The 57671-nt window shown below is 67.1% G+C and carries 51 protein-coding genes, 1 tRNA gene and 8 pseudogenes (2 of these 60 running past the window's edge); 29 read left to right on the top strand and 31 right to left on the bottom strand.

All coding sequences use genetic code 11. From position 1 onward, the window contains the following. Positions 1–187: the end of an ornithine--oxo-acid transaminase gene (gene rocD / locus IHQ52_RS10940; RefSeq protein WP_024497557.1), read on the top strand. It extends 1028 nt beyond the left edge of the window; the window shows 187 of its 1215 coding nt (coding positions 1029–1215); its start codon lies beyond the left edge, outside the window; it ends in the stop codon at positions 185–187. Between the two features lie 35 nt (positions 188–222). Here the strand turns inward: rocD and IHQ52_RS10935 are convergent, their stop codons facing one another. From IHQ52_RS10935 to mca, 4 genes are read right to left on the bottom strand one after another with little or no spacing between them, the layout of a single operon-like run. Then, positions 223–747 carry a TspO/MBR family protein gene (locus tag IHQ52_RS10935; RefSeq protein ID WP_024497556.1) on the bottom strand — a complete coding sequence of 175 codons (525 nt, stop codon included), beginning with the start codon at positions 745–747 and terminating at the stop codon, positions 223–225. Between the two features lie 38 nt (positions 748–785). Continuing rightward, positions 786–2810: a thioredoxin domain-containing protein gene (locus tag IHQ52_RS10930; RefSeq protein WP_374978494.1), complete on the bottom strand. Its 2025-nt coding sequence runs from the start codon at positions 2808–2810 to the stop codon at positions 786–788. Next, entirely contained in the window at positions 2785–3177 is a 393-nt protein-coding gene (locus IHQ52_RS10925) for a hypothetical protein (RefSeq protein WP_035760218.1), read from the bottom strand. Before IHQ52_RS10925 ends, IHQ52_RS10930 begins: the two co-directional genes overlap by 26 nt. Beyond that, on the bottom strand, positions 3177–4073 hold the full coding sequence (gene mca / locus IHQ52_RS10920; protein ID WP_006434390.1) for a mycothiol conjugate amidase Mca: 897 nt from the start codon (positions 4071–4073) through the stop codon (positions 3177–3179). Before mca ends, IHQ52_RS10925 begins: the two co-directional genes overlap by 1 nt. A 48-nt stretch (positions 4074–4121) precedes the next feature. Between mca and IHQ52_RS10915 the strand changes: the two genes are divergently transcribed. The 3 genes from IHQ52_RS10915 (at position 4122) to greA (ending at position 5977) form a co-directional block, all read left to right on the top strand. Continuing rightward, a complete protein-coding gene (locus tag IHQ52_RS10915) occupies positions 4122–4580 on the top strand; it encodes a DUF4307 domain-containing protein (protein WP_006434389.1) in 459 nt (152 codons plus the stop codon). Further along, on the top strand, positions 4577–5353 hold the full coding sequence (locus IHQ52_RS10910) for a queuosine precursor transporter (RefSeq protein ID WP_006434388.1): 777 nt from the start codon (positions 4577–4579) through the stop codon (positions 5351–5353). Before IHQ52_RS10915 ends, IHQ52_RS10910 begins: the two co-directional genes overlap by 4 nt. Positions 5354–5482: 129 nt before the next feature. Continuing rightward, complete coding sequence (greA, locus tag IHQ52_RS10905) at positions 5483–5977, top strand: transcription elongation factor GreA (protein ID WP_006434387.1); 495 nt, start codon at positions 5483–5485, stop codon at positions 5975–5977. Between the two features lie 97 nt (positions 5978–6074). Here the strand turns inward: greA and IHQ52_RS10900 are convergent. The 3 genes and pseudogenes from IHQ52_RS10900 to IHQ52_RS10890 form a co-directional block, all read right to left on the bottom strand. Continuing rightward, positions 6075–6371 (bottom strand): annotated as a pseudogene (locus tag IHQ52_RS10900) (DUF4352 domain-containing protein); the annotation flags it as partial. A gap of 30 nt (positions 6372–6401) precedes the next feature. Then, positions 6402–6836 carry an Ltp family lipoprotein gene (locus tag IHQ52_RS10895; RefSeq protein WP_006434385.1) on the bottom strand — a complete coding sequence of 145 codons (435 nt, stop codon included), beginning with the start codon at positions 6834–6836 and terminating at the stop codon, positions 6402–6404. Positions 6837–6961: 125 nt separating this feature from the next. Next, positions 6962–8363, bottom strand: a pseudogene (locus tag IHQ52_RS10890) (HNH endonuclease). A gap of 199 nt (positions 8364–8562) precedes the next feature. On the opposite strand from IHQ52_RS10890, the gene IHQ52_RS10885 reads away from it, so the two are divergent. Next, positions 8563–9081, top strand: coding sequence for an SRPBCC family protein (locus tag IHQ52_RS10885; RefSeq protein WP_006434382.1), 519 nt, complete (start codon positions 8563–8565; stop codon positions 9079–9081). 15 nt (positions 9082–9096) lie between these two features. Here IHQ52_RS10885 and IHQ52_RS10880 read toward each other — a convergent pair whose 3' ends face one another. Then, on the bottom strand, positions 9097–9594 hold the full coding sequence (locus tag IHQ52_RS10880; protein ID WP_152528535.1) for a hypothetical protein: 498 nt from the start codon (positions 9592–9594) through the stop codon (positions 9097–9099). Positions 9595–9756: 162 nt separating this feature from the next. On the opposite strand from IHQ52_RS10880, the gene IHQ52_RS10875 reads away from it, so the two are divergent. Beyond that, positions 9757–11076, top strand: coding sequence for an IS256 family transposase (locus IHQ52_RS10875; RefSeq protein ID WP_238064246.1), 1320 nt, complete (start codon positions 9757–9759; stop codon positions 11074–11076). A gap of 34 nt (positions 11077–11110) precedes the next feature. Here the strand turns inward: IHQ52_RS10875 and IHQ52_RS10870 are convergent. The 4 genes and pseudogenes from IHQ52_RS10870 to IHQ52_RS10855 form a co-directional block, all read right to left on the bottom strand. Then, positions 11111–12566: pseudogene (locus IHQ52_RS10870) on the bottom strand (IS30 family transposase). A 371-nt stretch (positions 12567–12937) separates the two neighbouring features. Beyond that, a complete protein-coding gene (gene ilvA / locus IHQ52_RS10865; RefSeq protein ID WP_006434380.1) occupies positions 12938–14137 on the bottom strand; it encodes a threonine ammonia-lyase in 1200 nt (399 codons plus the stop codon). Between the two features lie 24 nt (positions 14138–14161). Then, positions 14162–15334 (bottom strand): cystathionine gamma-synthase, encoded by a 1173-nt coding sequence (locus IHQ52_RS10860; RefSeq protein ID WP_006434379.1) that lies wholly within the window; start codon positions 15332–15334, stop codon positions 14162–14164. A 12-nt stretch (positions 15335–15346) separates the two neighbouring features. Beyond that, positions 15347–16741, bottom strand: a complete 1395-nt coding sequence (locus IHQ52_RS10855; RefSeq protein WP_006434378.1) for a cystathionine beta-synthase — start codon at positions 16739–16741, stop codon at positions 15347–15349. A gap of 79 nt (positions 16742–16820) precedes the next feature. Between IHQ52_RS10855 and IHQ52_RS10850 the strand changes: the two genes are divergently transcribed. Then, positions 16821–17768: an SGNH/GDSL hydrolase family protein gene (locus tag IHQ52_RS10850; RefSeq protein ID WP_174324696.1), complete on the top strand. Its 948-nt coding sequence runs from the start codon at positions 16821–16823 to the stop codon at positions 17766–17768. Positions 17769–17832: 64 nt separating this feature from the next. Continuing rightward, complete coding sequence (locus IHQ52_RS10845) at positions 17833–19056, top strand: acetyl-CoA C-acetyltransferase (RefSeq protein WP_006434376.1); 1224 nt, start codon at positions 17833–17835, stop codon at positions 19054–19056. A 15-nt stretch (positions 19057–19071) separates the two neighbouring features. Here IHQ52_RS10845 and IHQ52_RS10840 read toward each other — a convergent pair whose 3' ends face one another. From IHQ52_RS10840 to IHQ52_RS10820, 5 genes and pseudogenes are all read right to left on the bottom strand, one after another. Further along, a complete protein-coding gene (locus IHQ52_RS10840) occupies positions 19072–19632 on the bottom strand; it encodes a DUF6790 family protein (RefSeq protein WP_024497782.1) in 561 nt (186 codons plus the stop codon). A 135-nt stretch (positions 19633–19767) separates the two neighbouring features. After that, a complete protein-coding gene (locus tag IHQ52_RS10835) occupies positions 19768–20631 on the bottom strand; it encodes a Bax inhibitor-1/YccA family protein (RefSeq protein WP_006434374.1) in 864 nt (287 codons plus the stop codon). 130 nt (positions 20632–20761) lie between these two features. Then, positions 20762–21460 (bottom strand): TetR/AcrR family transcriptional regulator, encoded by a 699-nt coding sequence (locus tag IHQ52_RS10830; protein ID WP_182156258.1) that lies wholly within the window; start codon positions 21458–21460, stop codon positions 20762–20764. Beyond that, a complete protein-coding gene (locus IHQ52_RS10825) occupies positions 21417–23702 on the bottom strand; it encodes an MMPL family transporter (RefSeq protein ID WP_220455797.1) in 2286 nt (761 codons plus the stop codon). Before IHQ52_RS10825 ends, IHQ52_RS10830 begins: the two co-directional genes overlap by 44 nt. A gap of 99 nt (positions 23703–23801) precedes the next feature. Further along, positions 23802–25051, bottom strand: a pseudogene (locus tag IHQ52_RS10820) (oxygenase MpaB family protein). Between the two features lie 77 nt (positions 25052–25128). Between IHQ52_RS10820 and IHQ52_RS10815 the strand changes: the two are divergent. Then, positions 25129–25202, top strand: a tRNA-Leu gene (locus tag IHQ52_RS10815). A 35-nt stretch (positions 25203–25237) separates the two neighbouring features. Here IHQ52_RS10815 and IHQ52_RS10810 read toward each other — a convergent pair. After that, positions 25238–26095, bottom strand: coding sequence for an SGNH/GDSL hydrolase family protein (locus IHQ52_RS10810; RefSeq protein WP_238064245.1), 858 nt, complete (start codon positions 26093–26095; stop codon positions 25238–25240). A 91-nt stretch (positions 26096–26186) separates the two neighbouring features. Beyond that, positions 26187–27014, bottom strand: coding sequence for an SDR family NAD(P)-dependent oxidoreductase (locus tag IHQ52_RS10805; RefSeq protein WP_006434368.1), 828 nt, complete (start codon positions 27012–27014; stop codon positions 26187–26189). A 117-nt stretch (positions 27015–27131) separates the two neighbouring features. Between IHQ52_RS10805 and IHQ52_RS10800 the strand changes: the two genes are divergently transcribed. The 3 genes from IHQ52_RS10800 to IHQ52_RS10790 all read left to right on the top strand — a co-directional run bounded on the left by IHQ52_RS10800 (position 27132) and on the right by IHQ52_RS10790 (position 30476). After that, the gene (locus tag IHQ52_RS10800; protein ID WP_182156260.1) at positions 27132–27347 is read left to right on the top strand and encodes a hypothetical protein; all 216 of its coding nucleotides are present in this window, start codon (positions 27132–27134) and stop codon (positions 27345–27347) included. A gap of 101 nt (positions 27348–27448) precedes the next feature. Next, positions 27449–28123, top strand: a complete 675-nt coding sequence (locus tag IHQ52_RS10795) for a TetR/AcrR family transcriptional regulator (RefSeq protein ID WP_024497786.1) — start codon at positions 27449–27451, stop codon at positions 28121–28123. Between the two features lies 1 nt (position 28124). Next, complete coding sequence (locus IHQ52_RS10790) at positions 28125–30476, top strand: MMPL family transporter (protein WP_006434365.1); 2352 nt, start codon at positions 28125–28127, stop codon at positions 30474–30476. A 15-nt stretch (positions 30477–30491) separates the two neighbouring features. Here IHQ52_RS10790 and IHQ52_RS10785 read toward each other — a convergent pair whose 3' ends face one another. Further along, positions 30492–30812, bottom strand: coding sequence for a putative quinol monooxygenase (locus IHQ52_RS10785; RefSeq protein WP_006434364.1), 321 nt, complete (start codon positions 30810–30812; stop codon positions 30492–30494). A gap of 184 nt (positions 30813–30996) precedes the next feature. Between IHQ52_RS10785 and IHQ52_RS10780 the strand changes: the two genes are divergently transcribed. From IHQ52_RS10780 to IHQ52_RS10760, 5 genes are all read left to right on the top strand, one after another. Continuing rightward, a complete protein-coding gene (locus IHQ52_RS10780) occupies positions 30997–32421 on the top strand; it encodes an aldehyde dehydrogenase family protein (RefSeq protein WP_006434363.1) in 1425 nt (474 codons plus the stop codon). Between the two features lie 248 nt (positions 32422–32669). After that, on the top strand, positions 32670–33608 hold the full coding sequence (locus IHQ52_RS10775; protein WP_081598166.1) for an alpha/beta hydrolase: 939 nt from the start codon (positions 32670–32672) through the stop codon (positions 33606–33608). A gap of 29 nt (positions 33609–33637) precedes the next feature. Next, a complete protein-coding gene (locus tag IHQ52_RS10770) occupies positions 33638–34444 on the top strand; it encodes an alpha/beta fold hydrolase (RefSeq protein WP_006434361.1) in 807 nt (268 codons plus the stop codon). A gap of 80 nt (positions 34445–34524) precedes the next feature. Beyond that, positions 34525–36003: an alpha/beta hydrolase gene (locus IHQ52_RS10765; protein ID WP_182156262.1), complete on the top strand. Its 1479-nt coding sequence runs from the start codon at positions 34525–34527 to the stop codon at positions 36001–36003. A gap of 33 nt (positions 36004–36036) precedes the next feature. After that, positions 36037–36477, top strand: a complete 441-nt coding sequence (locus IHQ52_RS10760) for a hypothetical protein (protein WP_006434359.1) — start codon at positions 36037–36039, stop codon at positions 36475–36477. 15 nt (positions 36478–36492) lie between these two features. Here IHQ52_RS10760 and IHQ52_RS10755 read toward each other — a convergent pair whose 3' ends face one another. Both IHQ52_RS10755 and IHQ52_RS10750 read right to left on the bottom strand, forming a co-directional pair. Beyond that, a complete protein-coding gene (locus tag IHQ52_RS10755; RefSeq protein ID WP_006434358.1) occupies positions 36493–37332 on the bottom strand; it encodes an alpha/beta hydrolase in 840 nt (279 codons plus the stop codon). A 43-nt stretch (positions 37333–37375) separates the two neighbouring features. Continuing rightward, positions 37376–37756 carry a hypothetical protein gene (locus IHQ52_RS10750; protein ID WP_182156264.1) on the bottom strand — a complete coding sequence of 127 codons (381 nt, stop codon included), beginning with the start codon at positions 37754–37756 and terminating at the stop codon, positions 37376–37378. Between the two features lie 129 nt (positions 37757–37885). Between IHQ52_RS10750 and IHQ52_RS10745 the strand changes: the two genes are divergently transcribed. The 3 genes and pseudogenes from IHQ52_RS10745 to IHQ52_RS10735 all read left to right on the top strand — a co-directional run bounded on the left by IHQ52_RS10745 (position 37886) and on the right by IHQ52_RS10735 (position 40061). Then, positions 37886–38857 (top strand): pirin family protein, encoded by a 972-nt coding sequence (locus tag IHQ52_RS10745; protein ID WP_024497788.1) that lies wholly within the window; start codon positions 37886–37888, stop codon positions 38855–38857. A 3-nt stretch (positions 38858–38860) separates the two neighbouring features. Beyond that, positions 38861–39331 carry a MarR family winged helix-turn-helix transcriptional regulator gene (locus tag IHQ52_RS10740; RefSeq protein ID WP_006434355.1) on the top strand — a complete coding sequence of 157 codons (471 nt, stop codon included), beginning with the start codon at positions 38861–38863 and terminating at the stop codon, positions 39329–39331. Further along, positions 39331–40061 (top strand): annotated as a pseudogene (locus IHQ52_RS10735) (pirin family protein). Before IHQ52_RS10740 ends, IHQ52_RS10735 begins: the two are co-directional and overlap by 1 nt. Positions 40062–40064: 3 nt before the next feature. Here IHQ52_RS10735 and IHQ52_RS10730 read toward each other — a convergent pair. Beyond that, the gene (locus IHQ52_RS10730; protein ID WP_006434353.1) at positions 40065–40994 is read right to left on the bottom strand and encodes an LLM class F420-dependent oxidoreductase; all 930 of its coding nucleotides are present in this window, start codon (positions 40992–40994) and stop codon (positions 40065–40067) included. Positions 40995–41135: 141 nt separating this feature from the next. On the opposite strand from IHQ52_RS10730, the gene IHQ52_RS10725 reads away from it, so the two are divergent. Further along, a complete protein-coding gene (locus tag IHQ52_RS10725) occupies positions 41136–41552 on the top strand; it encodes a DUF6764 family protein (protein ID WP_006434352.1) in 417 nt (138 codons plus the stop codon). 110 nt (positions 41553–41662) lie between these two features. Here the strand turns inward: IHQ52_RS10725 and IHQ52_RS10720 are convergent, their stop codons facing one another. Beyond that, positions 41663–42166, bottom strand: coding sequence for a mycothiol transferase (locus IHQ52_RS10720; RefSeq protein WP_006434351.1), 504 nt, complete (start codon positions 42164–42166; stop codon positions 41663–41665). 149 nt (positions 42167–42315) lie between these two features. On the opposite strand from IHQ52_RS10720, the pseudogene IHQ52_RS10715 reads away from it, so the two are divergent. The 5 genes and pseudogenes from IHQ52_RS10715 (at position 42316) to IHQ52_RS10695 (ending at position 46464) form a co-directional block, all read left to right on the top strand. Beyond that, positions 42316–43038: pseudogene (locus IHQ52_RS10715) on the top strand (LLM class flavin-dependent oxidoreductase). A 59-nt stretch (positions 43039–43097) separates the two neighbouring features. Then, positions 43098–43559 (top strand): annotated as a pseudogene (locus tag IHQ52_RS10710) (ATP-binding cassette domain-containing protein); the annotation flags it as partial. Further along, a complete protein-coding gene (locus tag IHQ52_RS10705) occupies positions 43554–44261 on the top strand; it encodes a methionine ABC transporter permease (RefSeq protein WP_096274933.1) in 708 nt (235 codons plus the stop codon). The pseudogene IHQ52_RS10710 and the gene IHQ52_RS10705, both read left to right, overlap by 6 nt. 61 nt (positions 44262–44322) lie before the next feature. Beyond that, a pseudogene (locus IHQ52_RS10700) lies at positions 44323–45062 on the top strand (MetQ/NlpA family ABC transporter substrate-binding protein). A gap of 82 nt (positions 45063–45144) precedes the next feature. After that, positions 45145–46464 (top strand): YibE/F family protein, encoded by a 1320-nt coding sequence (locus IHQ52_RS10695; protein ID WP_006434346.1) that lies wholly within the window; start codon positions 45145–45147, stop codon positions 46462–46464. A 7-nt stretch (positions 46465–46471) separates the two neighbouring features. Here IHQ52_RS10695 and IHQ52_RS10690 read toward each other — a convergent pair whose 3' ends face one another. From IHQ52_RS10690 to IHQ52_RS10680, 3 genes are all read right to left on the bottom strand, one after another. Beyond that, the gene (locus IHQ52_RS10690) at positions 46472–47317 is read right to left on the bottom strand and encodes a serine hydrolase (RefSeq protein WP_096274932.1); all 846 of its coding nucleotides are present in this window, start codon (positions 47315–47317) and stop codon (positions 46472–46474) included. Between the two features lie 172 nt (positions 47318–47489). Further along, on the bottom strand, positions 47490–48413 hold the full coding sequence (locus IHQ52_RS10685) for a serine hydrolase (RefSeq protein WP_096273655.1): 924 nt from the start codon (positions 48411–48413) through the stop codon (positions 47490–47492). Beyond that, positions 48413–50053 (bottom strand): serine/threonine-protein kinase, encoded by a 1641-nt coding sequence (locus tag IHQ52_RS10680; protein WP_096274931.1) that lies wholly within the window; start codon positions 50051–50053, stop codon positions 48413–48415. Before IHQ52_RS10680 ends, IHQ52_RS10685 begins: the two co-directional genes overlap by 1 nt. Positions 50054–50146: 93 nt before the next feature. Here IHQ52_RS10680 and IHQ52_RS10675 point away from each other — a divergent pair, with 93 nt between their 5' ends. Continuing rightward, on the top strand, positions 50147–51346 hold the full coding sequence (locus tag IHQ52_RS10675; RefSeq protein ID WP_096273653.1) for a TerD family protein: 1200 nt from the start codon (positions 50147–50149) through the stop codon (positions 51344–51346). A gap of 72 nt (positions 51347–51418) precedes the next feature. Here the strand turns inward: IHQ52_RS10675 and IHQ52_RS10670 are convergent, their stop codons facing one another. The 4 genes from IHQ52_RS10670 to IHQ52_RS10655 all read right to left on the bottom strand — a co-directional run bounded on the left by IHQ52_RS10670 (position 51419) and on the right by IHQ52_RS10655 (position 55921). Further along, positions 51419–52663 (bottom strand): SfnB family sulfur acquisition oxidoreductase, encoded by a 1245-nt coding sequence (locus tag IHQ52_RS10670; RefSeq protein WP_096273650.1) that lies wholly within the window; start codon positions 52661–52663, stop codon positions 51419–51421. Then, positions 52660–53772: a dimethylsulfone monooxygenase SfnG gene (gene sfnG, locus IHQ52_RS10665; protein ID WP_096273648.1), complete on the bottom strand. Its 1113-nt coding sequence runs from the start codon at positions 53770–53772 to the stop codon at positions 52660–52662. The genes IHQ52_RS10670 and sfnG overlap by 4 nt, the downstream gene beginning before the upstream one ends. A 44-nt stretch (positions 53773–53816) precedes the next feature. Then, positions 53817–54995, bottom strand: a complete 1179-nt coding sequence (locus tag IHQ52_RS10660; RefSeq protein ID WP_096273646.1) for an LLM class flavin-dependent oxidoreductase — start codon at positions 54993–54995, stop codon at positions 53817–53819. A 266-nt stretch (positions 54996–55261) separates the two neighbouring features. Further along, on the bottom strand, positions 55262–55921 hold the full coding sequence (locus IHQ52_RS10655) for a TetR family transcriptional regulator (RefSeq protein WP_096273644.1): 660 nt from the start codon (positions 55919–55921) through the stop codon (positions 55262–55264). A gap of 158 nt (positions 55922–56079) precedes the next feature. Here IHQ52_RS10655 and IHQ52_RS10650 point away from each other — a divergent pair, with 158 nt between their 5' ends. Together IHQ52_RS10650 and IHQ52_RS10645 are read left to right on the top strand one after the other, a co-directional pair. Then, complete coding sequence (locus tag IHQ52_RS10650; RefSeq protein ID WP_006434339.1) at positions 56080–57204, top strand: ferredoxin reductase; 1125 nt, start codon at positions 56080–56082, stop codon at positions 57202–57204. A 67-nt stretch (positions 57205–57271) separates the two neighbouring features. Continuing rightward, positions 57272–57671, top strand: the beginning of a protein-coding gene (locus IHQ52_RS10645; protein WP_006434338.1) for a fatty acid desaturase family protein. Its footprint extends 821 nt past the window's final position; only the first 400 of its 1221 coding nucleotides appear in the window; its start codon is at positions 57272–57274; its stop codon lies off the right edge, out of view.

Raw genomic sequence — 57671 nt, 5'->3', positions numbered from 1 at the left:
CTGGGCGGGGATCGACCTCGATCCAGCACTCGGCACCGGCAAGGACTTCTGCCTACGCCTCGCCGAGCATGGCGTCCTGGCCAAGGACACCCACGGTTCGACGCTGCGCCTCGCCCCTCCGCTCGTCATCACGGTGCCGGAGATCGATTGGGCGGTCGATCGATTCGCGGAAGTGCTGCACGGCTGAAGTGCTGAAGTGCTGAACGGATGAGGGCGGCCGGGTCAGCGTGACACGAGCTCGCGGTCGCGGTTGAGCCACCACGTCGACGTGGACAGCACCGTGGCGAACGCACACCAGGCCGGGTAGGCAGCGAGCGCGGCCCCGGCCGGCGCATTCACTGCACCGGTGCGTCTGGCGAGGTCCGCGCTGCTGACCGTGAGGACTGCCGCGGCCACCGACGCAGTGCCCAGCGCCCCCTTACCGAAGTAGATCCAGCTCCACGCCCCGTTGAGCGCGAGGTTGGCGCCGAGCGCGGCGAGGTACGCCTGTTTCGTGTCGTTCTTCGCGTCGCCCGTCGTCGCACCTGCCGCGGATTCGTCCAAGCCGTCGATCGCGACCGCCGAGGTGACCGCGATGTCGGTGTAGAGGGCGGTCCAGGCCACCGGGAACACCCAGGCGGGCGGGACGAAGGAAGGTTTCTTCAGCCGCGGATACCAGGTCTCGACCGCCGGCCTGGTCACGATGCTGCCGATGGCACCGGCCGCGGCGGTGGCGAGTGAGGTCCCGGTCAGGGTGGAGATGCGCATGGCCACGAGTACCCGTCACGCGGTATCCGACACCTGCATCACCTCAGCTGCGCGGCGAGTGATTCCTCATCCGTGACCGGAAGCCCGCACACCGTTCCCCGGCACACGTAGGCCGCGTCGCGTCCGCCGACCGGTCCGCGGGCGACCAGCAGCGGATGCGAATCCGGTTCACCGGCGACGACGACCGCGCCGCCGGGGACATGCGCCCAGGACGCTCGGGTCAGCGCCTGATCCGACGCCGGGCCCTGCGCGACGGCGATCTGCAAGGGGCCGGCGACCCGCGCCGACATCACCGACAGCCAGTGCCCCGCCGATCGCGGAAGCTTGGCGACGATCACCGAGGCACGGGACAGACTGTGTTCCAACAGTTCTGCATAGCCGACCGCCCTCTCCGGGTCGGCGAGCATCGACGCGGTCAGCAGCGCCTCGGCCATCAGCGACGCACCCGACGGAGTGGCGCCGTCGATCGGGTCGCGAGGACGGGCGATGAGTCCTTCGCCCGTGGCGTCGAACCAGGCGCCGGGCGCCTCCGGGTCGGCGAAGAGTTCGATCGCGGTGTCGAGCAACCCCAATCCTGCTCCGAGCCAACGGGTCTCGCCGGTGACCTGGAACAGTGTCAGAAGAGCCGTACTCAAGGCCGCATGGTCGTCGAGTCCGCCGTCGGCCCCCACGGCACCGCCGAGCGACGAACGCCGAAGCCGACCACCGACCAGGTGGCCGCGCAACAACTCATCGGCGCAGCGGACCGCGTCGTCGACGAAACCGGTCTCGCCCAGCCCGGCGCCCGCCTCGGCGAGCGCGGTGATCGTCATCGCGTTCCACGCGGTGACGACCTTGTCGTCGCGGGTGGGCTGGACACGTCTCGCCCGGGCGTCGAACAGCGCGGCGCGCACGGTGCCGAGGCGGTCGCGGTCCTCCGGATCCGCCGGGAGCTGCAGCGTCGAACGCCCGTGTTCGAAAGTGCCCTGTTCGGTCACGACGAACAGCTCGGCGGCCCGACGTCCCGCCTCCGGCCCGAGCACCTCGGCGAGTTCGTCCGGAGTCCACACGTACGTGGAGCCCTCCACCCCGCCGGCATCGGCGTCGAGCGACGAGGCGAACCCGCCCGGCACCCGGAGATCCCGTCGGAGGAACGTCACCGTTTCCTCGACGACGCGGTGCGCGAGCGCATCTCCGGTCCGTCGCGCGAGGTGCGCGTAGGCACGTAAGAGCTGTGCGTTGTCGTAGAGCATCTTCTCGAAATGGGGCACGACCCAGCCGGCGTCGACCGAGTAGCGGGCGAAGCCCCCGCCGAGTTGGTCGTAGATGCCGCCGCGACCCATCGCGTGCATGGTCCGGCCGGCGGCCTCGATCGCGGCGGTGTCGCCGGTGCGTTCGGTGTGCCGGATCAGCGCGTCGAGAAGAGCCGAGGGCGGGAATTTGGGTGCGCCGCCGAAACCGCCGTGCTCACGGTCCTCCTCGTCCAGCACCGTGCGGACACCGTGTGCCAGCAGCCGGTCGTCGACCGGAACGGTTCCCGCGGGTAGCGGTGAGGTGTTCACCACAATGTGTTCGCGCACCTTCGCGGCGGTGTCGTCGAGGTCGGCGCGTCGCTGGGTCCACGCCTCGGTGACCGCGGTCAACACCTGCCGGAACGACGGCATCTGCCCGCGCGGACGGGGCGGGTAGTAGGTGCCGGTGTAGAACGGGTCGCCATCGGGGGTGAGGAAGCAGGTCATCGGCCAGCCTCCCTGCCCGGTCATCGCGACGGTGGCAGCCATGTAGATGGCGTCGATGTCGGGACGTTCCTCCCGGTCGACCTTGATACAGACGAAGTCACGGTTCATCTGGGCCGCGGTGGTCTCGTCCTCGAAGGACTCGTGTGCCATCACATGACACCAGTGGCAGGCCGCGTAGCCGACCGACAACAGGACCGGCACATCGCGGTCGCGTGCCCGGCTCAGCGCGGCGTCGGACCACTCCTGCCAGTGCACCGGGTTGTCGGCGTGCTGCCGGAGATATGGGCTCGTCGCCGAGCCCAGCATGTTCGACGACCCGTCAGGTGTCCGCCGGTCGTCGCTCATCGGTCCCGGTCGTGCTCGTCGCGTCCTGGTCGCCGGCTGCGGCGTCGTCGGGTGTTGCGCCATCGGATACGGCGCCATCGGGTGCAGCGTCGACGGGGGCCGAGGCAGCGGCGATCGGACCGGACGGATCGGTGCCCTCGTCGAACGCCTGATCCGCTTCCGGGTGCTCGGTGTCGAAGGACTCGGGCAGCTTCTTGAGCTGACGGCCCATCGACCAGATCAGGAACGCGGTCCCGACCAGCAACACCAGGATGACGAGCAGTCCCAGAGGGGACGACTTGCCGAATTCCGGTCCCTGCGGCTCCTCCGCCGCGACGACCATCACGGTGTTCACGAAGTCCACGTTGTTCACGATGTCGATGTTCATCACGCCTCGATTCCGGCGAACAGATCGGTTTCGGGCAGGGCCGTCTTCACGCGCGTCTTGGCCAGCTCGAACTCTTCGGTCGGCCACAGTCGCTGCTGCCACTCCAGCGGTACGGCGAAGAACATGCCGTTGGGGTCGATCTGCGTCGCATGGGCCCGCAGCGCATCGTCACGCTGTGGGAAGTACTTGGCGCATTCCACCTGGGTGGTCACCCGGCCCATCAGGTCACCGCGACTGGGATCCCACTTGCTGAGCCACTCGGCGAACGGACTCTCCTGGCCGTGACGCGCGAACTCGTCGGAGAAAAGGACCATGCGATCGCGGATGAACCCGTGCGTGTAGTAGATCTTCGACACCGTCCACGGTTCACCGGTTCCGGGGAACGCGTCGGGTTCCCCGGCCTGGTCGTAGGCCGCCAGCGACACCTCGTGGCAGCGGATGTGATCGGGGTGCGGATATCCACCGTGCTCGTCGTAGGTGATCATCACATGCGGACGGAACTCCCGGACGACGCGGACGAGTGCCTCCGTGGCCTCCTCGAGCGGTACGGTCGCGAACGAGCCCTCCGGCAGCGGCGGCAGCGGGTCGCCCTCGGGCAGCCCCGAGTCGACGAAACCCAGCCAGGTCTGCTTCACGCCGAGTGCCTCGGCGGCTTTGGCCATCTCCTCGCGGCGGACCTCGGACATCCGCTCTTTGATGCCGGGACGGTCCATCGCCGGATTCAGGATGTCGCCCCGCTCGCCACCGGTCAGGGTGACGACGAGCACCTCATTGCCCTCGGCCGCATATTTGGCGGACGTGGCCGCACCCTTGCTCGACTCATCGTCGGGGTGCGCGTGGACCGCCATCAGACGGAACACACCCGGCTGCGGGTCGTCGGCGTGGGTTTCGGTCACAGTTCCTCACCTTCGGATCGCTACTCGTCCCATGGTAGGTATTGACGCGTGAACAGTTCGGATGGGGGCGCCGCAGAGCGCCCTCGCAGCGGCCCGCGCGCGACCTACCCGGAGCATTCCGCGACCGCTCAGACCCGTCGGCGCTGGTTCGTCGCGCTGTCGATACTCGTCGTGGTGGCCGGCGTCACGCTGGCGGCGATCGGGTACAGCAAGTTCGGCACCGCCGACGTGTCCGGCGAGGCCACCGGCTACGAGATCCTCGACAGCAACACCGTCGCCGTGCAGTTCACCGTCGACCGCTCCGACCCGAGCAAGCCCGCCGCCTGTGTGGTGCGTGGACGATCGAAGGACGGCAGCGAGACCGGGCGCCGCGAGATCCTGATCCCGGCCGACTCCGCCGAGCGGATCGGTGTCCGCACCGAGGTCACCACCTCCAAACCCCCGGTGATCGGTGAGGTCTTCGGTTGCACCGTCAACGTGCCCGCCTACCTGCAGCCCGAGTCGTGAGCACCCGGCAGGCCAGACCAGGCGAGACACCGGCACCCCGCGCGGCGTTCGCCGCAATCGGTAGCCGCTACTTCCCGCTGCTCGTCGGGCTGTTCGTCGGCGTGATGCTGATCAGCAACGTCACCGGCACGAAGGGTGTCGTGCTGTTCGACGACTGGCTCGACGTCGACCTCGGCCCCATCCACATGCAGGGCCTCGTCACCGACGGCGCGTTCTTCCTGTTCCCGCTCGCCTACGTCCTGGGCGACGTGATCAGTGAGGTGTACGGGTTCCGCGCGATGCGCCGCACGATCCTGGCCGGTTTCGCCGTCCTCGTTCTCGCGTCGTTGTGTTTCTGGCTGACGATTCAGCTCCCCGCCGCCGATTTCTACGAAGGCCAAGAGGCTTTCGAAACCGTCGCCGGCGTCGTTCCACAATTCCTACTTGCCGGACTTGCCGGATATGTGGTGGGCGAGTTCCTGAATTCATTCGTGTTGGTCAAAATGAAAGAGCGCGCCGGTGAGCGACATTTGTGGGCGCGCCTTTTGGGATCGACCGTCGTCGGCGAATTCGCGGACACCCTCGTCTTCTGTTCGATCGCCGCATCTGCACTGGGTATCTCCACGTGGGGGGACTTCGTCAACTACACCGTTGTCGGGTTTGTCTGGAAGACAATGGTCGAGATCGTCATCATGCCGGTGACGTATTTCGTTGTCGGATGGCTGAAACGAGCCGAGCCCACCTATCAGGAAGCACTCGACGCGGCAACCGCCCGCACAACGGATGTGCCATAGGTCTCGTCGGCTGGTAAGATGGTCGGATACACGGCTCCGCGAGGGGTCGTGTTGCTGCATTTTTAGCGTCCAAATGTCGCGCGGTGAAAAAAGTCGCAACGCGGCGCGGGCAACACGAAGGAGTGACCGATGACCGACACCCAGGTGACCTGGTTGACCCAAGAGTCGCACGATCGCCTCAAGAGCGAGCTCGACTCATTGATCGCCAATCGTCCGGTCATTGCTGCCGAGATCAATGAGCGACGTGAAGAGGGCGACCTCAAGGAGAACGGTGGCTACCACGCTGCCCGCGAGGAGCAGGGCCAGCAGGAGGCGCGCATCCGCCAGCTCCAGGAGCTGCTGAACAACGCCAAGGTCGGCGAGGCGCCGACCCAGTCCGGCGTCGCCCTGCCCGGCTCCGTCGTGACCGTCTACTACGACGGCGACGAGAAGGACTCCGAGACCTTCCTGATCGCGACCCGCGAAGAGGGCGCGTCGGGCGGCAAGCTCGAGACCTACTCCCCCAGCTCGCCCCTGGGCTCCGCACTGATCGACGCCAAGGTCGGCGAGACGCGTGAGTACTCCGTGCCCAGCGGCGCGACAATCAAGGTGACCCTCGTCAGCGCGGAGCCGTACCACAGCTGACCGAGCCACGCCGAAATCACGAATCGGTGGCACCAATGCGCATCAGATGCGCAATGGTGCCACCGATTTCGTTTATACGACGTAGGGACGAATCGGGTCAGCCGAGGTTCACCTTCACGCCGCCGGAGAACATCGAATCGTGGAGCTCGATGGTTGCCGGCTTGGCATCCGCGGGCATGTCGTAGACGACCTTGACGTCGACGGTGTTGCCGGGATTGATGTTGTCCCAAACGGGAATGTCACTGCCGCCCAGTGCAATCTGCGCGGTGGCGTTCGGCTCGAAGCTACGTCCCTGGTCGTCGAAGAGCTTCTGATCGCTGGGCGAGAAGCCCTTCGGCTCCTTGCTCGTGTTCTTCACCGTCAAGGTGACGATCACGAACTGACCCTGAGCCTCCTACAACGGGTCTGGCAGATCTGGCAGATCCTAGCTGTGATCGGCCCCGTAAACGGCCTGCTCGCTGGTGAATCCCTCGAACTCCAACTGTTCGATAAGGCCCTGTCGCGAGAACGGGGAATACTCGCGGTACTCACGGGCCTTCTTTGCCGCCTGGTCATACCAGTTCACCCCGCCATCGGCTTCGAGCTGATTGACCGCGGCCGACGAGTCCGAAGACGAGAAACCCTCGTACTCCAGTTGGTCGATCAATCCCGACTTCGAGAAACTGGTGTACGCGAGGTAGTCCCTCGCCTTGGCGACCGCGTTCGACACCTCCGACACGAGTTCGATCACGGGAGTCTGCGCGCTCGGCGCCGCGTGCGGAGAGGCGGTGGTCCCGAAACCGGCCACGACACCGATCATCATCACGAACGCGGCGAGGACACCTGCCGCCCACGGCCACTTCTTCTGGGAGTCGATCATCGTTCTTCCTTCTTTCAGGTGCAGCTCTGGGAAGCTGAGCCGCGTCTGAGAGCAAGGTGTCACGGGGGTACGACAAAAACGTTGCCGCACAGTGTCATCCGATCGGACGAATCCTCGCTCGCATGTCACGCAGCCGCGGTGACGGCACTCGCTGCAGTCTGGCGTTCTCGCCACTCCCACACGGCGTAGATCACCTCGGTCGCGTACCCGAGGTCGAGTTTCCCGCCACCGATAGGCACAGTCGCATCCACAGCGATCTTCGAGTCTGGCTGCCACAGCCCGGGCGCACATGTCGCTGGACTCACCTCGATCACCGAACCACCCGGCATGTGGAACGTGAACCGCTGCTGTCCATGGCCGCGGATCGCGAACTCGCCCCGATGCAACGCCCGATGACAGGAACCACACAACAAGATCAGGTTGTCCAACTCGGTCTCCCCACCCGCCGACCAGAACACCACATGATGCGCATGCAAATGCCGCGTCCGCTCACACCCCGGCGTCTGACAGCACCGATCCCGCAGGAACAACGCCCTGACCAGCGCCTTGTTCGGAGTTCGCCGCTTGCGCCCCAACCCCAACAACGCCAACTTCCCCGGATCACCAGGAACCCTGGCAGACAACACCTCCCGCGTCACCGCCCCACACCGAGCCTCCTCCAACTCTGCCTCCGACAACGCCGGACCGTCATCCAGATGCGCATGCTCCACCCCATCCCCCGCGTGAATCAGAATCTCCGCCCCGGGCGCCAGGTCCGGCATCGCGATCCCGTCATGCACCATGTCGGCCATCGCCACCACCGCCGGCGCCACATTCGACGGCACCTGCCGCCACAGATCCCGACGATTCGCCGGCTTCACCTCCGAATCCCGCTCACCGGACTCGGTCTCCAACTCGCCCGGAGTGTTCCGCGGAAACACTCTCCCGCGCGGGAAGATCCCCATCGTCGGCCGTGCGAGCCCGCTCATACTCCGCCCGCACCGCACCCGCCAGGAACCGCGCACCATCCAACGGCGACAACGTCAACGACACCGACAACGACCCATCGACATTCCACTTCCACCGACCCCACGACTCCACCGGCGCCACGAGCTCCCCCTTCTCGTTGTGCCCGCGATCGATCTGACGCATCGCCCGCACCGCCTTCTCCACCTGCGACGCCGTGCACGACAACGCCAGATTCACCAACTCCTGCTCCCGCAACGGAGTCGCCACCCGCGTCAACGCCCGCACCTTCGAATACGTCAACCGCCCCGCACCGAACGCCTCACGGATCAGCGGCAACTCCCGCAATGATTTGGCCACCCGCACCTGCTCATGCGCCGTCCGCTGCGAAATCCCCGCCTTCCACGACAACCACTGCGCCAACGAATGAATCCCCGGACCCCGCCACGACTCCCGCTCATCCAACTCCGCCACCAGCGACAAGAACTCCGCGGTCAACGCCGTGATCTGCGCGGCATAACCCAACACCCGAACCTCGAGCACCTCATCAGACAACGACGCCGGATCCGCACCGTCGAACATCGACGACACACCCTCGGCGCGTAACGCGGTAACGGACATCCCGACCCCCCAGCCAGTTCGAACACTTATACGAACAAGCTACCGGCGGCCACCGACAATTCCGCAGGTCACAGACTCGCGAGCGTTCCGCGGAACACACCACGCCCGGCGGTACGCCGAACCACCTGTGAGACCAACCCGCCGGTGCTTCAATGGGCCCATGTCACGTTCCTATGCACTGGAGACCTTCGACCTCGACTTCTTCGACGATGCACCGGTGCGCCACGTGATCGACGTCCGGCTGCCGGTCACGCCACAGCGGGCGTGGGCAGAGTTCACCCGCCAGAACACTCTCGACTGGTGTCGGGCGATCAAGTCGATCCAGTTCACCTCGCCACCTCCCTATGGCGCCGGCGCGACCCGCAAGGCGGTCCTCGGCCCGGGCTACGTGACGCTCCAGGAAGACTTCTTCCACTGGACCGAGGACGCCGAAGCAGGCCGGTACCACAATGCATTCCGGGTCAAGAGCGCCAACGTCCCGGGTATCCGCCGCTTCGGTGAGGCCACTCAGATCGACCCCGCCGACGTCGGCTGTCGCCTGCGGTGGACCTTCGCTCTCGAGCTGCCGACCAAGTCCAAGGCCGTCACCGCGTTCTCCGGCCCGGCGTCGTCCACCGTCTACAAGACGATCGAGGCCGACACCCTCAAGCACTTCGCGAATCTCGAACCGGCGCAATAGTCGCCGGCCCTTGGGTCACGCTGCTGAGACGATCGCAGTCTTCCGATCGAGCAATTCGACCCGTAGAGACGGAGACCCACCTAGTCCAACCTCGTCAACGAGTGCAGCCAGCAACCGGACCGGCCGCGAATCGCCACTGGCGCGAACGCCTATCGGCGTCAGCAGAAAGATGGCTGCCTCCGCGACAACGATCAACGGGCGGTACGACTCCGAAGCATGCGCGCGGCGTAGCCCTCTATGCCTGCTGAGGACATGGAAAGCCACGCCATCGTGCGTCTCGTCGGGCGACTCTCTGATCGTCACGTTTGCGGGGTACCAATAGAGCCCATCGATCGACACTTCCCGCGCCGACGGCCCGCTAATGGTGTCATCGATGCGATGACTCCCCACCGATGTCTCGAAGAGCACAAAGCCCACCTCGTCACGCCTCGCCGAGTTGAGGATCTCCAAGAGTTCCGAGGGGTGATAGGACTGGCTCGCGCTGGCCAACACCGGTATCGCCGACTCTCTCACCCATATCAGTGGTGCGTGGGGAAGTGGAGCAATGATCAGAACCTGTGGATGACCCTCGGTGAGGGGGCGTTGAAAGTGGGCGCACCTTCCCGAGGATGATCTGAATATCCGAAGGTCCGATCATGATCCGGCGTTGGCGCGCTGGTTCGGGAAGGTACGCCCATGCTCACCGTAGTTCACGATGCCACCGAGGCCACTGAAAGCACCGGCGGTGCCGGTCGGTCGTTATTGGACGAGATCGTCCGCGACGGCGCCCGGCAGATGCTGGCTGCAGCACTCAAAGCCGAGGTCGCCGCCTACGTGGCCCAGTTCGCCGACCAGCTCGATGAGGACGGCCATCGGTTGGTGGTCCGCAACGGCTACCACCAGCCGCGTGAGGTGCTGACCGCGGCCGGCGCGGTCAAGGTGAAGGCGCCGCGGGTCAACGACCGCCGCGTGGACCCCGATACCGGTGTGCGGCAGCGGTTTTCCTCGGCGATCCTGCCGGCGTGGGCACGTAAGTCTCCGCAGATGAGTGAGGTGTTGCCGCTGCTGTACCTGCATGGGCTGTCCAGCGGCGACTTCACTGCGGCGTTGGAGCAGTTCCTCGGCTCGGGTGCGGGGTTGTCGGCCTCGACGATCACCCGGCTGACCGCGCAGTGGCAGGACGAAGCCGCGGCGTTCGGGCGCCGTGATCTGTCCGGTACCGACTACGTCTACCTGTGGGTCGACGGCATCCACCTCAAGGTGCGCCTGGAGCAGACCAAACTGTGCCTGCTGGTGATGATTGGCGTGCGTACTGATGGCCGCAAGGAGCTGGTGGCGATCACCGACGGGTATCGGGAGTCCACCGAGTCGTGGACCGACCTGCTACGCGACTGCAAACGCCGCGGGATGACTGCCCCGGTGCTGGCCGTGGGCGATGGCGCCCTCGGGTTCTGGAAGGCGGTCCGCGAAGTGTTCCCAGCGACCCGTGAGCAGCGGTGCTGGTTTCACAAGCAGGCCAATGTCCTTGCCGCACTGCCTAAGTCGGCACATCCGTCGGCGTTGGCGGCGATCAAGGATATCTACAACGCCGAGGACATCGACAAGGCACAGGTCGCGGTCAAGGCATTCGAGGTCGACTTCGGCGCCAAATACCCCAAGGCCGTCGCCAAGATCACCGACGACCTTGACACCCTGCTTGAGTTCTACAAGTACCCGGCCGAGCATTGGATTCACCTGCGCACGACCAACCCGATCGAAAGCACTTTCGCCACGGTGCGACTTCGGACCAAGGTCACCAAGGGGCCTGGATCACGCGCGGCCGGGATTGCCATGGCCTACAAGTTGATAGACGCCGCACAAGCCCGCTGGCGGGCCGTCAACGCCCCGCATCTGGTCGCCCTGGTCCGTGCCGGCGCGGTCTTCCACAAAGGCAAACTGCTCGAACGGCCCACCGACATCACCCCACCGCAACCGCCTTCAAACGGTGACGAGCGCACCGGAACGGTGGTCGCCTGAAACACCCCGATCCACAGGTCTTGACAAGGCGCGTTCAATCGGTCGATGCAACACCGGGTTGTTGTACCGAGTGTAGTTGTTCGCCAAAGACTTCGGCGGGGGTCTTCCAGTTGAGGACTTTTCTAGGACGGCTGTTGAGGGTGTAGGCGATAGCCTCGAGGTCCTCAGCTGACCACCGCGACAGATCAGTTCCCTTAGGAAAATATTGACGCAGAACACCATTGGTGTTCTCGTTCGACGGTCGCTGCCACGGTGAGTGCGGATCGGCGAAGAACACCTGCGTTCCGGTGTCCATCGCGAACTGGGCGTGAGCAGACAGTTCCTTGCCGCGATCCCACGTCAACGTTTTGCGCAACTGCTGCGGCAGCACGGCCATCGACGACTGTCAGTCCTGCATTCATCGCGATGGCACCGTAGCCACCGAGTGCGGGCCCGTTCTTCACAGGCGGCTGCTCACCCCCGCCCTTCTGGCGTGGCAGATGCACCAGAAGTGTTGCACGACTACGACATTCAACGATAGTGCCGATCGCCGATCTCCCAGTTCCGATAATCAGATCACCCTCCCAGTGCCCGGGGACGGCACGGTCCTCGGCCTCGGCAGGGCGCTGACTGAACACGACGTCGGAGGTGACGTGACCCTGCGGCTTGTTGCGCGAGCGGACCCGCGGCTCCCTCAGTGCACGTCCGGTGCGCAGGCACGCCACCAGCTCACGTTTGAGCGCGCCGCGGCCCTCGATGAACAGGGACTGGTAGATCGCCTCGTGACTGATACGCATGGATTCATCATCGGGGAAGTCGACCTTCAAACGCTGGGAGATCTGCTCTGGACTCCACGCCAGCGACCACCGCCGGTCGGCACGGTGCGGTTTGTTAAGCCCCTTCCACGGTGGTGGCGTGGGGCCCGCAGCGATCGTGCCATCGGGACGGCGGACAACGCCGGCCAGGCGGTGCTGTACGTACTCCCGCAACTCGACGTGGGCCACGAGCGTCGCTGTTTTTGGGCGCTTGGCGGCCTGCTGGGCTTTCCACTGCGCCACCAACGCCCGATACTCGAGCTTCCCGCTCCTGGTTGCGGCGTTGCGCCGTAGCTCACGCGAGATCGTGGCCGGACTGCGCCCGATCCGCCGTGCGATCTCACGCACCCCACGATCCTGGGCGCGTAGCAGCGCGATCTCTTCCCGTTCGGCGAACGATAGATAGCGGCCCGAAGGCTCATCCAGACTCAGGAGCCTCATGCCGCCAGCGTGGCGGAACCAGCGTGTACCCACCGGCACCGACACACCGACAGCGATCGATGCCTGCGCCGTGCTCACCCCCGTCGCGACCACCCGCCAAAACTCACGTTGCACCTGCCGCGACGGCTCCGGCCGCCCCGGCGATCGCATCGCCGGCCGAAGTGCACGATCAGCACGCCACTGCCGACGAACACCTACCGCCACATCGCTGGTCTTCCAACTCCAGTCCGCCGTAGCCACCGCGAACACCTCCATGATCATGGTGTTGCGACGACCAGTTGAATCCGCCCAATTTCTCTGGGGAAGTGTGAGCGTGGCATGTACGGAGTTCGTCAACGTCAAGTCGAGCCGGGACCGTGCCCTCGCGAGCCGAGACCGGCGAGCGATGTGCTCGCCACACAGCGGCCCATCGAGCGACTCCAGTTCTCCGAGAAGTGCTGCGCACCTACGCTTCAACCACCGCCAGCTCTCGTGCAGATCCTCCCGAATCCGCTCCGCGTGCTCAGGTCCCCAGGCCGACTCGGATGAGTGTGAACGTCTTCCCATGCACGGCAAGGTAAGTGCGCACCGAAGCCCGACGACGAGAAGACTGCACAGGCAACGGCCCCATCCACAACCTCGCCGAGCTAGTCCCGCAGAAACCCCGCCTCGCTCAGTGCGCGTCGCACGACGCGCTGATGGTCGGGTCCGCGCGTCTCGACACTGACCGTCACCTGCACCTCGCCTAGGTACAGATCGTCGGCGACGCGTGAATGCACGATGTCGATAACGCTCGCACCCTGGTCGCGGAGCAGTTCGAGCAGCGCGAGAAGTCCGCCCGGGCGGTCGGAGACGGTGGCGGTGAAGGTGAGGAATCGACCGGCCGCGGTGAGACCGTGAGTGGTCACGTGGCGCAGCAGCAACGGGTCGATGTTGCCGCCGGACAACACGACACACACTTGTCCCGACAGGTCGAGCGTGCCGCCCACCGCGGCGGCCACACCTGCCGCGCCCGCCGGTTCGACGACCATCTTCGCCCGTTCGAGCATCAGCAGGAGCGCCGTGCTGAGTTCTTCCTCGCTGACGGTCACGACCTCGTCGACGTATTCGGTGACGTGCTCGAACGGGACGTCGCCCGGCCGGGCCACGGCGATGCCGTCGGCCATGGTGTTCATCGACGCCGCGGGCACCGGACGCGTCGCCGCGAGCGACGTCGGCCATGCCGCGGCCTGGGCCGCCTGAACGCCGATGACTCGGACGTCCGGCCTCGACGCCCGTACCGCGGCCGCGACTCCGGCGAGCAGACCGCCGCCACCGAGGGGGACGACGATGGTCGTGACATCGGGCATCTGCCCGAGGATCTCCGTCCCGACCGTCGCCTGACCGGCAACGATGTCGAGGTGATCGAACGGATGGATCAGCACCGCACCGGTCTGATCCGCGAACCGCTGAGCCTCGACCAGCGCCTCATCCACCGTCTCACCGGCCAGAATCACTTCGGCGCCATAGGCTTTCGTCGCCGCGATCTTCGGCAAGGACGCGCCGGTCGGCATGTACACCCGTGCGTTGATCCCCAGCTCGGTCCCCGACCAGGCGACCCCTTGCGCGTGGTTGCCCGCACTCGCTGCGACGACGCCGCGTGCCCGCTCGTCGGCGGACAACCGGGAGATCCGCAGATAGGCACCCCGCGGCTTGAACGAGCCTGTTCGCTGCAGGTTCTCGCACTTCAGCCAGACGTCTGCCCCGCTTCGCTCGGACAGCACGCGGGACGCGATCACCGGCGTCCGCCGGATCACGCCGGACAGCTCGGCGGTCGCCTTCTCGATGTCTGCAGATGTGAGCAGCATTGGGCCAGTATCAACCGCAGGCTGTCAGCGCAGCGCGTTCTCCAGGTCGCCCAGGATGTCGTCGATGTCCTCGATGCCCACCGACAGACGAACCAGGTTGTCGGGAACCTCCAGCAACGAGCCGGCGGTCGACGCATGGGTCATCGCGCCGGGGTGTTCGATCAGGGACTCGATGCCGCCCAGCGACTCGGCGAGGGTGAAGACCTCGGTGCGGGCGCACAACTGCTTGGCCTCTTCGATGCCGCCCTTGACCAGCACCGACACCATGCCGCCGCAGCGCTTCATCTGCTTGGCGGCGACCGCATGGCCCGGGTGGTTCTCGAGTCCCGGGTACAGGACGGCGTCGATCTTGTCGTGCGAGCTCAGGAACTCGACGACCTTCTCGGCGTTGTCACAGTGGCGATCCATGCGGACGGCGAGCGTCTTGGTGCCGCGCATCGTGAGGTAGCCGTCGAACGGTCCGGGAACCGCACCGGCGCCGTTCTGCAGGAAGGCGAACGCCTCGTCGAGCTCTTCGCTGTCGGTGACCAGCGCACCACCGACGACATCGGAATGACCACCGAGGTACTTGGTGGTCGAGTGCAGGACGACATCGGCGCCGAGGGTCAGCGGCTGCTGCAGGTACGGGGAGGCGAAGGTGTTGTCCACCACGAGCTTCACGCCGGCCTCGTGCGCGATGGCGGCGAGGGTTTCGATGTCGCCGACGTTGAGCAGCGGGTTGGTGGGTGTCTCGGTCCAGACGAGCTTGGTCTCGGGACGGATCGCGTCGCGCACCGCGGCGACGTCGGACACCGGTGCCACCGAATAGGTGATGCCCCACTGGGTGAACACCTTGTCGATGAGTCGGAAGGTTCCGCCGTAGGCGTCGTTCGGGATCACCAGGTGGTCACCGGGACGCAGCGTCGAACGCAGCAGGCAGTCGGTGGCGGCCATACCGGACGCGAAAGCGCGACCGTAGGTTCCGTGTTCGAGTGCGGCGAGATTGGCTTCCAGCGCTCGTCGCGTCGGGTTGCCGGTGCGGGCGTACTCGAATCCGTCGCGCAGTCCACCGACGCCGTCCTGGGCGAAGGTCGAGCTGGCGTAGATCGGCACGTTCACCGCGCCGGTCTGGGGATCCGGATCGTATCCGGCGTGAATGGCGCGGGTCGAGAAACCTTGCCAGCGAACCGAATCCGCGGCGCTGCGTCGTTCACTCACAGTGGTGTGCTCCTATCCGACGATCGGGTGGCTCGAGACGAACGCGAGCAGGTCGTGGCGTGTGATGACGCCGATGGGCTTGCCGTCCTCGACGACCATCAGCGCATCGCTGTCGCCGAGTGCCTTGGTGGCGGCGCTGATCGGCTCACCGGAACCGATGAGCGGGAACGGATCTCCCATGTGCGCCGAGACCGGGTCGGCCAGGCTGGCGCGTCCCTCGAAGACGGCGCTGAGCAGGTCTCGCTCGGTGACCGCACCCGCGACCTCGCCGGCCATGACCGGCGGTTCGGCGCCGACGACGGGCATCTGGGACACCCCGTACTCGCGGAGGATCTCGATGGCGTCGCGCAACGTCTCCTGCGGGTGGGTGTGGACGAGGTCGGGCAGAGCACCGGTCTTGCCGCGCAGCACGTCGCCGACCAGCGACTCCTTGGCGTTGGCGTCCAGCGGGGTGCGGAGGAAGCCGTAGCTGCTCATCCACTCGTCGTTGAAGATCTTGGCCATGTAGCCGCGTCCGCCGTCCGGCAGGAGTACGACGACGAGGGCGTCGGGCCCCTCGCGCTCGGCGACCTGGAGGGCCGCGACGACGGCCATACCGCAGGAACCGCCGACGAGGAGCCCTTCCTCGCGGGCGAGGCGGCGGGTCATGTCGAAGGAGTCCGCGTCGGAGACCGCGATGATCTCGTCGGGGATCTCCGGGTCGTAGGCGGCCGGCCAGAAGTCCTCACCGACGCCTTCGACGAGGTACGGGCGTCCGGTGCCGCCGGAGTACACCGACCCCTCGGGGTCGACGCCGATGACCTTCACCGCACCGTTGGAGACCTCCTTGAGGTAGCGCCCGGTGCCGGTGATGGTGCCGCCGGTGCCGACGCCCGCCACGAAGTGCGTGACCTTCCCGTCAGTGTCGGCCCAGATCTCCGGGCCGGTGGTCTCGTAGTGACTCTGCGGGCCGGCCGGGTTGGCGTACTGGTTGGGCTTCCACCCGCCCTCGATCTCGCGAACCAGACGATCGGACACGCTGTAGTAGCTGTCGGGGTGCTCCGGCGGCACGGCGGTCGGGCACACGACGACCTCGGCACCGTAGGCACGCAGCACGTTGCGCTTGTCCTCGCCGACCTTGTCCGGGCAGACGAACACGCACTTGTATCCGCGCTGCTGCGCGACGAGTGCGAGACCGACTCCGGTGTTGCCGGACGTCGGCTCGATGATGGTGCCGCCGGGCTTGAGTTCACCGGAGGCCTCGGCGGCGTCGATCATCCGGACCGCGATGCGGTCCTTGCTGCTCCCGCCGGGATTGAGGTACTCCACCTTGGCCGCGACCAGCCCGGATCCGGGCGAGGTCACGGAATTCAGCTTGACCAGAGGGGTGTTGCCCACCAGGTCCACAACGTGATTGGCGATGCGCATGAGTCCATGGTCCCAGAACCGTCGTGGTCCCCGACACTCGGCCACCGACACCCGGCCGTCGACCTCTAGACTGGCGGCCGTGTCCGGTTGGAGTCGCAAGGTCGGTGCCGACAGTTGGGCCTGGGGCCGGGTCTGCCGCGACGTGGGCGCCACGGCGGCAGCCACTGCGGCCGGAGCAAGTGCCGGATGGGCGGTCTGGAACTACCTCAACGGCCAGGCCGCGACGGCCCGCACCGTGATCCCGCACCGCACCGACAACGCCCCCGACGGCGACGGCGTCTATCACCCGGACGGCCGGGTGACGCGGTACACCCGCGACACTGCGGTCGACCTGTTCCTGACCGTCTTCGGCGATTCCACCGCGGCCGGGCTCGGTGTCGACACGGCCGACGAGACGCCCGGTGTGCAGGTCGCACGACGAGTCGCGGCCGAGACCGGCAAGACCGTCCGCTACGCCAACAAGGCCATCGTCGGCGCGACGTCGAAGGGGTTGGCCGCCCAGATCGACGCGATGTTCATCGCCCACGAACGGCCGGATGTCGCGATCATCCTGATCGGCGCGAACGACGTGACGTCCCGCAACGGCATCCGCGCGTCGGCCCGCCGACTCGGCGACGCCGTGCGACTGCTCGTCGGCGGCGGCGCGAAGGTCGTCGTCGGCACCTGCCCCGACTTCGGCGTCATCACCGCCATCCCGCAGCCGCTGCGAACAGTGTTGCGGCAGTGGGGCCTTCGTTTGGCTGCAGCCCAACGCGCGGCGGTCCGTGCCGCGGGTGGGCGGTCGGTTCCGCTCGCCGACCTGATGGCCAAGGAGTTCCGGGCCCAGCTCGATTTCATGCTGTCCCCGGATCAATACCACCCCTCGGCGGCGGGATACGCGCTGGCCGCCGATATCCTGATGCCACCGGTCCTCGACGCCATCGGCGAGTGGGGTTCGGCACCGTTACCCGAACCTCCCGAGGAATCCCCGGCGGTGGAGGAGTCGCGCGTGGCCACCGGGCTCCGACGCCTGCTCAAGCAGGTGTGAGCGGCAGATGTGATCTACCACCCCATCAAACCAAGCATCTGCTTGGTTGGGGTAGCGTGGGCGCATGGCTGAAGCAGTGATCGTTTCCACCGCCCGCTCCCCGATCGGCCGCGCCGCCAAGGGATCCCTCAAAGACGTCCGTCCCGACGACCTGTCCCGCCAGATGGTGGAGGCGGCCCTCGCGAAGGTGCCCGAACTCGACCCGGCCGACATCGAGGACATCCACTGGGGCATCGGCCAGCCGGGCGGTCAGGGCGGCAACAACATCGCCCGCGTGATCGCCGTCGAACTCGGTTACGACCACATCCCCGGCGTCACGGTCAACCGCTACTGCTCGTCGTCGCTGCAGACCACACGTATGGCGCTGCACGCCATCAAGGCCGGCGAGGCCGACGTCATCATCTCCGGCGGCGTCGAGAGCGTGTCGAGCTTCGGGATCTCCGGCGGTGCCGACGGTGCCCCGAACTCCAAGAACCCGCTCTTCGACGACGCGATGGCGCGCACCGAACTCGCCGCCGCCGGCGACGCCGGGATCTGGCACGACCCCCGCCAGGACGGACTCATCCCCGACGTCTACATCGCGATGGGCCAGACCGCCGAGAACGTCGCGAGCTTCACCGGCATCTCGCGTGAGGACCAGGACCGCTGGGGCGTCCTCAGTCAGAACCGCGCGGAAGCGGCCATCAAGTCCGGCTTCTTCGCCCGCGAGATCGAACCGGTCACCCTGGCCGACGGCACCCAGGTCACCACCGACGACGGCCCGCGCGCGGGTACGACGTACGAGAAGATCTCGCAGCTCAAGCCGGTCTTCCGACCCGACGGCACCATCACCGCCGGCAACGCCTGCCCGCTCAACGACGGTGCCGCCGCGCTGGTCATCATGAGCGACACCAAGGCGAAGGAACTCGGCCTGACGCCGCTGGCGCGCGTCGTCGCCACCGCCGCCACCGGCCTGTCACCCGAGATCATGGGCCTCGGTCCGATCGAGGCGATCCGCAAGGTGCTCAAGATCTCCGGGATGTCGCTGTCCGACATCGACCTCGTGGAGATCAACGAGGCCTTCGCCGTCCAGGTGCTCGGCTCGGCGAACGAACTCGGCATCGACCACGACAAGCTGAACGTCTCGGGCGGCGCGATCGCTCTCGGCCACCCGTTCGGTATGACCGGTGCACGGATCACGACCACCCTGCTCAACAACCTCCGCACCCATGACAAGACCTTCGGCATCGAGTCGATGTGCGTCGGTGGCGGTCAGGGTATGGCCATGGTTCTCGAGCGCCTCAGCTGACCCGCGCGCAGTGCCTCAACTGACCGAGGTCTCCTCTCGCTCTTCGACGCCCCTCGCCGCGTTCGGTCCCAGGACCGCGACGCTGCGAGGGGTTGTTCGTCGATAGACGGCCCACGCGATCACGGTCCCGCCGACGATGTAGATCTCGGCGGGGATGGCCCACACGTTGTTCGTCGCCGTGTTGTCGTGGATGTAGTACTGCGAGATGTGCCCGGCGAGGTCGCCGCCGTAGCTGATCGCCAGCGCCCACACCGCGGCGTCGAGCCATCCGCCGCGGTTGCGGATCCGGAACGTCAGCAGGCAGATCAACCCCACGGCGATGTCGTTCCACCCGAGCTCCCACTGGAACATCGACGGGATGAAGTCCGGTCCGATGTCCTTGGCGATCTCCGGGGCATTCGGTCCGACGTGCCCGAAGCCGGCGAAGACGCCGAACACTCCGCCGGGTACGAGGATCCACAGCAGCACGAGTTCTGCATTGCGGCCGATGGTGCGTCGACGCGCCGACCGGTCCGCCAGGATGTGCACCATCGCGCCGACGATCATCAACGCGAGCTGAATCAGAAAAAACACCATCCCCGATGGTCGGCACAGCTCTTGTCCGCGGATGCCCACTTGACATCTATTTCCTCCGCACAGACGACAACGAACCCCACACCGGCGCGGGTGTGGGGTTCGTTGTGAATCGGATGCGGGACCGCCGCGTCGGAACTAGTCCGAGTTGAAGTAGCTCAGCAGGCGCAGGATCTCGACGTACAGCCAGACCAGGGTGACGGTCAGGCCGAGGGCGACGCCCCATGCTGCGCGGTCGGGCGCGCCGGCGCGGATGAGACGGTCCGCCGAGTCGAAGTCGAGCAGGAAGCTGAACGCCGCCAACGCGATGCAGACCAGCGAAAAGATGATCGCGATCGGACCGCCGTCGCGCAGGACACCGGCCTCGCCGGTGAACAGGCCGATCACCAGGTTGCCGACCATCAGCACGAGCACACCGATCATGCCGGCGAACAGCATGCGGGTGAAGCGCGGCGTGACGCGGATGGCGCCGATCTTGTACACGAACAGCATGCCGAAGAACACGCCGAACGTACCGAGAACCGCCTGTCCGATCAGGGCTCCGGCAGAGATGTCGCCGCCGACGACCAGGTTCGCGAAGGCGAAGGAGATCGAACCGACGAACAGTCCCTCGAATGCCGCGTAGGCGAGCACGATGGCCGGGTTGTCCTGCTTACGGCCGAAGCTCGCGATCAGGACGAGGACGAGACCGCCGATCGCACCGACCATCATCAGCGGCAGCGCGAGGCTGACCTGAGCGGACTCGGTGGCCCGGCTGCTGATGCCGAAGTAGGTCGCGACCGCGACGACGGTCAGGACGCCCAGAGTGATCGCGGTCTTGGTGACCACGTCGTCGATGGTGAGCTGCCGGGTGGCGGGCGGCGCCTGGGTGTAAGGGTCAGCTGCCTGACCGTATTTGTTCATCGCGACGCCGGTGCCGGCCGTGCCGGCCCCGAACCCCGCGTATCCGGATTGATTGTCGCGGACCACGCCGCGCATCACCGGATTGCTGCTCTCTCGCACGAAGCGCTCCTTAATCGGTACGGATCTATACCGTCTCAACGTCGAGCCATTCCTGTGAGTTCCCTGACGGGACGACAAGAGTGACCGTGTCGAATCCGACTTTACCGGCCCTTGACCATCTTGTCGTTCATCACTGTCTCTCGTGCTGCCGAGGCCGCAGGGTCGCCAGCCATGTCCGCGCGGTCTCGGGGTCCCCGCAGTCGGTGTGAGCGGACATCACCGCACGTCCGAGGCACACTGCCTTGAGCATGGACTCGGCGCGCTGGAAATCGTCCCCCCAGCCCAGTCCGGGTTTGGACAGCATCAGCGATGCGATGCCGTGCGCGGCGGCCCACAGTTCGAGGACCACGTCGTTCACGTCGTCGCGGCCGAACAACCCCTCGTCGGCGAGTTCGGTAACCGTGTCCACGAACCGGGTGTAGGCGCTGGCGGCCAGCACCTGGTCGACCTTGGACGGATGCGCGGCGTCGGCTGGTTTCCCGAAGGCCACGCGATAGAGCACCGGGGTCGCGACGGCGAACCGGACGTAGGCGAGGCCGAGCTGCAGCGCCCGCTCCAGCGGATCGTCTATGCCTTCGGTCGCGGAGGCCAACTGATCGTCGAGGCGCTCGAAGTAGCGGGCGCACACGGCGTCGAGAAGGGCGTCTTTGTCGGCGAAGTGCAGGTAGATCGACGGTGGCGTGACGCCGACGCGAGTGGCGACCCCCCGGATAGACATGCCCGTGTCGTCACCGTGCTCGACCAGCAGCTCGCCCGCGGCCTCGATGATCTCCTCGGCGAGGATCTCACCTGCTCCGCGAGGTGATCTCGCCCGTCTGCGTGTCGTCACTGTTCTCCTGCGCTCGGTTCTTCTCCTGTATCCGGTGTGGTTGTGGCGGGTCGTCCTCGGACACTTCCTCGGACAGACCGAAGCGGTCGTGGAGCTTCCTCAGCGGTGCCGGCGCCCACCAGTTGGCGCGTCCGGCGAGGCGCATGAACGCGGGCACCAGGAACATCCTGACCAGGGTCGCGTCCATCAGCACCGCCAGGGCCAGCCCCACCCCAAACATACGCATGAATGACACTTCCGAGGCCGCGATCGCGGCGAACACGATGCTCATCAGCAGGGCCGCCGCGGTGATCACCCGACCGGTGCGCGCAAGGCCCAGTGCCACGGCATGATCGCTGGCCGCGCGGGTGCGATCGGACTTCAGCCATTCCTCGCGCACGCGTCCGAGCAGGAAGACCTCGTAATCCATCGAGAGACCGAACGCCACACAGAACAGCAGCACCGGCATGGTCGCGTTCAGCGTCCCGGTGGCCGTGGTGCCGAGGCCGCCGAGGTGCCCCTCCTGGAAGAACCACACCATCGCGCCGAAGGTCGCCGACAGCGACAGGATGTTCAGGACCAGCGCCTTCAGCGGGAGGACCACGCTGCCGGTGAAGAGGAACAGCAGGACGAACGTGGCGATCGCGATGAGCGCGAGCACCCAGGGCAGGTGGGCGTAGATCGAGCCGACAGTGTCATCGGTGGTCGCCGCAAGCCCGGTGACGAGGATCTCGGTACCGTTCGGCGCGGGGACCGCGCGCAGGTCGTCGAGTTGCCCGATGCCGGCATCGCTGGTCGGGTCCCGGTCGGTCGACACGTTGAGGATGTGGACGTCGCCGCGACTGTCGTCGGGACTGCCGGGCGCGACCGCCTGACCCTCGACGAAGGTCCCGGCCGACGAGCCCGCCGAATTGACGTCGTCGACCTGCGACAGCGCCGATGTGTACGCGGCGAGTGACTGCTGCCCCACCGGCCCCTGTACGACGATGGTGACCGCCGAGGAGAGGTCGACCTCGTAGTCGTCGCGGATCTCCTGCTGGATGGCGTGCGAACTCGCGGACTCCGGCAGCACGCGGTCGTCGGGGAAGCCCATCTTGAGTGACAGGAACGGTGCGCCGAGGACCAACAGGAAGATGGTGACGACGGCTGCGACGGGGAGCGCATGGCGTAGGACCCACTGGACGAGGCGGTACCACCAGGTGTCCTCCGGTTCGCGAGGCTGCGACGGCTGCAGACGCAGCAGACGGCGCGCGGGTTTGCGGGCGTCGAGCGCATCGATCCGGTCGCCGAGGAGCATCAGCACGGCCGGGGTCACGATGAGCGCGGAGAGGGCCGCGACGGCCACGACGCCCAGCCCGGCGAAGGCGAACGAGCGCAGGAAGTATTGCGGGAACAGCACCAACGCACTCAGGGAGAGCGCAACCGTCACCGCCGAGAACGCCACGATGCGGCCCGCGGTGGCCAGGGTCCGGACGATCGCGTCGGGGCGGTCGCGTCCCCGCTCGACCTCCTCGCGGTAGCGCGTGAGCAGCAGCAACGTGTAATCGATCGCGAGCGCCAGACCCATTGCGGTGGTGAGGTTCAGCGCGAACACCGAGACGTCGGTGATCGAACCGATCACCCGCAGCAGCGCGAAGGTCAAGATGATCGAGACGATGCCGATGCCGACGGGAATCGCCGCGGCGATGAGCCCACCGAAGACGAAGATCAGCACGATGAAGGTGATGGGAATGGCGATCGCCTCGGCCATCAACAGGTCCGACGCGGTCTGTTCGTTGACCTGGGAGTACACGAGCGCCTGGCCGCCGACGCGGATCGAGATCCCGTCGCGCTCGCCGGTGAACGCCTCCTCGATCTCCGCCGCCCGGGCGGGAGCCAGATCCTCGCCGCCCTCGAGCGAGACGATGATCAGCGCCGACGTCCGGTCGCGGCTGACCAGCGCCGAGTCGAGCGCCGGGTCGGCCCAGACGGACAGGATCTGGTCCTGCACGTTCTCGTTCGCGTCGAGTTCACGGATGACGTTGTCCGCCACGCTTTTCGCGGTCGGATCACGCGAGATGTCGACACCGGCCGGACCGTCGAGCTTGAGGACGACCTGGATGCCCCCGCGATTGAACGTCTCGTCGAGTACCTTGTCGGCCTTTGCGGAGCCCGCGTTCGGATCGCTGTAACCGCCGGCCAGCAGATGCTCGGCGGCGGTCGCGCCGTACGCACCACACACCACGATGAGGATGAAGGCGCCGAGCAGCACCCTCTTCGGCATCGAGATGATCAGCCGTGTCAATCGAACCACCGTGCGCCCCCTCGCCTCGGTCGACTTTACGGCGTTAAGTTATCAGCAGTAACTTACCGGGTCAATGGATCAACCTGCGTGGATCACCGAGTGCGGGTCGTGAGCAGCCGCACGATTCATACCGACTCCACGACGCACCGTTCGGAGCTCCCGTTCGATGACCACCGATTCCGAACCGAGCAGTCCCGTGGCACGGATGATCTCCCGCAACCGGATCGCCGGACGCGCGACGTCCACCAGATGGTGAAGCGGTGAACGTCGCAAACCCATGCGGCGGGCCACCGGACGCTCCACCCACCGGGTGGAAATCGCGGAGAAAGACGACCGGAGAATGGGACCCGTGACCACGTCGAGCGCGGACACCAGCACCGCGGGCACCGGGATCGGCGCCGCGCCCTGCACGACGCCGGGGAGGTCATAGCCCTCGTGGAGCAACGCCTTGATGAGCACCTTCGACGAATCGTCCGGTTCGAGTTCGAACTCGGCGGCAACCCGGAACAGATCGGCCGCCTCGGCGTGACTGACCGGGAGCAGGTCGTCGTCGACGCCGACGACCCAGCCGATCCACCGCCACAGGTGTGATCGCCTCGCGTTCGGCGCTGCTGTAGTGGATGCCGAAGTCACGCGCGACCACCAGCGGCAGAGCCAGGAACCCGCACGAGATCGTCATCATCGAGTAGGTCTGGTTGATCGGCACTCCCCACGCATCTTCATCCCAGCCCGCGGCGTCCTCCCCGTCGACGCGATGGGGGTGGCGAAGGGTGTCCCGGATGTACGCGTGGAGGAGCCGAATGCGCAGTGTCGCAACCCAACCGGGATTTCCCGGCAACATCGCTCCGGGCGTGGTGGCCTCCGCGACCCAGCGCGCCGTGGACTGCACCCGATCGCGCGTCCCCAGCCCCGGGCGGCCCGTGGCGACCAAGGGCCGCACGAAACCCTGCGCCTTGTACCCGTAGATCAGCGACTGATAGAGCGTCGACGATTGCAGGGTGCCGAATCGCCACCACGCACGCGCCCCCGACGCCGCGATTGCCGCGTCGAACCACGTGGGCGGGGTGCTCGTCGCCCTGAGCAGTCGGCGCATCGACGCCGGCATCTCGATCCGGTCGGGATCATCAGGCGCGGCCGGATCCGCGTGGGACTCCAGGAGATCGACCAATGTCGAGAACGACATCCCGCGTTCGCGGGCCTCGACGACCACCGCGTCGGCGAGCGGGTCACCCTGGGAGAGGCCGACTTCCAGCCGTTCGACGAGTTCGGGATGCCGCGTCCGGACAGGCCTCCCAGTTCCGAGCGCCGGTCACCGCTGTCGCGTCCATGTCTCCGATGATCACCCGCTGCGGTGGGCGGGTCAAGGAAGAGGCAGGTCAAGGAACCTGACTATGCTCACCGGGAAGCCCCCATAGCCCAATTGGCAGAGGCAGCCGACTTAAAATCGGCACAGTGTCGGTTCGAGTCCGACTGGGGGCACTCGTTTCACAGGCGTCGACGACGATTCGGCGGACTCAGCGTGAGGTGCGCAGGTTCTCCGGCAGCGCCCTGGCGATCAGGCGGGCCATGGCCTGATTTCCTTTGAGGTTCTGGTGAAATCCGAGGTAGACACTGGTCGGCACGAAGCCCTCGAACCACTTGTCACGCGAGCACGCATCATGTCCCACGACCTGGTTCTGGATGTCGACGAAGATGGCGCCGTGACGCTCGGACACCTTCTCCAGGATCGTGTTGTACCTGCCGATGAAACTGTTCCGGATGAACGATATGTCGGCGTCGCTCGCCGGGTTGGCCGGATAGCACCCGCGGTCGCCGAAGTACCCACCCTGACCGACCACTGCGATGGCAGCGTCGGGTGCCCGCCCACGGACAGCCTCGAGCGACGAGTTGATCGCGGCCTCGAGCGCCCGCAGCCCGTGGTTGACCCCGTTCACATAGAAGGGATTGGTGCGGCAGCGCGAGTCCATACCCTCGATCGGCGCGATGCACCAGCGCGAGAGGTTGCCCCAGTCGGCATCATTGGCACCGATCGAGATCGTGATCAGGTCCGCGTCGGGACGCACCGCCTGGATCTGCGGCGGATGGACTCCATCCAAGCGCAGCTGCGGCACCGAGGTGATGTTCTCCCCTTTTGCGCCCGCACAGGCAACTGTGCGAAATGACGTCGCACCGATGGTCTTCGCGAGCAGGTTCGGGTAGGCAGTCTCCGAACGCGAGCACCCCTGGACCTGGGTGAGCGTGGTCGGGCTGGCCGCTCGCGAATCACCCAGGGCGATGTAGGTGAGTGTCTTGCGCGCCGCGTTCGGCGGCGCGGCAAGCGCCGGAGCGGCACCGAGCCCCACGACGACGGACACGGCAATCACAGCAGTCACGACACGGGTCACGAAGGTGCGTGCGGAGGACGGCCCGCGAGAGGATCGCATGGACCGCATTCAACCAGGAGGTCCCGCTCCCGGCTCGATGTCATCCGTTCCGACGACTCGACGACCGATACACGAATCGACCCACTTGCGCATACGCCATCCGCTCGCTCAACCGCGAACTCAGCCTGCGCGCACCGTTGAACACATGCGCATCCTTCCCGACCACCGCGCGGACCCGACCGTCGAGCGCCGCGTCGATGATCCGACGCGCGGCCTTCTCCGGAGCCATCGCGAAACCCTTCGCGACGGCCTCGGGGGTGCCGAGGGCCTGAGAGGTCTTGCGCACGAGATCGGTCCAGATGGTGCCCGGGATGACAGTGGTCACGGTGACCTTCGACTTCTTCCCCCGAAGATCCTGCGCGAGGCCGTACGCGAAGAGCGCGACCGCGGCCTTGCTGGCCCCGTAGAACGCGGCGCCCGGGAACGGCGCGAGCCCGGACAGACTCGACGTGATGAGGATCAGTCCACCTTCGGGGCGCTGTTCGAGGTCGGGCAGGAAGGCCCGGGTGAGCCACACGGTGCCGAAGTAGTTGACGCGCATGAGCAGATCGACGCGGTCGTCGCCGACTTCCGCGATCGGCTGTGTGTCCTGAGCGATCCCCGCGATGTTGAACAACCCGTCGACCTGACCGACTTCGGCGCGCACGATCCCCGGAAACCGTTGCACCGCTTCGCGATCGCCGATATCGAGCACATGGGAACGGAAGCGGGACAAGTCCACCGCGAGCCGCCCGGTCTCAGCGAGACCGACCTCGTTGATGTCCGCGCCGACCACCGTCGCACCTCGAGAGACGAGATCGAGTGCGACACAACGCCCGATACCGTTGCCCGCGCCTGTCACCACGAAGATCTTGCCGCCGACGTCCACGCACCCTCCTCGACCGAACCGCTGCGGGCACCCTAGCAAGCGCTAGGTCGGCCCGCCCCGTTCGGGACTCTTCGGCCGAATTGGTTCGTGTCGGCACCGTGGTGATGTACTCGTGGCATGTCCACCCAGGTCCTGGCCGCCGATTCCTCTGTCGCGCTCCTCACCCTCGGCATCTCGCTGTATTCGATCGCGATCCTGGTGTGCCTCGGCATCGCGATCAACGCGGCCCGTTTCGGGCGCCGACGCCTGGCGATCACCATGGGGTGGGTGGTCGGCGTACTGACGGTCGCCAGCGTGATCGTGGCGATCCTCAGCAGCGTGCACGGAGGTTAGCGCGCCGTGTGAGCCCCGCCACTCCGGACCCACCACTGAGACAACTCTTGCATTATGCACCCGCCTGCAAGTTTGCAGGTTCTTGCAACTACCGTAGAGGAGTGCACCCCTCCGGACTCCGCGAGGCCAAGAAGGCCGCCACGCGCAAGGCGCTCGCGCGCGCCGTGCTCCGCCTGTCGATCCGCGACGGCATCGAACACGTGACCATCGACGCGGTGGCCGCCGAGGCGAACGTCTCGGTCCGCACCTTCCACAACTACTTCGGCGGCAAAGAAGACGCGCTTCTCCACTTCGTCGACTCCCTGCTGGATTCGGTCATCGAACGGATCGAGGCCCGACCGGCCGGCGAGAGCTTCTGGTGTTCGGTCCGGACCGCGCTCATCGAGACCGCCACCTCACTCGACGTCGGCGAGCCGGCCGAGATCGTCGCGCTGCTGCGACTTCTCGACACTGACCCGGCACTCACCGCCCGAACGCGCGACATCGACCTCGATCAGACGTTCGAGGCCCGACTTGCCCAGCTCTACGATCGCCGCGGCCAGCGGGCCGACGCGATGTACCCACACCTGGTCGTCCACACGGCGATCACCACCGCGCGGGTGGCCCTCGAGTACTTCGTGGCACGCAGCGAGCGCGCCGCACATGCGTCCGGCGGATCCATGCCACCCGTCCTGTCCACCGTGCTCGAGTCCGCCTTCGACCAGATGTCGGCCGGTCTGGGGCGTCCCGTCCCGCTTCTGAACGACCTGGCCGACGCATCCCACAAGGAGCCCTGACGTGGCAACACATATGTACCGACTCGGACGCTGGACGTACGAGAACCGTCTCAAGACGATCGCGATCTGGGTTCTCGTCCTCATCGGACTCGGTGTCGGCGCATCGCTGCTGGCCAAACCCGCGTCGGAATCGTTCTCCATCCCGGGCATCCCCTCGGAGAAGGCGCAGGACCTCATGGTCGAGCGCTTCCCCGGCGAGCCGTCTTTCGGCACCGACGTCAGCGTCACCTACGTGGTTCGGGCGCCCCAGGGTTCGACGCTGACCGAACCGCGGTACCAGCGGGCCATCGACGACATGGTCGTCGACCTCAAGAAGGTCGAGGCGGTCGAGAGCCCCGACTCGATCGTCAATCCGTTCGTCTCGTACGGCACCGAACAGTCCCCGGGCCGACTCAGAGAACTGTCCCAGACCTTCCAGGAGCGGACCTTCGGCAAGAGTGCCGCCGACGCGGCGGCCGATGCGCAGGCGACCTCGCCCATCAACTCCTCGTCCACCGTCGCGCAATTCGGTACGTCCTTCGCCGTGGAGGCGTCGTCGGACATCACCGAGACGACCCGCGCGCAGATGGACGCCGTCGCCGAGGACGGACGAGCCGCGGGACTGACCGTCGAGATGAAGGGCACGGCCACCCAGCAGTTCGAGCTCGGCATCACCTCGGAGCTGATCGGCATCGGCTTCGGCGCGCTGATCCTGATCCTCACGTTCGCCTCCCTGGTCGCCTGGGGTATGCCGATCATCACCGCGATCGTCGGCGTCGCGATCGGCATGCTCGGCATCCAGCTGGGCACCCATTTCTTCGACCTCAGCAAGGAGACCCCGATCCTCGCGACGATGATCGGGCTGGCCGTCGGTATCGACTACGCGCTGTTCATCGTGTCCCGATACCGGCACGAGATCCATCGGTCGGCGAACCGCGCCGATGCGGCCGGCCGGGCTGTCGGCACCGCCGGATCGGCGGTCGTGTTCGCGGGCAGCACTGTCGTGATCGCATTGGCGGCGCTGGGGATCGTCAACATCCCGTTCCTCACCGCGATGGGTGTCGCAGCCGCGGCCACGGTGATCGTCGCGGTTCTGGTCGCCCTGACCTTGCTACCGGCCATTCTCGGCCTGTTCGGCGGCAGGACCTTCGGTGGGCGCCTCCCCCGGCTCAACGCACCCGACGTGGAACCGCACGAGACCGAACGCGTGCACAACGGTCAGCGCTGGGTCCAGCGGATCGTCGCCCATCCGCGTGCCGTCACCGCCGTGATCGTCGGCGTCCTCGTCGTACTCGCGGTCCCGATGACAGGTCTCAAGCTGGCACTGCCCAACGACGGGACGTCCGAGCCGTCGACGACGCAGCGGCAGGCGTACGACATGGTCGCCGAAGGCTACGGTCCGGGATTCAACGGGCCGCTCGTCGTCGTCGCCGACGGGCGCGGTATCGAGGACACCGGAGATCGCCTCCGCACCTTCGACACCCTCGTCGACGACTTCGCCCAGATCGAGGGTGTGGCAATCGCGCAGATCGGCGCGGGCGGGCTCAACGAGGCCCGCGACACCGCGAAGATCACCATCATTCCGTCGACCGCTCCGTCCGACGAGGCCACCCCGAAACTGGTCCAGACGCTGCGGGACATGGAACCGCGGGTCGCCGCGACCACCGGCATCTCCTATGGGGTGACCGGACAGACCGCGATCGAACTCGACATCTCCGAGCGGTTGTCCGACTCGCTGATCCCCTACCTGCTGGTGGTGGTCGGGCTGGCGTTCATCCTGCTGATCATCGTGTTCCGGTCGATCCTGGTGCCGCTCACCGCCGCGCTGGGCTTCCTGCTCAGTGTCGCGGCGACCTTCGGTGTCACCGTCGCACTGTTCACCGACGGCGCCCTGGGGATCGTCGGCAATCCGCAACCGGTGGTGTCGTTCCTGCCGATCATGTTGGTGGGCATCGTTTTCGGTCTCGCCATGGACTACCAGGTGTTCCTCGTGACGCGAATGCGGGAGGCCTACGTGCACGGCGCCGACGCCACGACCGCCGTCGTCGAGGGCTACCGGCACTCCGCACGTGTCGTGGCGGCGGCTGCGGCGATCATGATCTCGGTGTTCGCGGCGTTCATGTTGCAGGACATGGCCTTCATCAAGGTGATGGGCTTCGCGCTGGCCGCGGCCGTCTTCTTCGACGCCTTCGTCGTCCGCATGACGCTGATGCCTGCGGTGCTGACGGTGCTCGGCGACAAGGCGTGGTGGCTGCCGCGCTGGCTCGACCGCATCTTGCCCAACGTCGACATCGAGGGCGAGAACCTCAGGCTCGACGACTCCGGCCCCGCGACCCGCACCTCCCCCGAGGCCGAGGTCCGCGCCGGCCGGTGACCGCGACGGTCTCGTTCAGTCGACCTCGAACTCGCCCAGTTTCGACCACTCGTCGCCGCCGACGGTGGTGTTGATGATGTCCGGGGTCCGCTGCAGGTACTTGGGCAGCTCCTGCTGGGCCTGCTTGAAATGCGGAGAGGTCACGTGCGCCTCGGCCGCGTCGTCGTCGAATGCCTCGACCAGCACGTAGGTGTTCGGGTCGTCGAGCGAACGCGACCAGTCGAACCATTTGTTGCCCGGTTCGGCACGGGTCGCCTCGGTGAACTCACGTGACAGCTCGGGCCATTCGTCCGCGTACTCGGGCTTGATCGGCCATTTCACGACGATGAGGATCATGCCTCGACCCTAGTCCCCCGGCGGCGGCACGAGCGTCGCAAAATGCGACTGGGACCACTGTCCCAAAATGTCTCGGCGAGTGACCGCTTGCGGCTGGTGAGATTCACGAGACCTCGACCGCGTCAGGGCATAGAGTGTGAAACCACAACAAATGTCTTCACATCTTTGCTGCAACGGAGGCGACATGCCGGACATCACCAAGTTCTACATCGACGGCCAGTGGGTGGACCCCGTCGAACTCAACCTCATCGACGTGATCAACCCGGCCACCGAGAAGGCGGCGGGTCAGGTGGCCATCGGGACTGCCGCCGACGTCGACGCCGCGGTGGACGCCGCGCGCCGCGCCTTCGAGACCTGGGGCCAGACCACCGTCGAGGAGCGCCTCGAGGTCATCAACCGGATCATCGCCGAATACCAGAACCGCATGGGCGATCTGGCTGCCGCGGTCACCGAGGAGATGGGTTCGCCGGTCGGCCTCACCAACGCCGCCCAGGTGCCGATCGGCCTCGGCCACCTGATGACCGCCGCCGCGCAGCTGCCCGGTTTCTCGTTCAGCGAGGACCGCGGCGGGCACCGCATCGTCAAGGAGCCGATCGGCGTCTGCGGCTTCATCACGCCGTGGAACTGGCCGCTCAACCAGGTCATGTGCAAGGTCGCCCCGGCTCTGGCCACCGGCTGCACCATGGTTCTCAAGCCCTCCGAGGTGGCACCGTTCAGCGCCGCCATCGTGGCCGAGATCTTCGACGCCGCAGGCGTTCCCGCCGGCGTGTTCAACCTCGTCAACGGTGACGGACCCGGCGTCGGCGCGGCATTGGCCGCCCACCCCGACATCGACATGATCTCGTTCACCGGCTCCACCCGCGCCGGCATCGAGGTCGCCAAGACCGCCGCGCCGTCGGTCAAGCGCGTCGCCCAGGAACTCGGCGGCAAGAGCCCGAACATCATCCTCGACGACGAGGACTTCGCGAAGAACGTCGCAGGCGGCATCGCGGCGATGATGATGAACTCCGGCCAGTCGTGCAACGCGCCCAGCCGCATGCTCGTGCCGTCCTCGCGTCTCGACGAGGTCGCCGAGATCGCGAAGTCGGTCGAGCCGAACATCACCGTCGGCGATCCGACGACCGAGGTCCAGCTCGGCCCGGTGGTCTCCGAGGCGCAGTTCGAGAAGATCCAGGGCCTCATCGAACGCGCGATCGCCGACGGCGCCACCCCGGTCATCGGTGGTGCGGGTCGTCCGGAAGGTCTCGAGACCGGCTACTACGTCAAGCCGACGGTGTTCACCAACGTCACCAATGACATGGAGATCGCCCGCACCGAGGTGTTCGGTCCGGTGCTCGTCGTCATCGGCTACGACTCGATCGACGAGGCGATCAAGATCGGCAACGACACCGAGTACGGCCTCGCCGGTTATGTGTCCGGCAAGGACCTCGACGAGGTCCGCCGCATCGGTTCGCGCATCCGCGCGGGTTCGATCGGACTCAACGGTGCCACCGTCGACCCGGTCGCGCCGTTCGGTGGTTACAAGAAGAGCGGCAACGGTCGCGAATGGGGCGACTACGCCTTCGACGAGTTCCTCGAGGTCAAGTCGCTGCTCGGTTACGGCGCCTGACGCCTCTGGCCTCGGCCACTCTCTCTCACCGCACCGGCGGGCGCCTCCCATTGCGGATGCGCCCGCCGCTGTGTTCGTCCGGTTCCCCGTCGGAGCCCGGCCCGTACTATGGCCCGGACAACTCTGGTGGGCGTCGATGACAAGCGTCACCCATCAACAGTGGTCGGGGGAAAGAATCGCGCACCGCGCGTACAGGGGTGGAAGTGTTCCGAAATGCCGTTCACGCGGCGGGGGTCGTCGCGTGTCTGATGTCGTTGTGCCTGGTCGTGTCCGGGCCTGCTCACGCGTCGCCCCAGCAGGCACGCATCGTCTCGGTCGTACAGGAGTCCGACACGCGCGCGGCAGTCTGGGTGCACTCGGCGGCGATGAACAAGAACATCAAGGTGTTCGTTCTCACGCCGCGTACCAGGACCGGTCCGCGGCCGACGCTGTACCTGCTCGACGGGGCCGGCGCCCGCGGGCACAACAGCGGTTGGCGGGAAGCCGGCGGGGTCGAGGAGTTCTTCGCCGACAAGGACGTCAACGTCGTGCTCCCGACCGGAGCCTATGGGACCTTCTACGCGGATTGGGAGCGACGCGATCCCACGGTCGGTAAACCGATGTGGGAGACGTTCCTGACAAAGGAGTTGCCGCCGCTCATCGACGCGCGGTTCGACACGACCGGGTCCCGAGGAATCGCCGGGGTCTCGATGGGTGGCCAGGCGGCGTTCACCCTGGCGATCCGCGCCCCGGCCCTCTACCGTGCCGTCGCCTCGATCAGCGGCTGTCCGCCGGTCTCCACCGCCCACGGCGAATCGTATGTGCGCGCAACTCTCGCCCGCGGCGGCGCGAACGCGGACAACATGTGGGGTCAGACCGGCTCGCGCGGATGGCGGGATCACGATCCCGCCCGCCACCTCGACCGTCTCCGCGGCAAGGCGTTGTACCTCTACTCGGGTGCGGGCCGACTCGGACCCGCCGACATCAAACGCAACGTGTCGCCCGAAGAGGGCCTGTACCAGGTGGTCCTCGCCGCGTCGTCGGCCTTCGAGATCGCCACCAGCGACTGCTCGCAACGATTCGCGGGACAGCTGCGGGCTGCTGGGTTGCCCTTCACCGATGCGATGCAGACCGTCGGAACTCACCACTGGTACTACTGGGCGAAAGAGCTGCCCCGTATGTGGAAGGCGATCGAGCCGTCCCTGTGAGGGCCGGCGCGTGGGTACGATCCACATTCATGCTGATCCCCACCCATCCCGACTCCACGACCGTCCTCGATGTCGAGGTGACCGGGTCCGGCGAACCGCTCCTGCTCATCGCGGGAATGTCAGCGCATCGGGAGATGTGGACCGATGAACTCCTCGGCGCACTCACCCGGCACTTCGAGGTCGCGGTCTACGATCACCGCGGCATCGGCGGGAGCAGTCGGGCCGAGGGCGCGTTCACCATCGCCGATCTCGCCGGCGACGCGTCTGGCGTGCTCGACGGACTCGGCTGGGACACCGCGCACGTCCTGGGCACCTCGATGGGCGGCATGGTCGCCCAGGAGCTCGTCCTCGCCCATCCCGATCGTGTGCGCAGCCTCGTCCTCGGCTGCACCACGGCGGGCGGACCGGGGGCCATCGGCACGTCCGGTGCCCTGCGTCTCGTCGAGGCCATCGCTTCCCGGGATGCCGCGCGGGTCGCCCGAACCGCCTTCGAGGTCAACCTCTCCCCGGAATTCTGCTCCGGTGACGGCGCATTCGATCGCTTCACCCGGTCCTCGACGCTACGCAAGGTGCCATCGGCGGTGGTCGCCTATCAGGCCGCGGCCTGTGGCGGCCACGACACCCGCGACCGGTTGGCCACCATCAGCGTGCCGACCACCGTCATCCACGGTGACGTCGACGAGGTCATCGGGGTCGCCGAGGGCGAACGGCTCGCCGCCGGGATCCCCGGCGCCACGCTGGAACGCTGGCCCGGCGTCGGGCACATGTTCTGGTGGGAACGTCCGGAGCAGACCGCCGAGATCACGATCCGCACCGCGAAGTCGGCGCGCGCGTAACGCCCGTCGGGTCGTCGAACGACATTCTTGACATCGGCACCGACCGCGATCTTCGGGTGGCCGCGTACGTCAGGAGTTCTATGTCGCATTCATCCAAGATCCGTCGTCTCTCGTCTCGGCAACGCATCCTGACCGGCATCTCGGTCGTCGCGATCCTCACCCTCGGCCTGTTCGGGGCGAGCACGTTGCTCAACTCGTCGAACACGGCCAGCGCCCTGCGCGGCCATCCGGAGGTGTTGCGCCCGGGCTGCACCTGGGACCAGTCCGGATACTTCGTGCAGAACTGCAAGGTCTGGTCGGAATCCCAGCAGCGCGACGTGATCGTGCAGATCCGCGCGTCGAGCGGCAGCGACAGCGGCGTCTACCTGCTCGACGGCATGCGGGCCAGCGAGACTCGCTCTGCCTGGACCACCGACGTCCAGGCGGCCCGCGTCTACGACGCCAAGGCCGACACCACGCTGGTCATGCCGGTGGGCGGGGCGTCGTCGTTCTACACCGACTGGGACGGCGGTGCGGGCGACAACAACACCGTCATCAAGCAGGAGACCTTCCTGACGTCCGAACTGCCTGCGTACCTCGAGAAGGAGTTCGGGGTGGCGCGCAACAACAACGCGATCGTCGGTCTCTCGATGTCGGGCGGTCCCGCGGTCACGCTCGCCGAACGGCACCCGGAGCAGTTCAAGGTGGTCCAGGCGATGTCGGGTTACTACCAGACCGACAATCCGATCGGCGCCCTCGGCGTCTTCGCGACGCAGAGCCTGGTGTCGAACTACGTCAGGGGCGTGGTCAACATGTGGGGCGCGCCGGGCGGAGACCGCTGGACCGACAACGACCCGTCGAAGAACGTCGGCAAGCTCGCCGAGAACGGCCAGGTCCTGATCATCTCGTCGGGCAACGGGTTCCTCACCCCGTCCGAGATGGCGAAGCTCGCGCCCCAGGATCAGATCTCGGCGATCGCACTCGAGATCCTGTCCGCGGTGTCAACCGTCCTGATGCAGCTGCAGGCCAAGCAGTCCGGTGCATCGGTGATCTCGCTGCCCAACTACGGCGGTCACACCTGGGAGAACTGGGGCCGCGCCCTCGGCGACGGCAAGGGGCACGTACTCGAGGCACTGCGCAACAATCCGCCGGTCACGGAGAAGACGACGGTCGTCTCGGCGTCGGGCAGCCCCGACCCCGAGGGCCCCGCGAAGGTCACCATGGCGGCGAAGAATGCCGCCACGGCCTCCCCCGCACTCGACGCCTCGGTCCTGGCCGCGCTGCAGTCGACGGACGCGTCCAGCGCATCCTCGGGGACCCCGGCGGCGTCCGAATCAGCGGCCTCGTCCGAGGCCTCGGGATCGGCTGCCCCGTCGACCGGTGACGTGTCGGCGTCGGTGCCCGCAGCACCCGAGTCGGCAGCGGCCGAATCTGCCGCGCCCGCAGAGGAATCGGCCCCAGAGGAATCGGCCGCGGCAAGCACGACGAAGCCCACGATCCCGCAGCTCGCGCCGACGGGACCGGCCCGGTCGGACGGGTCTGTCCCCTCGACGACCACGACCACCACGCCAGGGCGGTGACCCGACTTCGCTCGCAGCCGTTAGCGTTACGGCGTGAACTCTGACTTGGCCGACCTGGTCGGCACCGACACGATCGCCGTGGTGGTCGCCTCTGGGGCGATCCTGGTCTGGGGCCTGGCGCTCGGAGTGTGGAAGTACCACGGGATCCGCACGTCGCCCGAGCACAGCGCGCATGTGTACGTCGACATCGCTCACCGTGCGGCACTGATGTACTCGTTCGCGACCCTCGTCCTCGCCGCGCTGGTCGAGCTGAGTGCGTTCGCGCCGGTCGTCAACGTGCTGGCCGCGGCGGTCCCGATCGTGTTCTTCGTCGCCGCGATCGCGTCGTACTGCATCCACGGCGCACTCCGCGACACCACCAATCAGTTCGAGAAGCCGATGCCGGGGACGTACCTGTTCATGGTCGCGCTGATCGTCGGCGAGATCGGCGGAGTGCTGGTCCTGCTCGCCGGGGTCGTCGTGCGGCTGGCCTGATCGGCCGGCACGCCGTCACCAGTCGGCGGGTGTGTGCACCCGCAGCCAGGTCACGACCTCGTCGAGGACCACGTCCTGCTCGGGCTCGTTGAAGATCTCGTGGAACAGGTCGTCGTAGATGACGAGTGTCTTGTCCTCCGAACCGGCGAGCCGCTCGACGAGCTCGCTGCCCTTCGGGTCGGTGAGGGCGTCGGCGCCGCCGTGCATCACGAGCAGCGGCAGCTGCAGCAACGGCAGACGCTGCGGGAACGACTGCATGGTGGAGATCATCGCCCCACCGAGACCGGCCGGGATCTTGCCACGCGTCACGAGCGGATCGGCGTCGTAGGCCGCCACCACGGACGGATCGCGGGAGATGCTCGTCGAACTCAACGCGGTGGTCGGCAGCCCGGGCGCGATCTTTCCGATCACCGGCGCGATCTTGACGGCCAGCGGAGACAGGTCGTCCCCGGGGAGCACGGCAGCCCCCGACAGGATCAGGCCGTCGAGCTTCTCCTGATGGTCGAGCGCGTAGTCGAGGGCGATGCAACCACCCATGCTGTGTCCGATCAGGAAGGTCGGGAAGGCCTCGTCGGCGACGTGGGCGATGACGGTGTCGAGATCGCCGGTGAATTCGCTGAACCGACGCAGCCGCATCCGCTTGCCGCCAGAGCGTCCGTGTCCGACATGGTCGGGGATCGCCACGAGAAATCCCGCGTCGACGAGACGCTGCGCCAGATGTCCGTACCGTCGGCCGTGTTCGGCGAGTCCGTGCGCGATGACCACGACACCGCGCTTATCACCTTCGGGGCGGTGGACATCGTAGACGATGTCCTGGCCGTGTGGACCGCGAAAACTGTGTTCTTCCGGTGTCATTGCCTGTTCTCTCGTCCGTGGAGCCGTTGGAGCCGTTGTCTCGTCAGTGCAGGCCCAGCCGTGCCGCGACCGACTTTCCTGCCGATTCGAGCATGCCGAGCGGACGTAGTGCGGCCTCCCCGATCCCGACCATCGCCTCGACGCGTGCGACGACCCGTTCGAGCCGGGCGACGACGTCGGACATCCGGTCGACAGTCGCGTCCACCTGATAGAGTGTTCCCGACATCCGCGCGAGCGTCGCGTCGAGTTTCTCGATCGTCGCGTCCAGATTGCTCATCGTCGGGCCGAGTCCCTCCAGGGTCTCACCCATGTCGGCGAGGATTCCCTCGAGCTGCTCCACCGTCATATCGGCATTGAGCGCTGCCTGCGCCAGCTTCTTGATGCGCTGCCGCTCGGGTGGCTTCGAAGACGCGGTGTCGACCATGGGCTGGATTATCACCCACCACGCGCACGGCGGGAGACCGAACGAGCGAGGAATAGCCCGCCACCCCGCGCGGTTGACCCACACAGAGTCACTCAAATTTGAGTGACTTGTCGACCGAAGGAGCACACCATGCCTGCCGTCTCCGCCGACACCTTGTCGTTGACGCGCCTGTCCTCGCCCGGGTTCGACGCCATCGAGCGTCCCGTCCGATCCGTCACCCGCGGACCGCGCGGCTACGAAGGAGAAGGGTTTCCGGTGGTGCGCGCCTTCGCGGGCGTCTCCCCCGCCGAACTCGATCCGTTCATCCACATGGACCAGATGGGTGAGGTCGACTACGAGCCCGGCGAACCGCGCGGCACCTCCTGGCATCCGCACCGCGGCTTCGAGACGGTCACCTACATCATCGACGGCCGCTTCGCGCACCAGGACTCCGCGGGCGGTGGCGGCCTCATCGAGGACGGTGCGACGCAGTGGATGACGGCGGGCTCCGGCATCCTGCACATCGAGACGCCGCCGGCCGAGTTGGTGGAGTCCGGCGGACTGTTCCACGGCATCCAGCTGTGGGTCAACCTCCCGGCCGAGAACAAGTTCCTCCCGCCGAACTACCAGAACCTCGAGGGCGGCCAGGTGGGCCTGGTGACCTCGCCCGACGCCGGGTCGCTGATCCGGATCATCGCCGGTGATATCGAGGGACACCGCGGACCGGGCTCCACACACACCCCGATCACGATGGCCCACGCCACGGCGCAACCCGCCGCGGCGGTGTCGATCCCGTGGAATCCCGAGTTCAACGCGCTGGTGTACGTGTTGTCCGGCCGCGGACGCGTCGGCGCGGAGGGACGTCCGATCGAGCAGGGCTCCCTCGCGGTTCTCGGCAAGGGTGATCGCATCACCGTGGCCGCCGACGGTGCGCAGGACAGCAACCGCCCTGCCCTGGAGGTTCTTCTTCTCGGGGGCCGACCTATCCGCGAACCCGTCGCGCAGTACGGTCCGTTCGTGATGAACACCCGTCAGCAGCTCATCGAGGCCATGGAGGACTATCAGGCCGGTCGGCTCGGCGTCGTCCCGCCGGATGCACTGATGCCGCACACCGTTCGCTGATCCATGGCCACCGATTCCGATGACCTGCAGGGCGCGTGGCGCGTCTTCATCGAGACCGCCGCGCGCCTGCAGACCATGCTCGACGACGATCTGCGAGCCGGCACCGGGATGAGCCTCGCCGACTACAGCGTGCTGCTCGTCCTCCACGAGAGCGAGGGCGGCAGATTGCGTATGCGAGATCTGGCGCACCGCATGGTGTTCTCCACGTCGCGACTCTCGTATCAGGTCGATGCGATGGTGAAACGTGGCTGGCTGCAGCGGGAACGCGCCACCGAGGACAGGCGCGGCAGCTACGCGGTACTCACCGAGGAGGGACGCTCCGCGTTCCGGAGTGCCGCCCGCGACCACCACCAATGCGTCGATGCACTGTTCTTCTCGGCGCTCCGGCCGTCGGACGGACGCGAGCTGCGAGCGGTGATGGAACGACTCGCCGCCCACCTCGACACCATTCATCCGAGAACCCAGGAGACCTGATGTCATTCACCATCATCCGGGCCGACGAACGTCATCACTGGCGCAACGAATGGCTCGAGTCCTGGCAGTCGTTTCCGGCGACGGGCAACTTCGATCTGGCGGCGAACGCCCACGGAGTCCTGCTGGTGCACAACGACGATCTGGTCGACGCGGGCGAAGGACTCGACCGGCATCAGCACCGTGACGCCGAGATCGTCACCTGGGTCCTCGACGGCGCACTACGCCACCGTGATTCCGCCGGAAACGACGGCATCCTGAAACCCGGGATCGTGCAACGCATGACTGCGGCCGCGGGATCTCCCACAGCGAGAGCAACGCCACCGGCCGTCTGGACGGCACCGATCTGCGCGTGGTCCAGATGTGGGTTGCTCCGGAGGAGACCGGCCTCGAGCCCGGCTACGCCGAGGCCGACGTCACCGCCGCGTTGGCGACCGGCGACCTCGTGGTCGTCGTCTCCGGGCTGTCCCGCCACGCGACCACGACACCGGTGACCATCAACAACTCCACCGCCGCCCTGCATGTGGCGCAGATGCCCGCCGGCCGGACCGTGACTCTTCCCGCCTCCCCCTACGGCCACCTCTACGTGGCGCGAGGGGAGGTGGAACTGGCCGGCGACGACCGACTCCTCGAAGGCGATGCGGTGCGCACGAGAAACGCCGGCGAGATCTTCCTGCACAGCTCCGGCGGAGCCGAGATCCTGTTCTGGGAGATGCACGCCGGCGTCGCCTGAGGCTCAGCCGAGTTGCGGGATCACCTTCGACGCAACGAGTTCGAGGTGATCGAGATCGTCGAGGTCCAGGGTCTGGAGATACATCCGGGTGATCCCGAGCTCGCGATAGCTCTCGATCTTCGCGACGACCTCGTCGGGCGTCCCCGCGGCGCCGTTCTCGCGCAGTTCCTCCGGCTCCCGGCCGATCGCCTCGGCACGGCGCCGGAATTCGGCTTCGTCACTGCCACAACACAAGACGAGCGCACCCGAATAGGTCATGGTCTCGGGACGACGCCCCGCCGCGGCGCAGGCCGCGCGCACGTTGCCGATCAGCTCACGTGCGACGTCCACGGGCTGGAACACCACGTTGAACTCGTCGGCGAATCGTGCCGCCAGTGCCGGCGTGCGCTTCTTTCCGCTGCCGCCGACGATGATCGGCGGACGGGGGCGCTGCACCGGCTTCGGCAGCGCCGGTGAGTTGCTGAGCTGGAAATGCTCACCGCGGTAGTCGAATCGGCTTCCCTCGGGCGTACCCCACAGACCGGTGATGATCTCGAAGCTCTCCTCGAGCCGGTCGAACCGTTCCTTCAGCGACGGGAACGGGATGCCGTACGCCTCGTGCTCGGGCTCATACCAGCCCGCACCGAGACCCAGTTCGATTCGGCCGCCGCTCATCTGGTCGACGTTGGCCACCGCTATCGCGAACGGGCCCGGCAGGCGGAAGGTGGCCGACGAGACCAGTGTGCCCAGTCGAATCCGCGACGTCTCCCGCGCCAGCCCGGCCAGCGTGATCCACGCATCCGAGGGTCCGGGCAGTCCGTCGCCGCCCATGCCGCTGAAATGGTCGGAGCGGAAGAAGGCGTCGAATCCGAGTTCCTCGGTCGCCTTCGCGACTGCGAGCAGCTGATCGTAGGTCGCGCCTTGCTGGGGTTCGGTGAAGATTCGCAATTGCACGGTTTCAACTTACGCACAGTGGGCATTCACCAGGTGCGGCGCGAGTTCTCCGCGGCCCATCCGGCACCGCGGTGAATCCGAATCGCTTGAGCTCGACACCCAACCCAGTACTCGGCCGAGTACTCGACAAAGGAGTCCTAAATGAAGACAGTTGCGCGTACAGCCCTCGGTTTCGTCGTCGCTGCCGCCGGGGCGACCGCGGTATCGCTCGCCGCCTCGCCGTCGGCCGGTGCAGCCCCCGCGGTGTGTCCCGCTCTGCCTGGTCAGACCTCCTCCATGGCCTCGTGCAGCGCCGAGTCCGGCCCCACCGGTCTGGCACTGGCCATCACCGACAACGGCGGCAAGGCCACCTCCGAGGCGAACAACTTCGCCGGCCCCGCGGCGATCGCGCTCGGGCCCGGTGCCACTGTCACCATGACCGGCGACCGCGCCGGACTGGCCATCGGTATCGCAGGACCCGGCGCCGAGGTGGTCGTCGACGGCAAGAACGGCCCCACCTGCAAGGGCGGCCCTGCATTCGCCGGTGACTTCCAGACCTTCAAGGGCTGCAGGTCCTAACTCTCGGACAGCCGAGAGAACGGTTTCGTGCCTTCGGGTGCGGAGGGCGACCGGCCTGGAGTCCCAGGGTCGGCCTGCCTCCACCGTCTCCCCGGGCATGACGCCGCCGGTCAGACGAACAACCCGCGGAGATAAGCCGCCTGCCCGATGTGCTGGGCATCGTCGTCGACCACGCTGACCAGGCGGACACCGAGCGTCACCGGCGGGTCCCAGTTGGTGTCGACGATCCGATCCAGATCCGAATCCGTCAGCGACGCAATGTAGTCGACGCTGACCGCGTGCGTGGCGTCGTAGTAACCGCGGAGCAATTCCGCATCGTCGACGACAACCCGCGCCACGTCCTCGGCCGAATGGCCGTACCCGCTGTCGGCCGGCGAGAACGGCAGGTCGAATCGATCGACCCAACCGCCGCTCACCCATACCTCGTCGGTGTCGGCGACGTCGGCGATGTGCGAATCCTGAACGCGCGTCAGGTGCCACACCAGCCAGGCGATCGTGTTCGCTCCCGACGCCGGTGCCCGATTAAGGATGTCCGGCTCGATATCGCTGAGCAGCGCATGAACATTCCCGGCGACCCGTCCGAGACCGTCGATTAACACATCTGTGGCGCGCATGCGGCAAGTTTAGTTCGCCGTGCGCGCAAGGATGGCGAGTCCGCCGATCCGTCAGCATCATTCCTCCGGTGTCTGAACAGAACCAGCCTGCCGTGACCCCCGCCGACGGCTTGCGCTCCACCCGTAAGATCCGCTTCAACGCCTTCGACATGAATTGCGTTGCGCACCAGTCCCCCGGCCTGTGGCGCCATCCGAGCGACCGGTCGTGGAACTACAACACCATCGACTACTGGGTCGACCTCGCCCGGCTCCTGGAAACCGGCGGCTTCGACGGCCTGTTCATCGCCGATGTCCTCGGTACCTACGACGTCCTGTCCGGCACCGACGAGGCGGCGATCCGCCAGGGCGCCCAGATCCCGGTCAACGACCCGCTGCTGCTGGTTTCCGCGATGGCACACGCAACCCAGCACCTCGGGTTCGGCGTCACCACCGGCACCGGTTTCGAACACCCTTATCCGTTCGCACGTCGTCTGTCGACGCTCGACCACCTCACCCGCGGTCGTACCTGACCGTGCTCTACAAGCTGTGGGAGGGCTCCTGGGAACGGGACGCGGTACGCCGCGACCGCGAGGCGCGGCATCTTCGCCGATCCGGCCAAGGTCCACCACATCGGACACCACGGTGAGCACTACACCGTTCCCGGCATCCACCTCTCCGAGCCGTCGCCACAGGGTTCGCCGGTCATCTACCAGGCGGGCGCCTCACCACGCGGTCGCCGTTTCGCCGCGGAGAACGCCGAAGCCGTCTTCGTCGCCGCACCCACCAAGGCGATCCTGGGCGACGTCGTGAGCAAGATCCGCGAGGAACTCGTCCTGGCCGGACGAGATCCCTACGACGCCAGAATCTACACGCTCACGCCGCCGACGCGGTAGGTCGAACCGCGATGGCTCTCGGGCAAGATCTTCGGGGTCGGTTCGCCGAACCCCACCACCGTGCTCGACGCCGCATCGGCACGGTCTTCCAGCCGGCCAGTCTGCTCTCGCGGCGGACCGCAGCGCAGAACGTCGCCCTTCCGCTCGAGTACCTGGGCGCGACAAAGGCTTCCACCACGTCGCGGGTCGCCGACCTGCTCGACCTGGTCGGCCTGTCCGACAAGGCGAATCTGTACCCCCATCAGCTCTCCGGCGGGCAGCCGTCGGTGCTGCTGTCGGACGAGGCCACCTCCGGACTCGACCCGGCCACCGACACCTTCCCGGAACTCCTGACCGAGGTCCGGAACGAACTCGGTCTGGCAGTCGTGTTCATCACCCACGAGATGGACACCATCGTGCGCGTCGCCGACACCGTCGGCCGACTCGACCACGGACGCATCGTCGAGCACGGACGCCTCGAGAAGTTGGTACTCGATCCCGATTCGGTTCTCGGACGCGCACTTCGACCCCGCGGCATGAGCACGATCAACCTGGCCGGCATCACCGTTCCGCTCGACGAGATCCCCGATCTGCTGCTCCCGGCGTTCGTCGACACCGTCCTGATGGTCAGCATCGTGATGGTCGTCGTCCTCGTCGTCGGCGTCCCGCTCGGCGCACTGGTCCACAACCTCGCTCCCGGTGGCCTTTTCGAGAACCGGGCGCTGCACACACCGTTGTCCTGGATCATCAGCATCGGGCGGTCGTTGCCGTTCCTGGTGTTGATGACGGCGATCATCCCGTTCACCCGCCTCGTCACCGGCACCAACATCGGCATCGCCGCGGCGGTGGTCCCGATGTCCATCGCCGGTATCGCCTTCTTCACCCGCATCGTGGAGAACTCGCTGCGGTCGGTCCCGGCGTCGACGATCGACGTGGCCCGCGCATCGGGCGGCTCCAACGCCCAGATCATCTGGAAGGCACAGGTTCCCGAGGCCCTGCCGAGCATCGTGGGTGGTCTGACCATCAACACCATCGCGATGATCGAATACTCGACCATTGCCGGCACGATCGGCGCCGGCGGCCTCGGCTACGTGGCGGTGACCTACGGCTACCAGCGCTTCGACCAGGGCGTCATGGTCGCCACGATCATCGTGCTGGTGATCACCGTGGCGTTGATCCAGCTGGCCGGCGACGCACTCGCGCGCAGCCTCAACCCGGTGACCTCCAAGCGCGTCAACCACTGACCGACGCGCCTTCACGCCAGAGCCCCTCGTCTCACTTTCACCACTCTTGAAAGGTTCACGCATGTCCCAGGACACCGGTTCCGCCACTGACGTGTCGGACAAGTCGCCCGAAACTCCGCCGCCCGCAGGCAATTCCGACATCGAGATCTCCACGCGTCGCCGCTGGCCGCTGATCGCCGGCGTCCTCGTCGTCGTCGCTGTTCTGGCCGGCGTCCTCGGCTGGCGGTTCCTCGGCTCGGATTCGACCTCCCCCAACGAGACCCCGGGTGCGACGCTCACCGTCGTCACCGCCGAGGGCAACGCCGCCGAGCAGGCGCTCGTCGAGTACATCGGCAACGAGGTCGCGCCCCGATACGGGATCAAGGTCGCCTTCAAGGGGCTCGCCGACTCGACCACGCTCAACCGCGCAGTCAGCGACGGTGCCTGTGGCTGCTGGAGCGCGCCGGCCTGATCACCCTCAAACCGGGCATCGACAAGTGGACGGCGACCCAGAAGGACATCACCACCAACCCGCGCAACCTGCAGTTCGTGCTGCTCGACTTCGCCGCTCAGTCCCGGTCGCTGGCCGATCTCGACGCGACCGTCGGCTACACCGAGTACTACCCGGCCGCGAACATCCCGATCGAGAAGCAGATCTACGCTCCCCCGGCCCCCGACGAGTTCGCCGGACAGCTCACCATCGGCACCGAGTGGGAGAACACCGACAACATCAAGAACCTCGTAGCCGCGTTCAAGGATCCCGCGGTGCAGGAATTCCTGCGCACCGATCCGCAGGTGAAGAACATTCTCCTGCCCTTGTAGGCCACCATTCCGTGACGCGTGTTCACACCGGGCGCCCGGGTCGCACACCACGACCCGGGCGCTTACGCATAGGCTCACCGGCGTGGAGCGCACACATCACGGTCATTCACATTCGCTGACCGACATCTCCCACATGCTGTCCCCGTTCGCGCGGTGGCTGGTCATCGGGACCCTGGCGGTCACCGCGGTGGCTGTGACGATCGGAATGATCGTTCTCTGGCCGTCGGATTCCGAGCATCCGGTGCCCACGCAGTTCCGGGCGGCCGACGGCGGCTCGATCCAGACGGTCGACGGCGAGGTCGTCGACCAGTTCCGCGCGAACTGTCTCAACCCGGCGGCGGGGTCGGTGCTCGAGACCGCCGACATCCCCGTCAACCCGGTCGCCGGCGGGCCCTGCATCCTGAACGCGGTCCGCATCGACTCGGGTGAGGCCGCCGGCCGGTACACGGTGTTGGAGATCCCCACGAAGGGTGCACAGTCGGGGACCGAACCGGGACCCGAGGGCACGCCGACCCCGGGCGCGAGCGACGAGCCGCAGGCCGGTCAGCCGACGCTCCACGTCGGCGATGCGATCCGGCTCTCGACGGTGCCCGGACCGGAAGGCAATCGGTACACCTTCTTCGACTTCCAGCGCGGCACGGCCACGATCGTCTGGGCGATCCTCTTCATCGCGGCAATCGTGCTGGTCGCGGCGTGGCGCGGATTCCGCTCGATCCTCGGCCTCGCCTTCGCCTTCGTCGTCCTCGGCGGGTTCACCCTGCCGGCCATCCTCGATGGATCATCCCCGGTCGCGGTGGCGGTGGTGTCGTCGGCGGCGATCCTGTTCGTGGTGCTCTACCTCGCACACGGCGTCAGCCTCCGTACGAGTTCGGCCCTGCTCGGCACGTTGACCTCACTGCTGATGGCCGGCCTGTTGAGCTGGCTGGCGATCGAGACGATGAACCTGACCGGTTTGTCCGGCGACCAGACCACCAATCTGCAGGTCTATCAGGGCAACATCTCGGTCAGCGGTCTACTGCTGGCCGGATTCATCATCGGCACGCTCGGCGTCCTCAACGACGTGACGATCACCCAGGCGTCCGCGGCCTTCGAACTGGCCGCCGCGGGCGAACCGACCCGGCTCGCGACCTTCAAGGCCGCGATGCGCGTGGGACGCGACCACATCGCGAGCACCGTCTACACCCTGGTCTTCGCCTACGCCGGCAGCGCCCTGCCGCTGATGCTGCTCTTCTCGGTCGCCCAGCAACCCCTCGGAGGTCTGCTCACCACTGACGTGGTGGCCGTCGAACTCGCGCGGTCCTTCGTCGGCGGTATCGCGATCGCCTTGTCGGTTCCGCTGACCACCGCGATCGCCGCGGCCCTCTGCCGACCGGCGGGCATGCCGTCACCCGCGGCGAGCTGAGGGGAGTTCAGCACCGTCCCTTGGGCAGTTCGACCAGGTTCTTGCCGAGCCAGTTGCCCAGTCGCGTGAGCATCTTGGTGCCGTCGGTGAACGACCCGCTGCGTGGGATCGCCGCCATCGAGACCGCGACCTGGCCGTCGACTGTGCTGATGATGCCGAGCTGACGCACGAGATGACCACCGGTTCTGGACGTGGCCGGACCCCAGCCGCCCTTGACGGCGGTCACCGCCCCCTTGTTCCGGCCGACCCTGGCGATGCCCCACTGCTGGTTCGGGGCGACGTCGCTCATCAGCCGGATGATGTGTTCGCTGCCGGGCAGGCAGGGCAGATGCGCGCCGAACAGGGCCTGGTCGCGCAGAGCCCAGGAGGTGTATCCCGGATACGACGCCGGGGTGTCGATCTCCGAGGAGACGTGCGTCCGGGTGTCGTGTCCTTCGCGCAGCACGGCGGTCACCGCGTCGACGGAGGCGCGCCCGCCGCCGAGTGCTCCCCACAGTTCGCCCGCGGCGTCGTTGTCGGAGAAGGTGATCGCCTTGTCCTCCATCCTTGCGACGGCGGGACCGCGCTCGCGTTGGGCGGCCAGCGAAACCGGAACCTTCATCGTCGACCACGCCCGGCCCGCCTTGAGCGATCCCAGCGAGATGACCTGGTCGCTGCCGACCGGCACGATGGCGACACCCAGCTGGCCGGGCAGTGACTTCTTCATCGACTTCTGGAGTGCGGCATAGCTCTTCGCCAGCTTCTTGTCGACCGGTTCCGGTGGCGTGAACCAGGACGCGAACGGCTCGGGCAGCGGCGGCAGCGCCGGGAGCGGAACCGCGTTCGCGCTTCCGGCACCGACGACGAGGGACATCATCACAGCACCGACGACCAGCGCACACCGAGTCACAACTTTCACAGTATTCTCCTGAGTCACTTTAGACACACGAGAGTAGTGCCGCGGCCGGCCGGGTGACCAGCTCGTATACCCAATCGGGACCTTGCTGCGACCGGCATCACGCCGACGGCGACGGCGGAATTCGGTCTCAGGCGGCACACCGGCCGCGTGGCAGCCGGGTCATGTTGGTGTCGAGCCAGGCGGCCACCGCGTTCAGCGCCGCGATCCCGCCGGTCATCGACCCGCCGACCGCACTCATCGCCACCGCGGTGCGCTGACCGTCACGAAAGGTGAACAGGCCGATCTGACGCACGAGATACCCCGCTGACATGCCGGGACCCCAGCCGCCTTTCACGGCCGTCGCGCGAGGCGCGGACATCACCTCGACGCCCCACTGCTGATTCCCGGCGACCTCACCCATCAGCGAGAGCACCGACCGCGCCCCCTCGAGACACGGGAGATGGGCGGTGAATGTCGCAGCGTCGGGCAATGCCCAGATCGTCTGACCGAAGATCGTGTACCCCGGCCGACGCTGTGTGGCCGGGACGACGGTGGTGGTGTCACCTCCGTCGCGCAGCACCGCGGTGACCGCGTCGGCGGCGCTCTGTCCGCCGCCCAGCGACGACCACAATGCCTCGGCGGAACCGTTGTCGGAGTTGATGATCGCCGCACCAGCGGCCGGGCTGGGTCCGTTCTGGCGTTCGGCGGCGACCGCGAGCGGCACCTTGATCGTCGACCATGCGACCTGCGGTGTGGTGTCCCCCAGGGTCAGTGCGGGGACCGCATCGCCGCCGACCGGCGCGATCGCGATGCCGACGGTCAGCCCGGTCGACGACGCGACCTTGCGGAAGCTCGCGGCCAGCGCGCCGTACGAGGCGGGGACCGGTGGCGCCGGGCTCCCCGCCCCGTGCTGGCCCGGTGTGGGCTGGACCGGGGTCGAGGGTGTCGACGTCACAGTCACGGTGACCGGTGTGATCGGGGCGGGGTCGGCGGACGTCGTACAACCGGCGGTGACCGCCACGACGAATCCGAGCGCGACCGCCACGGACCTGATCGTCTGCGTGGTCCTCATCAGTAGATGTGCACCACCGCGTCGTTCCCGCCGCGGCATGCCACGATCGCCCCCTCCGGGACGCAGCTCATCGCATACGACTGCCCCGTGACGGGACTCGCCGCGGTCACCACGCGTGGGGAACGGTCTTGTCCCACACTGAAGTACGCGTCTCGAACCGCGAAGGCGAACGGGCAGCTCGTCACCGATGTCCCCACGCCGACGGTCGCGTCGCACGGCGCGGACCCCGGCGGTGGCGCCGCGGGAGCGCGCGGCCCCTGGGGTGCGTTCTCGACGGTCGGCGGCGGCGCGACGGTCTCGGTGATCGTCGGGGTGGTCGGGTCGGCGACCTGTTCCGAACTGTCGCCCCCTGAACCCGCGAGGAGGACGCCCACGACGACGGCGATGCCCACGAGGACAACCGCGATCAGCCCGAGGAGGATCGGGATCGCCGCCGAGCGCCGTTGCCGGGGCTGTCCATAGGCCGGCGGATAACCGGGTGGCGGTCCGTATGCGCTCGGGTACTGCTGAGCTGACGAGAACTGCTGCGGCTCAACATGATACGCGGGTGCGGACATCTGCTGTGACGCGCCGAAGGTCTGTGGCCCGGAGAGCTGTCGGGTGCCGGATCCGCCCCACTCAGGGTGTGACTCGGGATACGACTGGGGTGCCGATACCTGCTGCGGACCGGACATCTGTGGTCCCGCAGCGGTCTCGGGGCCGGTCGTCTGGCGGATCTGGGTCGGCTCGTACGCCGGTTCGACCGGGGCGATGACGGTGTGGGGCGCCTTGATGATGCTTGTCGCCGAGTCTGCTGCGGGTCCGGCGTCCGGGTCGCCGGACAACGCCGCGCGGGCAGCGCGAGCCAGCTCCCGCGCCGATTCGTAGCGTTCGGACGGTTCGGCGGCGAGACCTGTCCGGAGGACAGCATCCATCGCCTCCGGGACGTCGGCGTTGACCGAGCTCGGCGCCGGCGGGGGCGACAGGACCGCTGCCTTGATAGCGGCGCTCACGGTCTTCGCGGGATGTGGCACCTGGCCGGTGAGGCACTCGAACAGCACGCACGCGAGGCTGTAGATGTCGCTCGCCGGACCCGGCGACGCCGCGTCGAACAGCTCGGGCGCCATGTACGCGATCGAACCGACGGCGGTACCCGTCTGCGTGAGGTGCGTGTCGTCGGCGCCGTGGGCGATACCGAAATCGACGAGGTAGGCGAAGTCGTTGGCATCGACGAGGACGTTCTCCGGCTTGATGTCCCGGTGCATCAACCCCTCGGTGTGGGCGGCATCGAGTGCCGCGGCCACCTGCTCGACGATCGAGACCGCCCGTGCCGGCTCGAGCCGCGTCTCGCGGCTGAGCAGGGCCCGCAGGTCTTCGCCGGCGACGAGGCGCATGTCGATGAAGAGCACGCCCTCGATCTCGCCCCAGTCGTGGATCGGGATGACGTGTGGCTCACCCAGTCGCGCCGCGGCGTGCGACTCCCGGCGGAATCGCTCCTGGTACATGGTGTCGTCCGCGAGACCTGGGTTGAGCAGTTTCAGCGCGACGGTACGGTCCTTGGCGGTGTCGTATGCCCGGTAGACCTCTCCCATGCCGCCCCGCCCCAACAGTGCGTCGAGACGATAGGGCCCGAACTGCGTGCCGACCCGGCTTCCTGACATACCGAGCAGCATAAGCCGACCGACTGACACTTCTCTGTCGCCCGGACGATCGCATTCGGACGCCGACGGCGACCGATGACTACCCTGTGCACCATGCCCTCGCTGACCAAAGGCCAGAACGGCCCGCTGTCGACCTCCCAGATCGTCGTCTCCGTCGAACTCGCGACCGCCGCCGACGTGTCGGCACTGCTGGTGACCGACCGCGGCGTCGTGCGCAGCGACAACGACTTCGTCTTCTACAACCAGCCCACCGGTCCGGGTGTTTCGCTGCAGCAGGCGCCCAACGGTCCGGCGCGACTGCACATCTCGACCAACGAGATCCCCGCGGACATCGACGCCGTCCGTGCCGTCATCACCCTCGACGACACGAGCTCCACGTTCGGCCGGTTCGCGCCGCCGATCGCGCGGGTGACCGACGGCGGCGGACGCGAACTCTACGACTTCACCGTCACCGGCCTCACGACGGAATCCGTCGTCATCGCCCTCGAGGTCTACCGGCGCAACCTCGACTGGAAGGTGCGCGCCGTCGGGCAGGGATATGCCGGCGGGTTCGCCGATCTCGTCCGTGACCACGGTGTCAGCGTCGACGAGGAGCCGACTCCCGCACCCGTGCAGACCACGCCGACCTATTCGCCGCCCGCCGCTCCCCCACCTGCTTCGACTCCCCCGCCTGCTCCCACGCCGCCACCCGCTCCACCTCGGGCACCGGAGATCAGCCTGAGCAAGGATCGTCCGGTCAGCCTCACCAAGGGCCAGAAGGTCACGCTGCGCAAGGAGGGTGGCGTCAAGCTCACCAACATCCGCATGGGCCTCGGCTGGGACCCGGTACGCGGAGGATTCGGCCGCGGCGGGTCGATCGACCTCGACGCGTCGGTGCTGATGTTCTCCGGCGGCCAGTGCGTCGAGACCGTGTACTACGGCCACCTCAACAGCAAGGACCGTTCGGTCCTGCACTCGGGCGACAACCTGACCGGCGAGGGCGAGGGCGACGACGAGGTCATCCGCGTTGCGCTGCAGTCGGTTCCGGCCCGCATCGACGCACTGATGTTCATCGTCACGTCCTACCGCGGCCACACCTTCGAGAAGATCGAGAACGCCTACTGCCGTCTCGTCGACGAGACGACGTCAGCCGAACTCGCCCGCTACACCCTCAAGGGCGGCATGCCGTTCACCGCCGTCGCGATGGCGGTCATCGGCCGCGACGGCGATGAATGGAAGCTACGGGCGATCGGCGAGGGATTCGACGCCAAGACCCCGAAGAAGGCGCTCTCACACGTGGGCAAATACCTGTAGAAGAGCAGAATCGCGTTGCGCTTGATCCCGGGAGCCGGGATCAAACGCAACGCGATTCTGCTACAGGCGAATTCAGATCACGCCGTGCAGCGGCGGATCCTCCCCACGGAGCAGCCAGCGCCCGATGTGCTGGTACTTCCACCGGACCGGGTCGTGCAGAGTGTGCGTCCGGGCGTCACGCCAGTAGCGATCGAGCCCGGTCCCGGCCGCGGCACTGCGGGTTCCGCTCACCTCGAAGAGCGCCGACGCGACCGGCGCCGCGACCCGGTCGGCCACGGCCTTGGCACGCGCCACCGCGATCGACGCCTCGGCGACGAGTTCACGCGGCGCGCCTGCCGAGCCGTCGACGGCCTCGTCGACCCTGCGACCCGCGGCGACGAGCATCGCCTCGGCAGTTGCGACGTCGACCTCGAGTTCACCGAAACGCTGGACCACCAGCGGATCGTCGACCGCCCGGTCGACACCCGCCTCGAACCACGGACGGGCCTTGGTCCGCACGAACTCGACCGCCGCGGTCAGCGCACCCCGAGCGATGCCCACATCGATCGCGACGTGGAGCAACTGCGCGTACGCGCCGTACGCGGTGGGTGCCGACGTCGCCGACGCGCGCGCCACGAGGTCGGCCGCGGTCACTCCGACACCCGAGAATCGGACGGTTCCCGAACCGGTGGTCCGCTGCCCCACGGCATCCCAGTCGTCGATGATCTCCACACCGGGCGCATTCGCGGGGATGAAGGCCACATATTCACCTGGTGCGAGGTCGCCGGCCGCCACATCGAGCTTCGCCAGGACGGCGAGCGTGTGCGCGAACAGCGAACCCGTGCAGTAGAACTTCTCACCCTCGAGGACGAACCGCCCACCGTCGCCGTCGATCGGGGTCAGACGGGTCGAGATGTCCGCGATGGTCTTGCCGCCGCGCTCCGACTGCGCGTTGGCCACCCGGCCACCGGCCAGGACATCGGTGAAGATGCGCTCGGCCAACGCATCTCCCGCGGAGAGGCGCACCAGGTTGAGGTAGACGAAATGACTGTGCGGGATCTGCGCAATGCTGGGATCGGCGGCGGCAAGTATCGAGACGACCTCGGCCAGCACACTCGGCGACACGTCGAGCCCACCGAACCGTGCGGGCACCGTCAACGCGAGAAGACCCGACGCCGACAGGCGATCGATCTCGGCGAACGGCAGGCGGCGGTCGCGATCGCGCTCGCCTGCACCGGCCGCGAACGTCGCAGCGAGTTCCCTTGCGACGGAGAGAGCTTTGGCCGTCGATTGGATCCGGCTCGCCGATTCGGGTCGGGCCTGACTTACAGCCGTCACAGAACTGCTGCGGGGGTCAGCGATGCCTCGAGTTCGCGCACGAGCGGGAGCACCTTCTCGCCGAAGTACTCGATCTCCTCCTGGAAATGCAGGAAGCCGCCGAGAATGAGGTCGACGCCGAGACGCTTGTAGGCGACGATGCGCTCGGCGATCTGCTCCGGGGTACCGATCAGCTGCGTCTTGAAGCCGTCGTTGTACTGGACGAGGTCCTCGAACTTCGAGTCCGCCCACATGCCCTTCTTGTCACCGGTCGAGTTGCCGGCCTGCTGTACGGCATCCCGGAAACCTTCCACCGCAGGACGATTCGCCTTCTCGACGATCTCGCGCAGGGTGTCGCGGGCTTCCTTCTCGGTGTCGCGGGCGATGATGAAGCCGTTGAGGCCGAACTTCACCGAACGGTTGTGGGCCTGCGCGACGGCGCGCAGGTCGTCGAGCTGCTCGGTGACGCCGTCGAAGTCCTTGCCGTTGGAGAAGTACCAGTCCGCGAAGCGGCCGCCGTTGCTGCGGGCCGCGGTGGAGTTGCCGCCCTGGAAGAGCTCCGGGTTCGGACGCTCGGGGGTGTTGAGCGGCTTCGGCTTCAGCGTGAAGTCGTGGATTCGGTAGAAGTCGCCGCGGTAGTCGACGTTGTCCTCGGTCCAGATCTTGCGGATGACCTCGAGGAACTCGCCGCTGCGGCGATAGCGCTCGTCGTGTTCGAGCCACGGCTCACCGAGGTGGGTGAACTCGTCCTTGAACCAGCCGCTGACCACGTTGATCGCGAAACGGCCCTTGGACAGGTGGTCGGCGGTGGCGCCGAGCTTGGCGAGGACCGCCGGATGCCACAGGCCCGGATGCACGGCGGCGATCACCTTCAGCCGCTGCGTCGCGAGCAGCAGGGCGAGGCTGAAACTGGTCGACTCGTGCTGGTATTCGGCGCCGTAGCTCGCCTCGTAACGGACCTGCGAGAGGGCGTACTCGAAGCCGTTGTTCTCCGCGGTCCGGGCGAGCTTGATGTTGTAGTCGTAGTCCCAGCTCGTGCGCTGTTCGATGGTGCTGGTGACCAGACCGCCACTGACGTTCGGCACCCAATAGGCGAACTTGATCTGGTCCGCGATGGATTCGGTGGACATGGTGTTACCTCCGCAGGTGGATTCTCAGGTGGAACGTGGATCGATCAGGACGATGCGGCCTGCAGGCGCGGCAGGAACGCGGTACGGACCTCTTCGCTCGGACGGGCGTCGGCCGCGTCGAGCAGACCGCGTCGAGCCAGCGCGGGTCGGACGCCTTCACCGAAGTGGTAGGCCTCCTCGAGGTGCGGGTATCCGGACAGGATGAAGTGGTCGAGTCCGAGGGACGCGTACTCGCCGATCAGCTCCGCGACCTCGTCGTAGGAACCGACGAGCGCGGTGCCGGCACCGCCGCGCACCAGGCCGACGCCGGACCAGACGCCCGGGTGGATCTCCAGCGAACGCGGGTCGGTCGAACCCTCGAAAGCTGCTCCGCGACCATGCAGTTCGGACATACGACGCTGACCTTCCGACTCCGACTGCGCGAGGTTCCGCTGAGCGGCGGCGACCTGAGCGGGATCGAGATTGTCGAGAAGGCGTTCCGCCTCGGCCCAGGCCTGCTCGGAGGTCTCCCGGGCGATGACGTGGAAGCGGATGCCGTGATCGAGCGTCCGGCCCTGCGCAGCGGCGAGTCCGTTGATCCAAGCGATCTTCTCGGAGACGGCTTCCGGCCGCTCGCCCCAGGTCAGGTAGGTGTCGGCATATCTGGCTGCCACGTCACCCGCGGCCGGCGACGAGCCGCCGAAGAAGACCGGCGGGGTCGGGGTCGGGCGACGGCCGAGCAGCGCGTTCTCGACACGCAGGTGCTTGCCGACGAAGTCGACGGGCTCCTCGTCGGTCCACAGGCGGCGGATGATCTCCAGGTACTCCGCGCAGCGCTCATAGCGCGCGTTCTTGGCCAGGAAATCGCCGAAGGCGCGCTGCTCACTGGACTCGCCACCGGTGACGACGTTGATCAGGAGACGGCCTTCGGAATGCCACTGGAAGGTCGCCGACATCTGGGCGGCGAGCAGCGGGGAGATGAGTCCGGGACGGAAGGCGATCAGGAACTTCAGGCTCTCCGTCGCGTCGATGAGTGCCGCAGTGGTCAGCCACGCGTCCTCACACCACAGTCCCGCCGGGGTCAGTACCGCTTCGAAGCCGTTGATTTCGGCCGCGGCCGCGAGCTGCTTGAGGTATCGAAGGTCGGCCGGCCGGTCCCCGTTCATCTGGCTGCCGTGCCCGCCCGCGATCAGGTTGCGGGAGTCACCGTAGGTGGGCAGGAACCAGTGGAAATGCAGAGACACCGCGGAGGCACCTTTCGTCGTGGAGCAGAAGGGGTGGAGCGGCAGGTGCGATCGGCAGCGCGGACCGAGGGACCCGCACCGCGAAACACATGTCGGCGACAAGTGTCGAACACCGGCGAGACACCAGGCCACAGTTGAAATCTCTGTGACGCCAAGTGGACAACGGTCCGCAGTGTTCGGTAACGACTGCGTTCACGCAGGTCACGGGCAGGACGACGGTCGCATGCGCGTCACCGGGCCGGTCACGCCCTACTCAGAGGGACGCCCTACTCAGACGGACGCCACTGCCCCATGCCGAGAAACACCATCACCAACTGGCGTTCGGTGCGCTCGACGATCTCCTTCTCGACGCCGCGACCGCGGTACTCGCCGTCGAGCAGGTCGGCGACCGCGGTCAGCATGATCGTGACGATGAGTTCGGCGGCGATCTCGAGGTCTTCGGGTTGCCAGGGCGCGAGGTCCGGAATCCGGGCGAGGTCGATGGTCAGCTCTTTGGAGAAGAGCCGGAGCTCGGTGTCGATGGCGCGGCGGATCTCCGCGATACCGCCGTGCTGCTCGCGAATGAGGAATCGGAACTGCGACTCGTTCTCGCGAACGTGACGCAACAGGATGTCGAGGGAGTTCTTCGCGGTCGGCATCGCCTCGCGAGCCGCGAGATCGCGCCGACCCTCTCGGAGTGCGCGACGCAGAACCCGCATCGAATCCTCGACGACGGTGACCCCGAGGTCCTCCATCGAGGCGAAGTGCCGGTAGAAGGCCGTGGGCACGATCCCCGCACCGCGGGCGACCTCGCGCAGGCTGATGCTGCCGAAGCTGCGCTCACCGACCAGGGACCTCGTCGTGTCGAGGAGCGCCTGGCGCGTCTGGTTCTTCTTGTCCGCACGCGTCTGCGCATCGCGCTGGCTCGAACTCCGCGTGCGTGTCACAGAGTCGAGTGTATTCGCCGGCGCGCGCCGCCCGGACCGCGACCTCCCATCGACAGTGACGGCCGTCACAGGGATTTCCGCTTGACGCTCCCGGGCGGCCACGTGTCACACTCGTTTGTGTACACATGTACACCGAATCATGCGAACGGAGCCCTTTCATGAGCATTCGCACACCCCATACCCCGACCCGGGGCACCGCCGCCGGCAGCCCCGGCCGCTGGAACCGCCTGGTCGGATCGATCGTCGAGGCGGCACTGTCCCCGCATCCGGTCGACCGCTATCTCGAACTGCTCGACCCCATGCTCACCTGGCGCGACCTGCGCGGCGAGATCGTGCGGGCCGAGCACCCGACGCCCCGCACGGTGCGTCTCACCATCCGTCCGACCCGCCAATGGCAAGGACACCGTGCCGGACAGTTCGTGCAGCTCAGCGTCGTCATCGACGGCGTTCGGCACACCAGGTGCTTCTCTCCGGCGAATGCCGCCACCGGTCCCGACGGCGACATCGAACTCACCATCACCGCCAACGACGACGGCCTCGTCTCCAAGCATCTGGGCGCACACGCCCGGCCGGGTGACGTCGTCGGACTGTCCCAGGCCGACGGCGACTTCGTACTACCGGAGACCGACCCCACCTCGGCCGTCTTCATCAGCGGCGGCAGCGGCGTTACACCTGTGCTCTCAATGTTGAGGACGCTGGTGGCCCGAGGGTACGCCGGACCGATCACTTTCGTGCATTACGCTCGCACCGCCTCGGAGGTCGCGTACCGCGACGAACTCGTCGCGCTGGCGTCCGCACATCCCAACATCGACCTACGGGTACACCACACCCGTGACGATCGCGACGGTCACTTCACCGCCGCTCACCTCGACGACGTCCCCGGTCTGGCCGACGCCGACGTCTTCGTCTGCGGACCGCGGGCCCTGATGGATGCCGTCGCCGAGGTACATGCCGCGCTCGGCATCTCGCAGCCACTGCACAGCGAGGCGTTCACTCTGACCCCGACGACAGTCGTCGACCCGGATTCGGTCGAGGGCGAACTCACGTTCTCCCGGTCGGGCACCACGGCGACCAACGACGGTCGCCCGATCCTCGACCAGGCCGAGGCCGCCGGGCTCACCCCGGAGTCCGGTTGCCGCATGGGGATCTGCTTCTCGTGCACCGCCGTCAAGAAATCGGGGTGCACCCGCAACGTGCTGACCGGCGAGACCGACACCGAGTCCGACACACAGATCCAACTGTGCATCAACGCCCCGGTCGGCTCCGTCGACATCGAACTCTGACGGTCGACGATCACCCTATCCCGCTGACCACCACCCATTCCCTCTCCTACCCAGCAGGAGGCACACCATGACCATCGACATCGAAAAGGCCGCCCGCAAGGCGCCCACCGAGAACCTGCCGGCCCTGCGCGCCGCCGAGAAGACCTCGGACAACAACACACCCGCAGACCCCAACACCGTCGTCCTGTCCTACGAGCAGGTCGAGGCCCTGGGACGCGACCTCGACGAACTGCGCTCCCGCATCGTCGCCGATCTCGGCCAGAAGGACCGCGACTACCTGTACTCCGTCATCCGCGCCCAGCGAGGATTCGAGATCGGTGGTCGCGCACTGATGTACCTCGGGTTCTTCCCTCCGGCGTGGGTCGCCGCCGTCGGCGCACTCTCGGTGTCGAAGATCCTCGACAACATGGAGATCGGCCACAACGTGATGCACGGCCAGTACGACTGGATGCGTGAGGACACCTACA

Origin of the sequence: Gordonia amicalis (assembly GCF_022059885.1) — a bacterium.
GTDB classification, from domain to species: Bacteria; Actinomycetota; Actinomycetes; order Mycobacteriales; family Mycobacteriaceae; genus Gordonia; species Gordonia amicalis.
The sequence above is the reverse complement of the archived record's forward strand: the minus strand, read 5'-3'. Positions and strand labels throughout refer to the sequence as shown.

Bases quoted from the DNA above. Each gene is read 5' to 3' on its own strand.
- IHQ52_RS10935 (WP_024497556.1), bottom strand. From the start codon at position 747: ATGCGCATCTCCACCCTGACCGGGACCTCACTCGCCACCGCCGCGGCC.
- IHQ52_RS10930 (WP_374978494.1), bottom strand. From the start codon at position 2,810: ATGAGCGACGACCGGCGGACACCTGACGGGTCGTCGAACATGCTGGGC.
- IHQ52_RS10925 (WP_035760218.1), bottom strand. From the start codon at position 3,177: ATGAACATCGACATCGTGAACAACGTGGACTTCGTGAACACCGTGATG.
- greA (WP_006434387.1), top strand. From the start codon at position 5,483: ATGACCGACACCCAGGTGACCTGGTTGACCCAAGAGTCGCACGATCGC.
- IHQ52_RS10895 (WP_006434385.1), bottom strand. From the start codon at position 6,836: ATGATCGACTCCCAGAAGAAGTGGCCGTGGGCGGCAGGTGTCCTCGCC.
- IHQ52_RS10885 (WP_006434382.1), top strand. From the start codon at position 8,563: ATGTCACGTTCCTATGCACTGGAGACCTTCGACCTCGACTTCTTCGAC.
- IHQ52_RS10875 (WP_238064246.1), top strand. From the start codon at position 9,757: ATGCTCACCGTAGTTCACGATGCCACCGAGGCCACTGAAAGCACCGGC.
- ilvA (WP_006434380.1), bottom strand. From the start codon at position 14,137: ATGCTGCTCACATCTGCAGACATCGAGAAGGCGACCGCCGAGCTGTCC.
- IHQ52_RS10855 (WP_006434378.1), bottom strand. From the start codon at position 16,741: ATGCGCATCGCCAATCACGTTGTGGACCTGGTGGGCAACACCCCTCTG.
- IHQ52_RS10845 (WP_006434376.1), top strand. From the start codon at position 17,833: ATGGCTGAAGCAGTGATCGTTTCCACCGCCCGCTCCCCGATCGGCCGC.
- IHQ52_RS10840 (WP_024497782.1), bottom strand. From the start codon at position 19,632: ATGGTGTTTTTTCTGATTCAGCTCGCGTTGATGATCGTCGGCGCGATG.
- IHQ52_RS10825 (WP_220455797.1), bottom strand. From the start codon at position 23,702: ATGCCGAAGAGGGTGCTGCTCGGCGCCTTCATCCTCATCGTGGTGTGT.
- IHQ52_RS10800 (WP_182156260.1), top strand. From the start codon at position 27,132: ATGTCCACCCAGGTCCTGGCCGCCGATTCCTCTGTCGCGCTCCTCACC.
- IHQ52_RS10785 (WP_006434364.1), bottom strand. From the start codon at position 30,812: ATGATCCTCATCGTCGTGAAATGGCCGATCAAGCCCGAGTACGCGGAC.
- IHQ52_RS10780 (WP_006434363.1), top strand. From the start codon at position 30,997: ATGCCGGACATCACCAAGTTCTACATCGACGGCCAGTGGGTGGACCCC.
- IHQ52_RS10775 (WP_081598166.1), top strand. From the start codon at position 32,670: ATGTCGTTGTGCCTGGTCGTGTCCGGGCCTGCTCACGCGTCGCCCCAG.
- IHQ52_RS10770 (WP_006434361.1), top strand. From the start codon at position 33,638: ATGCTGATCCCCACCCATCCCGACTCCACGACCGTCCTCGATGTCGAG.
- IHQ52_RS10765 (WP_182156262.1), top strand. From the start codon at position 34,525: ATGTCGCATTCATCCAAGATCCGTCGTCTCTCGTCTCGGCAACGCATC.
- IHQ52_RS10755 (WP_006434358.1), bottom strand. From the start codon at position 37,332: ATGACACCGGAAGAACACAGTTTTCGCGGTCCACACGGCCAGGACATC.
- IHQ52_RS10750 (WP_182156264.1), bottom strand. From the start codon at position 37,756: ATGGTCGACACCGCGTCTTCGAAGCCACCCGAGCGGCAGCGCATCAAG.
- IHQ52_RS10745 (WP_024497788.1), top strand. From the start codon at position 37,886: ATGCCTGCCGTCTCCGCCGACACCTTGTCGTTGACGCGCCTGTCCTCG.
- IHQ52_RS10740 (WP_006434355.1), top strand. From the start codon at position 38,861: ATGGCCACCGATTCCGATGACCTGCAGGGCGCGTGGCGCGTCTTCATC.
- IHQ52_RS10725 (WP_006434352.1), top strand. From the start codon at position 41,136: ATGAAGACAGTTGCGCGTACAGCCCTCGGTTTCGTCGTCGCTGCCGCC.
- IHQ52_RS10720 (WP_006434351.1), bottom strand. From the start codon at position 42,166: ATGCGCGCCACAGATGTGTTAATCGACGGTCTCGGACGGGTCGCCGGG.
- IHQ52_RS10705 (WP_096274933.1), top strand. From the start codon at position 43,554: ATGAGCACGATCAACCTGGCCGGCATCACCGTTCCGCTCGACGAGATC.
- IHQ52_RS10690 (WP_096274932.1), bottom strand. From the start codon at position 47,317: ATGTCCCTCGTCGTCGGTGCCGGAAGCGCGAACGCGGTTCCGCTCCCG.
- IHQ52_RS10685 (WP_096273655.1), bottom strand. From the start codon at position 48,413: ATGAGGACCACGCAGACGATCAGGTCCGTGGCGGTCGCGCTCGGATTC.
- IHQ52_RS10680 (WP_096274931.1), bottom strand. From the start codon at position 50,053: ATGTCAGGAAGCCGGGTCGGCACGCAGTTCGGGCCCTATCGTCTCGAC.
- IHQ52_RS10675 (WP_096273653.1), top strand. From the start codon at position 50,147: ATGCCCTCGCTGACCAAAGGCCAGAACGGCCCGCTGTCGACCTCCCAG.
- sfnG (WP_096273648.1), bottom strand. From the start codon at position 53,772: ATGTCCACCGAATCCATCGCGGACCAGATCAAGTTCGCCTATTGGGTG.
- IHQ52_RS10650 (WP_006434339.1), top strand. From the start codon at position 56,080: ATGAGCATTCGCACACCCCATACCCCGACCCGGGGCACCGCCGCCGGC.